This window comes from Amycolatopsis arida (genome assembly GCF_900115565.1).
GTDB lineage: Bacteria > Actinomycetota > Actinomycetes > Mycobacteriales > Pseudonocardiaceae > Yuhushiella > Yuhushiella arida.
Map to the genome: position 1 here is coordinate 674167 of NZ_FOWW01000003.1, position 56986 is coordinate 731152.

53 protein-coding genes, 1 tRNA gene and 1 pseudogene (2 of these 55 running past the window's edge) are annotated in these 56986 nt (G+C 72.6%); 26 read left to right on the forward strand and 29 right to left on the reverse strand.

Features of this window, described 5'->3' with window-relative positions:
* Together BM051_RS12705 and BM051_RS12710 are read left to right on the forward strand one after the other, a co-directional pair.
* A protein-coding gene (locus BM051_RS12705; protein ID WP_424923269.1) for an ATP-binding cassette domain-containing protein crosses the window boundary here: on the forward strand, positions 1–10 show its 3' portion. It extends 818 nt beyond the left edge of the window; the window shows 10 of its 828 coding nt (coding positions 819–828); its start codon lies off the left edge, out of view; it ends in the stop codon at positions 8–10.
* A complete protein-coding gene (locus BM051_RS12710; RefSeq protein WP_092530265.1) occupies positions 7–642 on the forward strand; it encodes a hypothetical protein in 636 nt (211 codons plus the stop codon). The genes BM051_RS12705 and BM051_RS12710 overlap by 4 nt, the downstream gene beginning before the upstream one ends.
* A 48-nt stretch (positions 643–690) precedes the next feature.
* On the opposite strand, the gene BM051_RS12715 is transcribed toward BM051_RS12710, so the two are convergent.
* Together BM051_RS12715 and BM051_RS12720 are read right to left on the reverse strand one after the other, a co-directional pair.
* A complete protein-coding gene (locus tag BM051_RS12715; protein WP_092530266.1) occupies positions 691–1035 on the reverse strand; it encodes a peptidase inhibitor family I36 protein in 345 nt (114 codons plus the stop codon).
* 143 nt (positions 1036–1178) lie between these two features.
* Entirely contained in the window at positions 1179–1946 is a 768-nt protein-coding gene (locus BM051_RS12720; protein ID WP_092530267.1) for a TetR/AcrR family transcriptional regulator, read from the reverse strand.
* Between the two features lie 152 nt (positions 1947–2098).
* Between BM051_RS12720 and BM051_RS12725 the strand changes: the two genes are divergently transcribed.
* Positions 2099–2488, forward strand: a complete 390-nt coding sequence (locus BM051_RS12725; RefSeq protein WP_092530414.1) for a VOC family protein — start codon at positions 2099–2101, stop codon at positions 2486–2488.
* 313 nt (positions 2489–2801) lie between these two features.
* Here BM051_RS12725 and pknB read toward each other — a convergent pair whose 3' ends face one another.
* The 7 genes from pknB to BM051_RS12760 form a co-directional block, all read right to left on the reverse strand.
* On the reverse strand, positions 2802–4775 hold the full coding sequence (gene pknB / locus BM051_RS12730) for a Stk1 family PASTA domain-containing Ser/Thr kinase (RefSeq protein WP_092530268.1): 1974 nt from the start codon (positions 4773–4775) through the stop codon (positions 2802–2804).
* A 38-nt stretch (positions 4776–4813) separates the two neighbouring features.
* The gene (locus tag BM051_RS12735; RefSeq protein ID WP_092530269.1) at positions 4814–6199 is read right to left on the reverse strand and encodes a serine/threonine-protein kinase; all 1386 of its coding nucleotides are present in this window, start codon (positions 6197–6199) and stop codon (positions 4814–4816) included.
* A 4-nt stretch (positions 6200–6203) separates the two neighbouring features.
* Positions 6204–7676 (reverse strand): peptidoglycan D,D-transpeptidase FtsI family protein, encoded by a 1473-nt coding sequence (locus tag BM051_RS12740; RefSeq protein ID WP_092530270.1) that lies wholly within the window; start codon positions 7674–7676, stop codon positions 6204–6206.
* Complete coding sequence (locus BM051_RS12745) at positions 7673–9220, reverse strand: FtsW/RodA/SpoVE family cell cycle protein (RefSeq protein ID WP_092530271.1); 1548 nt, start codon at positions 9218–9220, stop codon at positions 7673–7675. Before BM051_RS12745 ends, BM051_RS12740 begins: the two co-directional genes overlap by 4 nt.
* Positions 9220–10614, reverse strand: a complete 1395-nt coding sequence (locus BM051_RS12750; protein ID WP_092530272.1) for a PP2C family protein-serine/threonine phosphatase — start codon at positions 10612–10614, stop codon at positions 9220–9222. Before BM051_RS12750 ends, BM051_RS12745 begins: the two co-directional genes overlap by 1 nt.
* Positions 10611–11078, reverse strand: coding sequence for an FHA domain-containing protein FhaB/FipA (locus BM051_RS12755; RefSeq protein ID WP_092530273.1), 468 nt, complete (start codon positions 11076–11078; stop codon positions 10611–10613). Before BM051_RS12755 ends, BM051_RS12750 begins: the two co-directional genes overlap by 4 nt.
* Before the next feature lie 314 nt (positions 11079–11392).
* The gene (locus tag BM051_RS12760; protein WP_092530415.1) at positions 11393–12619 is read right to left on the reverse strand and encodes an FHA domain-containing protein; all 1227 of its coding nucleotides are present in this window, start codon (positions 12617–12619) and stop codon (positions 11393–11395) included.
* 132 nt (positions 12620–12751) lie between these two features.
* On the opposite strand from BM051_RS12760, the gene BM051_RS12765 reads away from it, so the two are divergent.
* Positions 12752–12834: transfer RNA gene (locus tag BM051_RS12765), tRNA-Leu, on the forward strand.
* A 476-nt stretch (positions 12835–13310) separates the two neighbouring features.
* Here the strand turns inward: BM051_RS12765 and BM051_RS29840 are convergent.
* The 3 genes from BM051_RS29840 to BM051_RS12775 all read right to left on the reverse strand — a co-directional run bounded on the left by BM051_RS29840 (position 13311) and on the right by BM051_RS12775 (position 17263).
* Positions 13311–13811, reverse strand: a complete 501-nt coding sequence (locus tag BM051_RS29840) for a phosphotransferase family protein (RefSeq protein ID WP_243859418.1) — start codon at positions 13809–13811, stop codon at positions 13311–13313.
* Positions 13768–14079 carry a hypothetical protein gene (locus tag BM051_RS29845; protein ID WP_243859417.1) on the reverse strand — a complete coding sequence of 104 codons (312 nt, stop codon included), beginning with the start codon at positions 14077–14079 and terminating at the stop codon, positions 13768–13770. Before BM051_RS29845 ends, BM051_RS29840 begins: the two co-directional genes overlap by 44 nt.
* 379 nt (positions 14080–14458) lie before the next feature.
* Positions 14459–17263, reverse strand: a complete 2805-nt coding sequence (locus BM051_RS12775; RefSeq protein WP_092530274.1) for a penicillin acylase family protein — start codon at positions 17261–17263, stop codon at positions 14459–14461.
* A 207-nt stretch (positions 17264–17470) separates the two neighbouring features.
* On the opposite strand from BM051_RS12775, the gene BM051_RS12780 reads away from it, so the two are divergent.
* The 5 genes from BM051_RS12780 (at position 17471) to BM051_RS12800 (ending at position 22560) form a co-directional block, all read left to right on the forward strand.
* Positions 17471–18526 (forward strand): fatty acid desaturase family protein, encoded by a 1056-nt coding sequence (locus BM051_RS12780; protein ID WP_092530275.1) that lies wholly within the window; start codon positions 17471–17473, stop codon positions 18524–18526.
* 33 nt (positions 18527–18559) lie between these two features.
* Positions 18560–19441, forward strand: coding sequence for an LLM class flavin-dependent oxidoreductase (locus BM051_RS12785; protein ID WP_092530276.1), 882 nt, complete (start codon positions 18560–18562; stop codon positions 19439–19441).
* Positions 19442–19566: 125 nt separating this feature from the next.
* Positions 19567–19941 (forward strand): FKBP-type peptidyl-prolyl cis-trans isomerase, encoded by a 375-nt coding sequence (locus tag BM051_RS12790; RefSeq protein WP_092530416.1) that lies wholly within the window; start codon positions 19567–19569, stop codon positions 19939–19941.
* Positions 19942–19972: 31 nt separating this feature from the next.
* Positions 19973–21037 carry a trans-sulfuration enzyme family protein gene (locus BM051_RS12795; RefSeq protein WP_092530277.1) on the forward strand — a complete coding sequence of 355 codons (1065 nt, stop codon included), beginning with the start codon at positions 19973–19975 and terminating at the stop codon, positions 21035–21037.
* Positions 21038–21387: 350 nt separating this feature from the next.
* A complete protein-coding gene (locus BM051_RS12800) occupies positions 21388–22560 on the forward strand; it encodes a thioester domain-containing protein (RefSeq protein ID WP_092530278.1) in 1173 nt (390 codons plus the stop codon).
* Positions 22561–22792: 232 nt separating this feature from the next.
* Here the strand turns inward: BM051_RS12800 and BM051_RS12805 are convergent, their stop codons facing one another.
* Entirely contained in the window at positions 22793–23830 is a 1038-nt protein-coding gene (locus BM051_RS12805) for a patatin-like phospholipase family protein (protein ID WP_092530279.1), read from the reverse strand.
* 19 nt (positions 23831–23849) lie between these two features.
* The gene (locus BM051_RS12810) at positions 23850–24599 is read right to left on the reverse strand and encodes a FadR/GntR family transcriptional regulator (protein ID WP_092530280.1); all 750 of its coding nucleotides are present in this window, start codon (positions 24597–24599) and stop codon (positions 23850–23852) included.
* A gap of 140 nt (positions 24600–24739) precedes the next feature.
* On the opposite strand from BM051_RS12810, the gene BM051_RS12815 reads away from it, so the two are divergent.
* The 9 genes from BM051_RS12815 to BM051_RS12855 all read left to right on the forward strand — a co-directional run bounded on the left by BM051_RS12815 (position 24740) and on the right by BM051_RS12855 (position 34152).
* Complete coding sequence (locus BM051_RS12815; RefSeq protein ID WP_092530281.1) at positions 24740–26206, forward strand: ABC transporter substrate-binding protein; 1467 nt, start codon at positions 24740–24742, stop codon at positions 26204–26206.
* Positions 26207–26318: 112 nt separating this feature from the next.
* Entirely contained in the window at positions 26319–27263 is a 945-nt protein-coding gene (locus BM051_RS12820; protein WP_092530282.1) for an ABC transporter permease, read from the forward strand.
* A gap of 1 nt (position 27264) precedes the next feature.
* Positions 27265–28116, forward strand: a complete 852-nt coding sequence (locus BM051_RS12825) for an ABC transporter permease (RefSeq protein WP_092530283.1) — start codon at positions 27265–27267, stop codon at positions 28114–28116.
* Positions 28113–28898, forward strand: coding sequence for an ATP-binding cassette domain-containing protein (locus BM051_RS12830; RefSeq protein WP_092530284.1), 786 nt, complete (start codon positions 28113–28115; stop codon positions 28896–28898). The genes BM051_RS12825 and BM051_RS12830 overlap by 4 nt, the downstream gene beginning before the upstream one ends.
* A complete protein-coding gene (locus BM051_RS12835; protein ID WP_092530285.1) occupies positions 28895–29686 on the forward strand; it encodes an ABC transporter ATP-binding protein in 792 nt (263 codons plus the stop codon). The genes BM051_RS12830 and BM051_RS12835 overlap by 4 nt, the downstream gene beginning before the upstream one ends.
* Before the next feature lie 2 nt (positions 29687–29688).
* The gene (locus tag BM051_RS12840; RefSeq protein WP_092530286.1) at positions 29689–31131 is read left to right on the forward strand and encodes an aldehyde dehydrogenase family protein; all 1443 of its coding nucleotides are present in this window, start codon (positions 29689–29691) and stop codon (positions 31129–31131) included.
* Positions 31132–31207: 76 nt separating this feature from the next.
* Positions 31208–31984, forward strand: a complete 777-nt coding sequence (locus BM051_RS12845) for an SDR family NAD(P)-dependent oxidoreductase (protein WP_092530287.1) — start codon at positions 31208–31210, stop codon at positions 31982–31984.
* 16 nt (positions 31985–32000) lie between these two features.
* Positions 32001–33401 (forward strand): amidase, encoded by a 1401-nt coding sequence (locus BM051_RS12850; RefSeq protein ID WP_092530288.1) that lies wholly within the window; start codon positions 32001–32003, stop codon positions 33399–33401.
* 25 nt (positions 33402–33426) lie between these two features.
* The gene (locus tag BM051_RS12855) at positions 33427–34152 is read left to right on the forward strand and encodes an HNH endonuclease (RefSeq protein ID WP_243859415.1); all 726 of its coding nucleotides are present in this window, start codon (positions 33427–33429) and stop codon (positions 34150–34152) included.
* Positions 34153–34169: 17 nt separating this feature from the next.
* Here the strand turns inward: BM051_RS12855 and BM051_RS12860 are convergent, their stop codons facing one another.
* On the reverse strand, positions 34170–35192 hold the full coding sequence (locus BM051_RS12860; protein WP_243859413.1) for an LLM class flavin-dependent oxidoreductase: 1023 nt from the start codon (positions 35190–35192) through the stop codon (positions 34170–34172).
* Between the two features lie 161 nt (positions 35193–35353).
* Between BM051_RS12860 and BM051_RS12865 the strand changes: the two genes are divergently transcribed.
* Positions 35354–37132, forward strand: a complete 1779-nt coding sequence (locus BM051_RS12865) for a hypothetical protein (protein ID WP_134046048.1) — start codon at positions 35354–35356, stop codon at positions 37130–37132.
* Positions 37133–37165: 33 nt separating this feature from the next.
* On the opposite strand, the gene BM051_RS12870 is transcribed toward BM051_RS12865, so the two are convergent.
* Together BM051_RS12870 and BM051_RS12875 are read right to left on the reverse strand one after the other, a co-directional pair.
* Entirely contained in the window at positions 37166–38038 is an 873-nt protein-coding gene (locus BM051_RS12870) for an HpcH/HpaI aldolase/citrate lyase family protein (RefSeq protein ID WP_092530291.1), read from the reverse strand.
* Positions 38035–39117 (reverse strand): HpcH/HpaI aldolase/citrate lyase family protein, encoded by a 1083-nt coding sequence (locus BM051_RS12875; RefSeq protein ID WP_092530292.1) that lies wholly within the window; start codon positions 39115–39117, stop codon positions 38035–38037. The genes BM051_RS12870 and BM051_RS12875 overlap by 4 nt, the downstream gene beginning before the upstream one ends.
* Positions 39118–39533: 416 nt before the next feature.
* On the opposite strand from BM051_RS12875, the gene BM051_RS12880 reads away from it, so the two are divergent.
* Entirely contained in the window at positions 39534–40154 is a 621-nt protein-coding gene (locus tag BM051_RS12880) for a hypothetical protein (protein WP_092530293.1), read from the forward strand.
* 25 nt (positions 40155–40179) lie between these two features.
* Positions 40180–40833, forward strand: coding sequence for an NAD(P)H-binding protein (locus BM051_RS12885; protein ID WP_092530294.1), 654 nt, complete (start codon positions 40180–40182; stop codon positions 40831–40833).
* Positions 40834–40837: 4 nt separating this feature from the next.
* Here BM051_RS12885 and BM051_RS12890 read toward each other — a convergent pair whose 3' ends face one another.
* Complete coding sequence (locus tag BM051_RS12890; RefSeq protein ID WP_092530295.1) at positions 40838–42139, reverse strand: D-arabinono-1,4-lactone oxidase; 1302 nt, start codon at positions 42137–42139, stop codon at positions 40838–40840.
* An 89-nt stretch (positions 42140–42228) separates the two neighbouring features.
* Between BM051_RS12890 and BM051_RS12895 the strand changes: the two genes are divergently transcribed.
* Positions 42229–43416, forward strand: coding sequence for an alanine racemase (locus BM051_RS12895; protein WP_243859411.1), 1188 nt, complete (start codon positions 42229–42231; stop codon positions 43414–43416).
* Positions 43417–43944: 528 nt separating this feature from the next.
* On the opposite strand, the gene BM051_RS12900 is transcribed toward BM051_RS12895, so the two are convergent.
* The 3 genes and pseudogenes from BM051_RS12900 to BM051_RS12910 all read right to left on the reverse strand — a co-directional run bounded on the left by BM051_RS12900 (position 43945) and on the right by BM051_RS12910 (position 46648).
* Positions 43945–45198, reverse strand: a complete 1254-nt coding sequence (locus tag BM051_RS12900; protein WP_092530296.1) for a hypothetical protein — start codon at positions 45196–45198, stop codon at positions 43945–43947.
* A pseudogene (locus BM051_RS12905) lies at positions 45195–45678 on the reverse strand (RNA polymerase sigma factor). The gene BM051_RS12900 and the pseudogene BM051_RS12905 overlap by 4 nt, the downstream one beginning before the upstream one ends.
* 313 nt (positions 45679–45991) lie before the next feature.
* Positions 45992–46648, reverse strand: coding sequence for a TetR/AcrR family transcriptional regulator (locus BM051_RS12910; protein WP_177216922.1), 657 nt, complete (start codon positions 46646–46648; stop codon positions 45992–45994).
* A gap of 119 nt (positions 46649–46767) precedes the next feature.
* Here BM051_RS12910 and BM051_RS12915 point away from each other — a divergent pair, with 119 nt between their 5' ends.
* Together BM051_RS12915 and BM051_RS12920 are read left to right on the forward strand one after the other, a co-directional pair.
* On the forward strand, positions 46768–48087 hold the full coding sequence (locus tag BM051_RS12915) for a GH1 family beta-glucosidase (RefSeq protein WP_092530298.1): 1320 nt from the start codon (positions 46768–46770) through the stop codon (positions 48085–48087).
* Positions 48080–49327 carry an MFS transporter gene (locus BM051_RS12920; protein ID WP_092530299.1) on the forward strand — a complete coding sequence of 416 codons (1248 nt, stop codon included), beginning with the start codon at positions 48080–48082 and terminating at the stop codon, positions 49325–49327. The genes BM051_RS12915 and BM051_RS12920 overlap by 8 nt, the downstream gene beginning before the upstream one ends.
* Positions 49328–49794: 467 nt before the next feature.
* Here the strand turns inward: BM051_RS12920 and BM051_RS12925 are convergent, their stop codons facing one another.
* Together BM051_RS12925 and BM051_RS12930 are read right to left on the reverse strand one after the other, a co-directional pair.
* Positions 49795–50217: a hypothetical protein gene (locus BM051_RS12925; protein ID WP_092530300.1), complete on the reverse strand. Its 423-nt coding sequence runs from the start codon at positions 50215–50217 to the stop codon at positions 49795–49797.
* Positions 50218–50229: 12 nt separating this feature from the next.
* Positions 50230–50571, reverse strand: a complete 342-nt coding sequence (locus BM051_RS12930; RefSeq protein WP_092530301.1) for a hypothetical protein — start codon at positions 50569–50571, stop codon at positions 50230–50232.
* 303 nt (positions 50572–50874) lie between these two features.
* Here BM051_RS12930 and BM051_RS12935 point away from each other — a divergent pair, with 303 nt between their 5' ends.
* Both BM051_RS12935 and BM051_RS12940 read left to right on the forward strand, forming a co-directional pair.
* Positions 50875–52266, forward strand: coding sequence for a helix-turn-helix transcriptional regulator (locus tag BM051_RS12935; RefSeq protein ID WP_092530302.1), 1392 nt, complete (start codon positions 50875–50877; stop codon positions 52264–52266).
* 39 nt (positions 52267–52305) lie between these two features.
* A complete protein-coding gene (locus BM051_RS12940; protein ID WP_092530303.1) occupies positions 52306–53193 on the forward strand; it encodes a phosphotransferase family protein in 888 nt (295 codons plus the stop codon).
* A 150-nt stretch (positions 53194–53343) separates the two neighbouring features.
* On the opposite strand, the gene BM051_RS12945 is transcribed toward BM051_RS12940, so the two are convergent.
* The 6 genes from BM051_RS12945 to BM051_RS12970 all read right to left on the reverse strand — a co-directional run.
* On the reverse strand, positions 53344–54366 hold the full coding sequence (locus BM051_RS12945; RefSeq protein WP_092530304.1) for a copper resistance D family protein: 1023 nt from the start codon (positions 54364–54366) through the stop codon (positions 53344–53346).
* Positions 54367–54385: 19 nt separating this feature from the next.
* Positions 54386–54958 carry a copper resistance CopC family protein gene (locus BM051_RS12950; RefSeq protein WP_243859409.1) on the reverse strand — a complete coding sequence of 191 codons (573 nt, stop codon included), beginning with the start codon at positions 54956–54958 and terminating at the stop codon, positions 54386–54388.
* Positions 54955–55710 (reverse strand): YcnI family copper-binding membrane protein, encoded by a 756-nt coding sequence (locus tag BM051_RS12955; protein WP_092530305.1) that lies wholly within the window; start codon positions 55708–55710, stop codon positions 54955–54957. Before BM051_RS12955 ends, BM051_RS12950 begins: the two co-directional genes overlap by 4 nt.
* A gap of 64 nt (positions 55711–55774) precedes the next feature.
* A complete protein-coding gene (locus tag BM051_RS12960) occupies positions 55775–56257 on the reverse strand; it encodes a hypothetical protein (protein WP_177216928.1) in 483 nt (160 codons plus the stop codon).
* A 130-nt stretch (positions 56258–56387) separates the two neighbouring features.
* Entirely contained in the window at positions 56388–56717 is a 330-nt protein-coding gene (locus tag BM051_RS12965; RefSeq protein WP_134046045.1) for a hypothetical protein, read from the reverse strand.
* A gap of 69 nt (positions 56718–56786) precedes the next feature.
* Positions 56787–56986, reverse strand: partial view of a DUF6474 family protein gene (locus BM051_RS12970; RefSeq protein ID WP_092530308.1) — the 3' end only. 280 nt of this gene lie beyond the right edge of the window; 200 of the gene's 480 nt are visible here — the last part of the coding sequence; the start codon falls outside the window, past its right edge — the gene reads right to left on this strand; it ends in the stop codon at positions 56787–56789.

Below are 56986 nucleotides of genomic sequence, written 5' to 3' on the forward strand. Positions count from 1 at the left end.
GCTGGCGTGATCCGCTACCAGCTGGCGCTGCTCGGGCACTCGCAGCGATACGTGCCGCCGGTGCTGCTGTACCTGGTGGTGGTGGCGATGCTCTACGACGACGGCGTGGCACCGGCGCTGCCGGAGTTCGCGGTCACCGCGGCGATCCTGGCGGTGGTGGCGTGCTGGTTGACGGTGGCGCTGGTCGACGCCGAGGACCCGGTGCAGCGGCTGGTCACGGCGAGCGCCGCGCGTCGCGGGGCGGCGCCGGTCGTCGGGGTGGCGGCCGCCGTGTTGGTGTGCTGCGTGGCGCTCGCCGCGGTGTCCGCGGCGTGGATGCTGGTGCGTCGGGAGGGCGTGACGTGGCCGGTCGCCGGGTTCGGGGCGCTGGCGCACGTCGCGTGTGCCGCGGTGGGTGTCGCGGTCGGGCTGCCGAGCTCGCGGCTGCTGGTGCCGCGGCGCGGTTACTCGGTGCTGGTGGCGCTCGCGGCGTTGCTGGTGGTGCTGCTGGTGCGGCAGGTGCCGCTGGTGAACCCGATGCTCCGGGAGCTGGGCGGGAACGCCGACCCCGCGGGGTCGGTGCTGGTCGGGCTCGCCGCGTCGGCGGTCGCGCTGGTGCTCAGCGTGCTGGCCGTGACCGTGGTGTCCCACCGGCGCGGGTAGGCCCGCCGGGCGGGGCGCGCCCGGCGGGCCCGAGTCGTCCGTCGAGCCTCAGGCCCGCTTGAAGCTGTGCACGACGAACTTGGTCCTCGGCAGCTTCTGCCCCGGGCTGAGGATGAACGACGGGCCGTTGCAGTTGGACCCGCTGTACATCCGGATGCGGTAGCCGGTGCGGCTGATCGCCGAGTTGTAGTGCCCGTCGAAGTAGCAGTGGGTGTTCTTGTCGAAGTACCCCGCGGTCGTCTTGGTGCCGGTGTAGTTGGTACCGAACCACAGGCACAGGTCGCTCGTGCAGCTGGGGGCCGCGCTCGCGGCGCCCTGCGGCACCACGATCGCGGCGGCGGCGACCCCTGCCGCGACCAGGCCCTTGGCGGCGATCCGGATTCCGCGCCTCATGACGTTCTCCCTCCTGTTGTGCCCTCCGCTCGTGCTGTCGTGCGAAGGCCGGCCCGTGGAGGCCACCTGGAACGCTAGAGGGTCGGGGCAGTCCGGTGTGGCGGTTTGGCGAAGTCGGCCGGTTCGGTGGGAGTTGTTCTCGGTCACAGCTGTCGGCTCTCGATCAACGCGGCGAGGCCGTCGAGCACGAGCGGCAGCCCGAACCGGTACATGTGACTCGCGCTCTGCGCGCCGCCGTGCGTGCCGCCGGCCGCCGACCCGACCCGGCTGGCCAGCGGGTAGCGCGTCCCGTCGAGCACCCTGGCCAGCACGGGCGCGTTGGCGACCCACCACTGCTCGTCGGTCATCGCGCTGTCCTGCCGGGCGCTCGCGGCCTCGGCGGCGGCGCGGGCGCAGGACTGCACGAAGGTGAGCAGGTGGGTCAGTGCGGCGTCCATCTCGACGTCGTCGAGGCCGAGCCCGTCGAGCGCGGACAGCTCGTGCTCGTACTTGGCGATGGCGCCGGGGCCGAGGGGTGGTCGGCCGGTGGAGATCGCCGCGGCCCACGGGTGTGCCTCGAACAGCGTCCGGTTCTCCTCGGCGACGGTCTCCAGCCGCTCCCGCCACGGCCGGCCGGTGGTGTCGGTGCGCGGCATCCGCCGGTACACCGTGTCGAGCATGAGGTCCAGCAGCTCGGCCTTGCCCGGAACGTAGGTGTAGAGCGTCATCGGGGCGACGCCCAGCTCCTGGGCGACCCGGCGCATGGTCACCGTCTCCAGCCCGTCGGCGTCGGCGATCCGGATGGCGGCGTCCACCACGGCATCGACGGTCAGCCCCTGGCGGGGACCGTGCCGGGGCTGGTCGGCGGGGTCGCGCCAGAGCAGTTCGAGGGTGCGGGCCGGGTCGCCGGCCCCACTGCGTTCGGTGGGCACGGGGGCATTCTCCCCGCGTCGTCGCCCGGCCTTTCGAGTGCCGCCCGTCACCGTCCACCTCGCCGAATCCCGCTTGCCATCCGTGTCCGTACTTTGTACATTGTACTCCGTACAGAGAAGCCGCTCCGGCGGCCCGAGCTCCGGGAGTGCACTTGCAGATCACCGCGTCCGCCGTGTGCCTGAACGTCGAGGACGTCCCCGCGTCCAGCGAGTTCCTGAAGCGGCACTTCGGGTTCCGCGAGGAGATGGCCGCGGCCGGCTTCGCGTCACTGACCAGGGACGACGTCGGGATGAACGTCGTCTTCCTTCGCCGCGGTCTGGCCAGCCTGCCCGCCGACCAGCGCGACGACCACGCGGGCGGCCTGATCCTGGCCTTCACCGTGACGGACCTGGAGGGCGAGCTGGCCCGCCTGCGCAACGAGGGGGTCGAGATCACCATGCCGCTCACCGACGAGGAATGGGGCGAGCGTGCCTTCCAGGTGCGCGACCCGAACGGCGTCATCGTGCAGCTGGTCGACTGGAACGCCCCGACGACCAGCTGACCAGGGACGGCGCCGGCCCGGGCGATGGTGAGTCGCCCGGGCCGGCGCCGTTTTCCGAGGACACCGTTCAGGTTCACCGCCCGAGCCGATCCAACCCGCGCACGGCATCGCCGAAGAGGAGCTTCAGGAGGGCCTCATCGCGCTGGGTGTCGGCGCCCGCGGCGATGATCGCCCGCACCGCCGGACAGCCGCGCGGGCCGACCTCGGACGGCCGGCTCGCGGAGACTCGGAGATGATCGTGTAGACCTCGCGGCGCACAAGCCGAAGGGCCGGCGCTGATCGCCAGCGCCGGCCCTCCGCGGGAAGCCAATGCTCAGCCGTTGCCGCGGCCTCCGATGATGCCGCCGCCCGGGCTCGTGGTCTCCTTGTCGGACTCGCCGATGTAGAGCACCACCTTCTGCTTCTTGGTGATCTTGCTGCCCTTTGACGGGTTGGTGTTCGTGACCCGCCCCGCGTCGTCGGGGTCGGAGACCTCTTCCTTGCGGGTCTCCACCTGCCCGGACCACCCGCGGTCGCGCAGCGCGGCCAGCGCCTGGTCCTCGGTCATCCCGACCAGGTCCGGCATCGTGATCTCCTGCTGCGACCCGTTGGACACCTCGAGCACCACCGTGCTGCCCTTCGGGGCCAGCCCGCCGTTCGGCTGCTGGCGCACCACCTGGCCCTCCGGCTTGTCGGAGTCGACGTCCTTGCGCTGCACCTCGAACCCGGCGTCCCGCAGCGTGCTGCGGGCCTGGTCGTAGGGCTTGCCCTCGACGTTGGGCACCGACGCCATGTCCAACGTCTTGCCGACCTTGATGCTGACCGTCCGGCCCTGCTCGATCGGCGAGCCCGATGGCGGGTCCTGCTCGACCACCTTGCCGAACAGGTCCGGATCCTGCACCTCGACCTCGGCGACGTTCGAGTTGAGCAGCAGTCCCTTGTCGTTGAGCAGCTGCTCGGCCTCGGCCCTTGTCTTCCCGGCCAGGTCGGGAACGACGACCTGCTGCGGCCCCTTGCCGACCCGCAGCACGACCTGCTGGGAGGTGCGCACCAGCTCGCCCTGCTCGGGATCGGTGCTCACCACCTTGTCGATCTGGTCCCCGTTGCACGCCGGCTGGGGCTGCTGCGGAGTCGGGTAGCAGAACACCGGCTCCTCGTCGAAGTTCTCCAACTGGTTCTCCCGGAGCACTTCCTTCGCCTCCTGGACGCGCAGCCCGACCACCCCGGGCATCGGCACCTCGTCGCCGGAGCCCTTGAACACGTCGGTGAGCAGCATGACCAGCGCGATCGCCAGCACCACCGCGCCAACGGCCGCGGCGATCAGCACGTTGCGCCGCTTGCGTCGCCGCCGCTCGTCCTCCTCGGCGGCGTACGCGTCGGGGTCGTAGTCGTCGAACGCCGCCTGCTGCCCGGTGTTCAGCACCTGGGTGCGCTCGTCGTCGCTCATCACCATCGGCGCCGACGGCCGCTGCCCGGACAGGGTACGCACCAGGTCCGAGCGCATCTCGGCGGCCGACTGGTAGCGGTTGGCCGGCCCCTTGGCCAGCGCCTTGAGCACCACCGCGTCCAGCTCCGGCGACACCGCCGGGTTGATCGCCGACGGCGGCTGCGGGTCCTCCCGCACGTGCTGGTAGGCCACCGCCACGGGCGAGTCACCGGTGAACGGCGGCTCCCCGGTGACCAGCTCGTAGAGCACGCACCCGGCGGCGTAGACGTCGCTGCGCGCGTCCACCGACTCGCCGCGCGCCTGCTCCGGCGACAGGTACTGCGCGGTGCCGATCACGGCCGCGGTCTGGGTCATCGCCGACTGGCCGTCGTGCATGGCCCTGGCGATGCCGAAGTCCATCACCTTGACCGCGCCGTTCTTGGTGATCATGACGTTGGCCGGCTTGACGTCCCGGTGCACGATGCCGTGCCGGTGCGAGAAGTCCAGCGCCGCGCAGACGTCGGCCATGACCTCCATGGCCCGCTTCTGCGACATCGGACCCTCGGTCTTGACGATGTCCCGCAGCGTGCGGCCCTCGACGTACTCCATCACGATGTAGGGCAACGGGCCGTACTCGGTCTGCGTCTCGCCCGTGTCGTAGACCGCGACGATCGCCGGGTGGTTCAGCGCCGCCGCGTTCTGCGCCTCCCGCCGGAACCGTTCCTGGAACTGTGGGTCGCGGGCCAGGTCGGCACGGAGGATCTTGACGGCGACCTCACGGCCTAGCCGGACGTCGTGCCCGTGGTGGACCTCGGACATGCCGCCGTAGCCGAGCGTGTCGCCCAGCTCGTAGCGGTTGGAGAGCAGTCTGGGTGCGCTCATCGCTCCGTGCCGTCCCATTTCATCCACGTATTCTCGCCTCACTCGCCCACGGCCGGCGCGTCCGCGCCTGGTACCGGTTCGGGCCTTCCTACTGTGCCGCCACCGCCGGGCACGCCGGTGCCCATCATGCCCTGTCCACCGTCGTTTCCTGGTTGACGCTCCCGGCCGTCCCACCAGTTGTCCTCGGTGCCGGTGGAGTCCGTCTCATCCCGTTCGGGCGCGCCCGGCGGGTAATTCTGCTCCGGTGCCGGAGTGAAGCCCACCTCGCCACCCCTGGTCGGCCCATCGCCGGAGTCGTCGGCCCGCAGCAGCGCCGGCAGCACCAGCGCCAGCCCCACGACCAGCAGCACGATGACCAGCGTGAGCACCACCCACAGCGCGACGTGCCCGCGGCGGCGGGGCGGCGGCGGGGCGACACCCGGGTGCGGCAACGGGCCGGAGCCGGGCGGGGTGACCGGCTGGAGCGTCGGGTGCGAGCCGGGACCCACCGGAGCCATCGGGGCGGGGGACACCGGCGGGTACCGGGGCGCGTGGGACGCGGCGAGCCCCACGGGGGCGGGCAGCGGCCGGCCGGCCCGCACCGCGGCCACCGCCGCGGCGAACTCGCCGCCGTTGCGGTAGCGCTGGCGCGGGTCCTTCACCAGGGTCGCCTCGATCACCGCGCGGGCGTGCGGCGGCACGTCCGGCGGCAGCGGCGGCGGGAGGTCGCGAATGTGCATCATCGCCACCGTCACGGCGTTCTCGGAGAGGAACGGCCGGTGCCCGGCGAGGCACTCGTACCCGCACACTGCCAGCGAGTACACGTCGCTGGTCGGCTCGGCGTCGTGCCCGAGAGCCTGCTCGGGTGCGATGTAGTGGGCGGTGCCCATCACCATGCCCGAGCGGGTCACCGGCACCGCGTCGGCGGCCTTGGCGACACCGAAGTCGGTGATCTTCACCTGCCCGGTCGGGGTGACCAGGATGTTGCCCGGCTTGACGTCGCGGTGCACCAGCCCGCGCTCGTGCGCCGCCTGCAGCGCGTGCCCGGCCTGCTCCAGGACGTCCAGCGTGCGGTCGGCGGACAGCCGGCCCTCGCGGGCCAGGATGCCGGCCAGCGGCTCGCCGGCCACCAGCTCCATCACCAGGTAGGCGATGTGCTGCGGCTCACCCGACCCGTCGGCCGACCGCGTGCCCGGCTCGACCGTCTCGCCGTAGTCGTGCACCCCGGCGATCCCCGGATGGTTCAGCGACGCCGTGGTGCGGGCCTCGGTGCGGAAGCGGTGCAGGAACTCCGCGTCGCCGGACAGCTCCGCCTTGAGCACCTTCACCGCGACCGTCCGGTCCAACCGGGTGTCGTCGGCCGCCCAGACCTCGCCCATCCCTCCGACGGCGATCCGGTTGGCCAGGCGGTAGCGGTCGGCGAGCAGCTGCCCCGAGGAGAGCATCCGGCTAACCTCCCCCGAGCGCGGCGGCGATCGTGGCGCGGCCCACCTCGGCGGCCACGGTGCCACCGGTCGCCGCGAGGCCACGGTTGCCGCCGGACTCGACGATCACCGCGATGGCGACCTTGGGGTCGTCGGCCGGCGCGAACGCGGTGTACCACGCGTGCGGCGGCGTCGCCTTCGGGTCGGTGCCGTGCTCGGCGGTCCCGGTCTTGGAGGCGATCTTCAGGTCGGCGCGCTTGCCGCCGCCCTTGGTGTTGGCCTCGGAGGCGATCATCATGTCGGTGAGGATCGTCGCGTTGGCCCGCGACATCGCCGGATCACCGGTGAGCTCCTCCGGCCGGAACTCCTCCATCTCCGACATGTCCTGGGCGAGCAGCGACTTCACCAACCGCGGCTTCATCGCCACCCCGCCGTTGGCGATCGTCGCCGAGAGCAGCGCGTCCTGCAGCGGGGTGAGCCGCACGTCGCGCTGGCCGATGCCGGTTTGGTACAGCTCGGCGGGGCTGGACATCGGGCCGAGCACCGACGTGGCCACCCGCATCGGGATGTACAGGTCGGTCTGGCCGATGCCGAAGTTCGCCGCGGTCTCGGTCAACTTCTCCTTGCCCAGGCTCGCGGCCAGTTCGGCATAGGCGGTGTTACACGAGTACGCCAGCGCGTCCTTGAGCGTGCTGCCCGGGCAGGTTTGGTGCCCGAAGTTCTCCAGGTCGGCGCCCCTGGTGCCGGGCAGTTGCACCTCCGCGGCGTTGGTGACCGGGGTGTCCGGGCCGGCGCCGTTCTCCAGCGCGGCGGCGGTGACCACCAGCTTGAACGTCGATCCCGGAGGGTAGGTCTCCTGAATCGCCCGGTTCAGCATCGGCTTGTTCGGGTTCTTGTTGAGCTCCGTCCAGGCCGTTTCCTGCTCCTTGCCGTCGTGCGAGGCGAGCCGGTTCGGGTCGTACGACGGGGTGGAGACCATGGCCAGGATGTCGCCGGTCTTCGGGTCCAGCGCCACCACGGCACCCTTGTAGCCGCGGCGCGTCATCGCGTTGTACGCGGCCTCCTGCACCGACGGCCGGATGGACACCCGGACATTGCCGCCGCGCGGATCCCTGCCGGTGATCATGTCGGAGAGCCGGCGGACGAACAGCCGGGGATCGGATCCGTTGAGGACCTCGTCCATGGCGCGTTCCAGTCCGTGAGCGCCATAGCGAATCGAGTAGAACCCGGTGACCGGCGCGTACGTCGCGCCGCCGGGGTAGGTGCGGAGGAACTTGAACTTGTCGTCGGTCGACTCGACCGCGGCCAGCACCTGGCCGGACTCGGACGCGGCGATCGTCCCACGCTGCCGCGAGTACTCGTCCAGCAGCACCCGGCTGTTGTGCCCGTCGGAGCGGTAGTCGTCGGCCTTCACCACTTGGATGTAGGTGGCGTTGACCAGCAGCAACGTCACCATGACCAGCATGGCGACGCCGACCTTGCGCAACGGTGTGTTCATCGGGGACCCCCTTGCGCCGGACCCGCCTCCGGTGGGCCCGCTTGCATCGGACCCGCTTGCATCGGACCCGAATGCGGCGAGTTCGTGTTCGAGGGGCGCTGCACCATCACGGTGTGCGCCTCGGCCAGTGGCGCCTGCTGCTGCGGCCGCGGCTTCGCCGGTGGCTGCGGTCGCCGAGCCGCGTCGGAGATCCGCAGCAGCAGCGCGACCAGGATGTAGTTGGCCAGCAGCGACGACCCGCCGTAGGACAGGAACGGCGTGGTGATGCCGGTCATCGGGATCAGCTTGGTGACGCCGCCGACGATGACGAACACCTGCATGACGATGGTGAACGACAGGCCGCCGCCGAGCAGCTTGCCGAACGTGTCCCGCACCGCCAGCGCGCTGCGCATCCCGCGGGTGGCCAGGATCAGGTACACCATGAGCAGCGCGGACAGCCCGATCAGGCCCAGCTCCTCGCCGATGGCGGCGGTGATGAAGTCGGTGTGCGCCTCGGGCACCATCTCCGGCCGCCCCGCGCCGAGCCCGGTGCCACCGAGCCCGCCGGTACCGAGCCCGAACAGGCCCTGCGCGATCTGGTATCCGCCGCCGGGCTCGTCGTATGTCGCCAGCGGGTCGATCCAGTTCGCCACCCGCTGCTGCACGTGGGTGAACAGGTTGTAGGCGATCAGCGCGCCGCCGAGGAACAACCCGAGCCCGAGCACCACCCAGATGACCCGCTCGGTCGCCACGTACAGCATCATCAGCACGACGCCGAAGAACAGCAGCGAGGTGCCGAGGTCCTTCTCGAAGACGAGGATGCCGAGGCAGGCCGCCGCGGCGATCAGGATGGGTCCGAGGTCGCGGGCCCGCGGCAGCTCCACGCCCAGCACCCGCTTGCCGGCCACGGTGAACAGCTCGCGCTTGGACACCAGGAACGACGCGAAGAAGATCATCAGCAGGATCTTCGCGAACTCACCCGGCTGGATGGACGCGAAGCCGAGCTTGATCCACACCTTGGCACCGTTGACCTCGGACAGCGACCGGGGCAGCAGTGCGGGCAGGGCCAGCGCGACGATCCCGACCAGGCCGGAGATGTAGGCGTAGCGGGTGAGCGCCCGGTGGTCGGGCACGACGATCAGCACCGCGAGGAACAACGCGAGCGCGAGGACGGTCCAGATCACCTGGGTGGGGGCGTCCGGGGAGAAGTCGCGGCCGAGCGACGCCGCCCGCTCCGCCCGCGCGGAGTCGATCCGGTAGATCATCACCAGGCCGATGCCGTTGAGCAGCGCGACCGAGGGCAGGATCAGCGGGTCGGCGTAGGGCGCCCAGCGGCGCACCGCGAGGTGGGCCACCGTGAAGATCGTCAGGTAGGCGAGTCCGTACCAGAAGATCGCCCAGGTGAGCTCCTGCTCCTGGTTGGCGTCGACCAGCACCAGCGCGATGGTCACGATGAACGCGGCGAACGCCAACATCATCAGCTCGGTGCCGCGCCGCTTGGGAAACTGCCGCGGCGGGTTGGTGGAGTACTGACCGGCCGGGGCGCTCGGGACGGGCTGACCCATCAGCGACCACCCGTGGTCGGCTGTCCTGGTCGGGGGCGGCAGTCCACCCCGGGCTGGCCGCGCTGCGGGGGCTCGGCCGCCTGGTCACCCTCCGGGGGCGGCGGGTCGGTCGGGTCCGTTTGCTCGGTCGGTTCGGTCTGTTCGGTCGACTGCTGCGGCGGGTCGCAGTAGTCCAGCACGTTGTTTCGGCGCAGCATGTCGATATAGCGACGGGCTTCCTGCAGGTTGTCCCGCTTCACCCCGTTGGCCACCGCCGCCCGCGCGTCCTGCTGCAGGTCGGTCAGCCGCAGCGGGTCGCACAGCGCCGCCTCGGGTGGGCACGAGCCCTCGGCCTGGCGGTGCAGGTCGAAGCCCAGGAGGCTGCCGGGCACGCCCTGGTAGATGACCACCTCACCGTCGCCGCCCTCGCCGACGTAGTACTGGTGGAGCACGAAGTAGCGGGTCGCGATCGCCGCAGCGGCCAGCAGGATCAGCGCCAGACCCAGCGCGACCAGCAGCCGTATCCGCTTACGGCGTTTGACTTTTGGGTCGAACCCCGGTTCCGCCGGCTCCACCCGCTGCGGTGGCGGTGGCGGCGCGGTGAGTGCCCTCGCCCTGGCGGCGGGGGAGTCGCCCTGGTGTTGCTCGTCGGTGCCGTCGCCCGCGGCGCCACCGACGATCGGCGCGTCCTCGCCGAAGTCGACGTCCACCACGTCGGCCACGATCACCGTGACGTTGTCGGTGCCGCCGCCCTTGAGTGCCAGCTCGATCATCCGGTCCGCGCAGTCCTGCGGGTCGGGGATCTGGATCGCCTCGGCCAGCGTCTCGTTGCTCACCATCCCGGACAGCCCGTCCGAGCACAGCAGGTACCGGTCGCCGGCGCGGGCCTCCCGCACGGTCAGGTGCGGCTCGACCTCGTGCCCGGTCAGCGCCTTGAGCAGCAGCGAGCGCTGCGGGTGGGTGGCCGCTTCCTCCTCGGTGATCCGGCCCTGCTCGAGCAGCTCGTTGACGAAGCTGTCGTCCCGGGTGATCTGGCTCAGCTGGCCGTTGCGGTAGAGGTAGGCCCGGGAGTCGCCGACGTGCACCAGGCCGAGCCGGGTGCCGGAGAACAGCACGGCGGTGAGCGTGGTGCCCATGCCGTCGAGGTCGGGGTCGTTGGCGACGAGCTCGGCGATGGCCGCGTTGCCCTGGGCGACCGCCTCGCGCAGCTGGGACAGCAGGTCGTCACCGGGCTCGTCGTCGTCGAGTGGGGCGAGCGAGGCGATGACCACCTTGCTGGCCACCTCTCCGGCGGCGTGACCACCCATGCCGTCGGCGAGGGCGAGCAGGCGGGGGCCGGCGTACACCGAGTCCTGGTTGCTGGAGCGCACCAGGCCCCGGTCGCTGCGGGCCGCGTAGCGGAGGACGAGAGTCATGGGCGAAGCTCGATCACCGTCTTGCCGATCCGGATGGGGACGCCGAGCGGGACTCGGAGGGGTGCAGTGACCTTAGCCCGATCGAGGTAGGTCCCGTTCGTCGAGCCCAGGTCTTCGACATACCAATCGTCGCCGCGCAACGACAATCGGGCGTGCCGGGTGGAAGCGTAGTCGTCGTCCAGCACCAAGGTGGAGTCGTCCGCGCGACCGATCAGGATCGGCCGGCCGTCCAGCGCGATGCGCGTGCCGGCCAGCGCGCCGTGGGTGACGACGAGCTGGCGCGGGGTCTTGCGCCCGCTGCGCGGCCTTGCCTCCTTCTTGTTGCGGCGGAACGACGGAATCGCGACGCGCAGGCCCGAGGCCGCGTACAGGTCAGAGCGGACCACGCGCAACGCGGCCAGCACGAACAGCCAGAGCAGGACGAGGAAACCTACTCTGGTGAGTTGAACAACCAGTTCCGGCACCTGTTGTGTCAGCTCCCGCCTCTTCGCGCCCAGCCCGCGGCGCGTGTTCGCCGCGGGTCCCCCGCGTGGTCGCCATTATGCGGGAGGCCCGCAGCCGAGCCGTGCGGGATCGCCGGAACGCGCCACCCGGTACCCGCAGTGTGGTCCCCACCTCGGTCGTGCGTCGCTCCGGCACGGTGGTCCGCGCCGTACTTCTTCCGTCCGCGCTCCCCACCCCGCCGGTGGTCGGCGGCCGTTCCCGGTGCCCCTGTGTCCGTCCGTGGGCTGGTGCTTACCGCCGGCAAGGACATGGGTTGAGCCGCCGGCGAGGCCCGTCAGCCCTGCGTGCGGAACACCAGGGACGAGTGCCCGACCCGGATCACGTCGCCGTCGGCGAGTTGCCACGTCTGCACCGGCGTGCCGTTCACCGTGGTGCCGTTGGTGGACCCGATGTCGGCCAGCGTCGCGCTCTGCCCGTCCCAGGTGATCTCCAGGTGCCGGCGGGACACCCCGGTGTCCGGCAGCCGGAAGTCCGCGTCCTGGCCACGGCCCACCACGTTGCCACCCTGCTTCAGGGTGTACGTGCGGTTCGACCCGTCGTCGAGCTGCAGCGTCGCGGCGAGCTGCCGGTTGCCGCCCGGCACCCCGGGCGGGGCGTAACCCTGCTGGGCGTACGGGTCCGGCGGTGGCTGCTGCGCCGGGTAGCCGGCCGGCGGGCTCGGCGGCGGCGGGGGCGCATAGCCCTGGTCGTACCCCGGCGGCTGGCCGGCGGGCTGGCCATAGCCCTGGTCGTAGCCCGGCTGGCCATAGCCCTGGTCGTACCCGGGCTGCTGGCCGTAGCCCTGGTCGTACCCGGGCTGCTGGCCGTAGCCCTGGTCGTAACCCGGCTGCCCGTAGCCCTGGTCGTAGCCCGGCTGGCCATAGCCCTGGTCGTACCCGGGCTGCTGGCCGTAGCCCTGGTCGTAACCCGGTTGACCGTAGCCCTGGTCGTAACCAGGCTGGCCGCCCGGCTGGCCATAGCCTTGGTCGTACCCGGGCTGGCCCTGCTGTCCGTAGCCGTACTGGCCCTGCTGGCCGTACGGGTCACCCTGGTCGTATTGGCCGTAGCCGGGGGGCTGGCTCATTGGTCGGTCTCCTGCGTCGCTGGTTCGTGCTGACCGCGGTCGGCTGCCGGCGTCGTGTGCGGTGACGTCGGGATCGACGGTCGAGCGGGTCCTGAACTGTCCAGTATGCAGCGCCTCGTTGCGCTCGAGCGAAACTACGACGTCACCATAGGTGTCCCAACCGTGCTCGGCGAGATGCTCCGCCACGGCGTCGGCGAGGACCATGGTGACGCGCTGCTCGTCCCCCGCCATCCGGTCGTGGTCAGCGGGCCCCAGCGAGACGATGTAGTGGTTGGGGGCGAGCAGCCGGCCGCCAGCCAGCTCGCGAACGTTGTCCTCACTCTCACGCTCCAGCGCCTGCGCCACTTCCTGCGTGACGACGTTGCCACCGAACATCCGCGCGAAGGTGTTCCCCACGATGCCCTCCAGCCGCCGGTCGAAGCGCTGAACGCGGCCCACGGGGAACATCTCCTTCGTCCTGCACGTGTGCTTCCGCAATAGATCGTATCTGGATACGGACCGTTCAACACGGGGGCGGGCGAAACCCGCCCGGCCCACCTGCTACGCTGACCTGGCTGTCGCAGTTGCTCAGGGCGAGTGGCGGAATGGCAGACGCGCACGGTTCAGGTCCGTGTGTCCGGAAGGACGTGAGGGTTCAACTCCCTCCTCGCCCACCCTGTTCGGTGGCGCTGTCGCGCCCACCTTCCCGGTTTCCCGTTTCGCTGTGGGGGGCCGAGCCCCCCACACCCCCCACGGTGCGAGCTCCTCGCCTTGGCGGGCGCTGGTGACGTTTGGTCGTGAACCAGCAAGGTGCGGGTGCGTCGTCTCATGGGCGCTTCGCTCGCTGGCGCTCGCTTGCTGGTGCCACCCGTGGGGACGGTGGGGCCCCGGGTGCGGCCTGGCTGCCGGCAGCCATGGCGACAAGGGGGCAGGGGGCAACAGCCATCCCTCCCCCCACCCCGATCCGAAGCCGCTTTGCGGTCGGGGGTGCCGTGTCAAGCCACTCTTTCCCGGCTTGACACGGTGCCGCCGACCGTCAACACAATCACGGCTTCGGGGTGGGGAGACCAAGCATCCCGAGGCTTCGGGATGGGGACGCCGAGAATTCCACCCCGTCAGACACTGTCGGCCCAGCTCAGGGCAGCGGGGGTCAGGCTGGGGAGGTGGCCAGGGTGGTGAGGAAGTGGCGGAGGCCGGGGTCCCAGCCTTCGGTGTCGCCGAAGTCGTCGTAGAAGGTGGTCAGGGCCAGGGCCACCTGGAGGGCGCGGAGCTGCCGGCACCGGGCGAGCAGCTCCGGGTCCGGATCCAGATGCCGCACCTCGGCGCCGGCGTCCATCATCGAGGCGAGGTCCCACTCCATCGGCCCGCGGCACACGTCCTCGAAGTCGATCCACACCAGGCCGGCCCGGGTGGCGACCAGGTTCCCCGGGTGGGCGTCGCCGTGCAACGGCCGCACGTCACCACCCGGCGCGGCCAGGAACGGGGCCAACCGCTCGGCCGACGCGTGCAGCAGGTCGACCTCCGCCGCGCTCAGGAACTCCCGCTCGCCGGACGCGGCGAGCAGCTCCATGCCACGCCGGATGTCGTGCCCGGCGACCAGCGGGAGCTCACCCGGGTAGGTCCGCAGGGCGGCGTGCAGGTCGGGCAGCATCGCCACACCGTCGGCAGCGGTCGGGGTCCGGCTCGAGATAGCGCCAGAAGCTGACCGCGAAGCCGTCCGCCTCGTGTGGTCCCGGCGGCAGCTCCGAACTCGGCGCCACCACCGGCGCGCCCTGCCCCGCCAGGAACGCCGTGACGTCGATCTCCAGCCGGAGCCAGTCCGCGATGGGCGAACGCAGCCTCGGCATACGGGTCGCCACCCGCGCCACCACCGGCGCCGGCCGGAGGTGAACCATCAGCGAGAACAGATCGGCGAGCACCACCGGCTCCTCGACTCGGAGACCATGGGCACGCGCCAGCCCCACGGCCGCGGACACCGCACGCCGAGAGTGCTCCGCCCGGGTGTGTGATCGTGTGGTGCTCACAGTGGCCCCCTTGTGACTGCGCTCACGCGAGCGTCGCACTCTACTCGGGGCCCCGCTGGGGCTGGTCGGGGAACCAGGCGGCCCTTGTCTCGGGTGGCGCTTGGCGTGCCCCTCGGTTAGCCCGTGCCGGGCTGGCACGAGCTGGGCAACGGCAGAACCGAGGGGACCACTGCTCGGGGGCTTCCCGTGTCGGGTTCGCCACTGGTTCTCGCGTGGGCCGTGATCCCTGGTGCCGCCGCCCGCGTGGGGCGGCGGCTTCCTGCCTCCGTCTCGGTCAGCGGCGGCTGGGGAACTCCACCACCTGCTGGAACGTGGGGCGGTTCTGGGTGCTGATCTTGTCGTGGGTGATGCCGCCCAGCGGGCGGTGCACCAGGGAGTCCGCGCACCACTGGTCGCCCGCCGCGCAGTCGGCGTCGCCGGGGTAGACCTCGGCGATCGGCTGCGCCACCGCCTGGCGCAGCGTGTCCAGCAACACCTGCCGGCACCGCTCGAGGTCACCGCCGCCGCAGAACCGGGCGCCCAGCGGTCCGCGCACCGGATCGCCGAGCAGCGCCCGCACGTCCTTGTGCACGTACCCCCACCAACCGGCCTGGTACGCCGACCCCTGGTGCGGCTGCCCGACCCGCTTGCCCGGCACCTCGTTCTGGAACCCCGACGGCGACTCGTTGATCTGCAGCACCCCGACCATCGCGTCGAAGGCCGCACTGCCCATCCCCGGCTCGAACTGCGCGCGCACCAGCAGCGGCCACCACGCGTCCATGATCTTGATCGCCTCGGCGTGGGCATATTCTTGGCTGCCCGGTCGCGTCTCCTGCCGCAGCCCGCCCGCCGCGGCCCACGCCCGCAGCGTGGCCACCGCCGGCTCCGAGGTCGGCGCCGTGTCGATCACCCGCAGCAGCTCGGGCAGCACCTGCTCGACCCGCAGGTCCGCCAGCCCCGCCTCGGCCATCGCGCTGGTCAGCTCCCCGCGGTTCACCTTGCCGCCATCGGCGACGAGCTCCCGCACCCGCCGGTCGAGCAGATCACCCCGGTGCACCGACGACTTCTCGTACCCGGCCGCCGCGTACTCCAGCGCCTGCGCGTTGTTCCAGCTGATGTAGTAGTCCTGGTTCACCGACCTCGGGTGCTCGGCGAACGGGGTGTACTCCGCCACGTTCCCCTCCGGGTTCCAGCCCCGCCAGTCGAATCCGGCGTCGCCCCGGATCGGCATGCTCGGGTCCACCACCGGCGAGCGCCGCGGGTTCGCCCCGGAGTTGAAGTACGCGGTGTCGTCAGCGTCGGCGTAGAACCAGTTGAACGTGAAGTTCACCTTCGCCGCGGCCCGTTGGAAGTCCTGCGCCGAGCGGATCGCGTCCGGGTCGTTGAACTCCTGGAACCCGAGCAGCGAGTCCACCTCGTGCAGGAAGGTCGAGCGCAGCGCGGCGTAGGCCACCGGCTTCCCGTCGACCACCGCGCGATGGGTCACCGGACCGTAGACGGTCCGGAAGCCGCGCAGCGTGTAGGACCCGGCCGGTGTCGGGTCGGCCACGCTGGGTCGCCACGCGTTCCGCCGCTCCACGACGTCCATCGGCCGGCACTCGCCGCGGAACCGGTAGGCGTTCGACTCCTTCGTCGCCGGCGCCCCGCTCGGCTCGCACAGCTCGACGGCGTAGGTGTCGATGATGTCCTGCGCCGACGTCGTCGCGCTCCACGCGTAGTCCTGGCCGCGGCCGAGCAGCACGTAGAAGCTCAACCCGGCGAACGACGCACCGCGCGCGCTGATCCCCGGCCCCTGCAGCTCCTGCAACATCAGCAGTTGCGGTGCGAAGTACCCCGTCTGCGGGCCGAACACCGCCACCGGGTGGCCGCTCTCGGAATGCCGGCCGGACACGACCAGCGCGTTGGACATCCCGTGCCGCTGCTCGAGCAGGTTGGCCGGGAGCACGCCGTCGGTGAACATGCCGCGCGCCGGCTCCAGCTCCTCCGGCGCGGGCACCCGCTCCGGCGCGGCGGAGCCGGCCGCCGATCCGGTGCGGTCGAACACCAACTGCTGCGGCGTCACCGACCCCGGCTCGGGCATGGCCCGGCCCCGCGCGTTCGCCGGCGTCCTCCCGTACGGGAAGCGTTGCCCGTCGTGCAGGGTGCGCACGGCCTCCGGGTCGTCCTCGGCGCGCAGGCTCCGCCACACCTCCTCGCCGCGCGCGAGCCCGTAGCGCTCCTGGACGGCCAGCTTGGCGATGGCCGCCCGCACCTCGCCGCCACCGCCGCCGCCGAACTGCGCGCCGACCACGGACGCCAGCACCACCAGGTCGGTGAGGGTGAACGGGTCGATCCTGCCGGCGTTGGTGATCGCGTCGACGTGCCCGGTGAGCACGTACTCGCCCGGGAAGTAGCGGCCCCGGTGTGCCTGCCGGATGTAGGTGTTGATGCCTTCCACATAGGACCGCGCGTCGGCGAGGCCCTGCGCGCCGCGCGGGCCGGAGCGGGCGACCGTGTCGATCTGCTGGCGCAGCTCCTCCTCGGTGTACGGCGCGGCGCTGAAGAACCGCTGCTCCAGGCTCCGGTTGGCGTCGGCGCCACCGGCGAACGGCGTGAGCTGGCCGCGCCCGACGCGGCGCATGATGTCCATCAGCCACAGCCGGTCCTGCGCGGCGGCGTACCCGGCGCCGAACGTGGTGCCGGACCGGGTGGTGCCGAAGACGTGCGGCACCCCGGTGGTCCTGTCCCGGATGATCGTCACGTCGGCCCGCGGCGAGACCCGGCTCTCCACCTGCTCGGGCGGCACGCCGAAGGACGCGTCGTTGAAGAACCGGGAGATCGTGCCGGTGGTCAGTCCGCGGTGGTGGTCGGCGAGCGCCGCGTACTTGCCGAGCTGGTCGGCGGCGTGCCGGGGTCGGGTGCCGAGCGTGCGGTGGGCGAGGATCTCGGCGAGGGTGGCGTTGCCGTTCTGGCCCGGCGGCAGGATGTCGGCGCACTGGCCGCCGCAGTAGTCGGTCACCGCCGGAAGGGGTGCCGGCTCGGCGGCGGGCACCGGAAGGGTCAGCACCATGCCCGTGACGAGCACGGCGGTCGCGATCAGGGCGGGCGGGCGGACTCGCATACCGGCGCCTCCTTCGGCCGATTGTGGCGCCGAGCACATTACCGACGAGTACGGCAATTCGTGAAGACTATTCGCGTTCTGTCCCTCGGTTGGCCTACCCGGGTGGGGGGGGGGGTCGGCCCTACCGGCCGATTGTGGATCACCAGAACACGAGTCGGGGGTCGGCGGGATTACCGGGAACACCGCGGGGCAGCAGACTCGGCAGGTATGACGATCATCGACCGGGCGCCGCCCGCGCCCACCCCACCACGGACCGGCAGCGACTTCGCCGAGCTCACCCGGCGGGTCTCCGCCGCCGGGCTGTTCGACCGGCGGCCCGGCTACTACGTCGTCCGGCTCGGCCTCGTCGCCACGCTGTTCGCCGGCGGTTGGGTTGCCTTCGCCGCGCTGGGCGACAGCTGGTGGCAGCTCCTGCTCGCGGTGTTCTTCGCCGTCCTGTTCGGACAGATCGCGCTGGTCGCGCACGACCTGGCGCACCGGCAGGTGTTCCGCACCCGCCGGCCCAGCGGGATCACCGGCCGGCTCGCCGGGAACCTGGGTATCGGGATGAGCTACGGCTGGTGGATGGACAAGCACACCCGGCACCACGCCAACCCGAACCACGCCAACCCGAACCACGCCGACCTCGACCCCGACGTCGAGCCGGACGTTCTCGTGTGGTCCACCGACCAGGCCCGGGCCAGCCGGGGCCTGCCCCGGTTCCTCGGCCGCTGGCAGGCGTTCCTGTTCTTCCCGCTGCTCACGTTGGAAGGGCTGAACCTGCACTACTCGAGCGTGCGCGCGCTGTTCCGCCCGACGATGAGGCGCCGCGGGCTGGAGGCCACGCTGCTGCTGCTCCACGTGGTCGGCTACCTCGGTGCGCTGTTCCTGGTGCTCTCACCGGGCAAGGCGCTCGTGTTCCTCGCGGTGCACCAAGGGCTGTGGGGTGTCTACATGGGATCGATCTTCGCCCCGGGGCACAAGGGCATGTCGATGATCGAGCCCGGCCAGAAGCTGGACTTCCTGCGCCGTCAGGTGCTCACCTCCCGCAACGTGCGCGGGAGCCGGTTCGTCGACGTCGCCATGGGTGGACTCAACTACCAGATCGAGCACCACCTGTTCCCGCACCTGCCGACACCGCACCTGCGCCGCGCCCGGCCGATCGTTCGCGGGTACTGCGCCGAGCTGAGCCTGCGCTACCACGAGACGGGGTTGCTGCGGTCCTGGGCGGAGGCACTGGGCCACCTCCACCGGGCCGGCGCACCCCTGCGCGCGGCGGGTTGACCTCGAGCTGGCTGGAGGTCGCACGCTGGGGGCATGAACGTGCGGATCGGAGTCGCCCTGCCCTCCCTGGACCAGCCGGATCCCCGTGCCGTCGTCGCCGGCGCCCGGCACGTCGAACGGCTCGGCCTCGAGTCCGCCTGGGCGTCCGACGTGATCATCGGCGACGGCACGCCGTCGCTGGAGAGCGTGGTCGTCCTCGCCGCGGCCGCCGGCGCCACCAGCCGGGTCCGGCTCGGGTTCGGCGTGCTCGTACTCCCGCTGCGTCCGGTCCCGCTACTGGCCGCGCAGCTGGCGACGCTGCAGCACGTGTCCGCGGATCGGGTCGTCCTCGGGGTCGGCGTGGGCGGCTTCCCGGAGTCCCCGTTCTGGCGGGCCAGCGGCGTGCCGCCCGGCGAGCGTGGCCGTCGCACGGACGCCGCGCTCGCGCTGTTGCCGGGCCTGGTGTCCGGGGCCCGCACCGACGTCGGCGGGGTCGGTGTCGAGCTGGCGCCCGGCGCGACCCGGCCACCGATCCTGGTGGGTGGCGGCGGATCGGAGGCCGTGTTGCGCCGGGTGGTCCGGTTCGGCGACGGGTGGCTGCCCTCGCTGACCACGCCCGCCGCGGTCGCCCGCGGCGCCCGCCGGCTCCGCGAGCTCGCCGACGGCAGGGCGGCGCCGACCATCACGGTCGGGGTGCACACCACCTTCGGTCCGCCGTCCACACAGGACGACGTGCTACGCGACCTGGTCGGTCACCACGGGATGACGCCGGATGAGGCGGCGAGCGTCGTGGTGTCCGGCGACCCGCCCGCGGTGGCCGAGCGTTTCGCCGCCTACGTCGAGGCCGGCGCCGAGCGGATCCTGGTGGCGCTCGACGGTCCGGACTGGATGCGGCAGTGCGAGCTGCTGGCCGAGGTCGACACGCTGCTGCGGTGACCGGGCGCGGCCGGGCGTGGTTGGTTACGGTGGGCTCGACCCGACACCCCACCGACATCACCGGCATCACCGACATCACCGAGCCGACCATCGGCCACCCGACGACCACCGCACGAGGAGCGCGCATGCCCGCCGACAAGCCCGAGGTCGACCTGCCGGACGGCCCGCCACCGACCGACCTGCGGGTCACCGACCTCACCGTCGGCGACGGCCCCGAGGCCCACCCGGGCGCCACGGTCAGCGTGCACTACGTCGGGGTCTCGCTCTCCACCGGTGAGGAGTTCGACGCCTCCTACAACCGCGGCCAGCCGCTGCCTTTCCCGCTCGGCGCCGGCCGGGTCATCCCCGGTTGGGACCAGGGTGTGACCGGCATGCGCGTCGGCGGCCGCCGCCAACTGGTGATCCCACCGCACCTCGCGTACGGCGACCGTGGCGTCGGCGACGTGATCAAGCCGGGCGAGACGCTGGTGTTCGTCGTCGACCTGGTCGACGTCTCCTGAGCGCCCGCGGCCGGCCGTCTACCGTGGACCCGTGCACGACGACTGGTCCCTCCGCACCCGCGCCGTGGCGGCCGGCCGGCCGCAGCGAGCGGGGGAGCCGCTGAACGTCCCGATCGTGCCGGCGAGCACGTTCGCCGCCGGCGGCGAACGCGCCTACTCGCGGGAGGACGGCACGCCGACGTGGGCGGCGCTGGAGGAGGCGATCGGCGCGCTCGAAGGCGGGCACGCCACCGCGTTCGCGTCGGGACTGGCCACGCTCTCCGCCGTGCTGGACGTCCTGCCGGTCGGTGCCGTGGTCGCGGTGCCGACGTTCAGCTACGCCGGCACCCGCGCCGTGCTCGACCACGCCGAGCGCGCCGGCCGGCTGCGGGTCGAACGGATCGCGCCCACCAACACCGCCGCGTGGGTGGCCGCCACCGAACGCGTCGACCTGGTGTGGTTAGAGTCGCCGACCAATCCGACGCTGGACCTCGTCGACATCCCCGCGATCACCGCCGCCGCGGCCGCCCGGCCGCGCCGCCCCCGGGTGGTGGTGGACAACACCTTCGCCACCCCGCTTGGCCGCCGCCCGCTGTCGCTCGGCGCCGACGTCGTGGTGCACAGCGCCACGAAGCTCATCGGCGGGCACAGTGACCTGCTGCTCGGACTCACCGTCACCGCCGACCCCGCCCTCGCCGGCGAGCTGCGCGCGGCCCGCACCCGCGGCGGCGCCACCCCGGGCGCGCTCGAGGCGTGGCTGGCGCTGCGTGGCCTGCGCACCCTGCCGGTGCGCCTGGCGGAGGCCGGTCGTAGCGCGGCCCTGCTGGCCGAGCGGCTCGCCGAGCACCCGGCGGTGCGCGTCGTGCGGTATCCCGGCGAGGGCACCATGGTCGCCTTCGAACTGGCCGACGCCGCGGCGGCCGACCGCGTGTGCGCGGGGCTGACGTTGATCCGGCACGCCACCAGCCTCGGCGGCGTGGAGAGCTGCGTCGAGCGCCGGGCCGCGCTGGCCGGGGACGCGCACGTCCCGGCCGGGCTGGTCCGGTTCAGCGTGGGCCTGGAGGATCCGGCCGACCTGTGGCGCGACCTGGCCGCCGCCCTCGACCGGGTCGGTTGACGCCGGGTTCGAGCGCCCGCGGAAAAGTAGTCCGAATTGGATGCTCCGAACGGAGTAAGGCCGCCATGGTTGTCGTGGAACGGGCTGTTCCGCGGCCGGGCGGGACGACGGCAAGCCACTGGATCGGGGTCGCGGTTTACTACCCGACGTAGAGACATGTCCCCCGATTAGGGCTTTTTCTCCATAAGGGGGAGTGGTTTTTGGGCCGTTTGTTGCCCTGTGTATGCTCCGGCTCGCTCGACTGGGTGTGCTTTCAGCTCGACGGTGCTAGCTCCGCCCGCACGTGCACGACCGGCGGCGGCACCGCACGGACCTTGCGGGAACGCAGTTCGGACGTCTTAAGGAGACACATGCGCGGTAAGAGACTCCTCCAACGGACCGGCGCCGCCGTTCTCGGCGCGTCGATGGTGGTGATGTGTGGCGCCCTGCCCGCCACCGCCGAGAGTGCGAAGGGACGGGTCGAGAAGAAGGCCCACGCGGAGGGCTACGGGGTCGCCTTCACGGACGGTGGTGCTCCGACGAAGCTCTTCAGCATCAAGCTGGACGGTGGTGAGAAGCTGGTCACCTACTGCATCCAGGTTCACGTCGACGCCTTGACCGATGTGGACATGATCGAGCGGCCGTGGGACGGCTTCCCCGACAAGGAGTCGCCGTTCCACAAGAACCGCGACAAGATCAACTGGGTGCTGCACCACAGCTACCCGGCCATCGAGCTGGCCGACCTCGAGAAGAAGCTGACCGACGAGGGCATCTCGTTCACCGGCGGGCTGGACCAGAAGGAAGCCATCACCGGCACGCAGGCCGCGGTCTGGCACTTCAGTGACGGCAAGGACCTCAAGAAGGTGGCCGCGCCGGACGAGTCGGCCGCGGACGTGAAGTCCCTCTACGACTACCTGACCGGTGTCGAGAACAAGGGCGTCGGCGAGCAGCCGACACCGGCGCTGGAGGTCAGCCCGGCGAAGGCCGAGGGCAAGGCCGGCAGCCGGGTCGGGCCGTTCACCGTGCGGACCACCGGCCAGATCAACGAGCTGGTCACCGAGCTGCCGGAAGGCGTCGAGATCACCGACGCCGACGGCAAGGAGATCGCGCCGGAGGACATCAAGGACGGCACCGAGCTCTACTTCGACGTGTCGGATGACGCCGCCGCCGGCGGGGGCGCCTTCGAGCTGAAGGGCAGCGCCCATCTCGACACCGGCCGGCTGTTCGTGATGAAGGGCTACTCCGACGAGCACAAGGCTCAGTCAATGATCGTCGCGAAGTCGGACAAGTCGAAGTTGACCGCGGGCGCGAAGGGCTCCTGGACCGCCAAGCCGGAGACGCCCGGCACCACGCCGCCGGAGACCGCCCCGGCCGGGCCGACCACGCCGCCGACCACGGAGGCGCCGGTGCGGCCGCAGGCCGACCAGGACGACCTGGCGCAGACCGGGTTCTCCGCGCTCACCCCGCTGCTGATCGGCGCCGGCCTGCTCGGCGCGGGCGCGGTGACCCTGCTGCTGGTGCGCCGCCGCCGCGGCACCGCCTGATCCGGACGGGTGGGACCGGCGCCGGCCGCCGGTCCCACCCGTGTCCGCGTTCCCTGACCCCGTGTCCGCGTTCCCTGACCCCGTGTCCGCGTTCCCTGACCACGTGTCCGCGTCGCACGGCGCGGACACCCGTACCCAGGGCGCGGACACACCGACCGCGGGCGCGCGGATGAAGCACGGGCCCGGGGCCGCCTCCAGGGGGAGTGGTCCCGGGCCCGACCCGTGTCCCGGGTCAGCCCACCCCGGCCGTGGGGTACGGGAAGTCCCGCGGTGACGCGGCGCCCGGCAGCACCCAGCGGCGCATCCCGGCGTCGCACACCGCGTAGCCCCAGTTGATCAGTCGTTCCTGGACGGTCGGCGGGACGTGGTGCAACCGGGTCGGCAGCTCGGCCAGCGCCAGGGTCCGCTCGGCCGGCGCGGGCAGGGCGTCCGGCAGGCCGAAGTCGGCGATGTCCCGGTAGGTGCCCCAGTACGCGCCGCGGAAGTCCCCGCGGTCGTAGGACGCCAGCAGCGCCCGCTTGCGCAGGCTGCGCACCTGGTTGTCCACCACGTCCACCGCGCGCAGCACGTGCCGCGGCCAGTCCCGGGGCACCCGGCGCAGCCGCCGGATCCGCCGCCCGCCGTCACTCACCAGCACGGTCGCGCAGCACTCGGTGGCCGGGTCGAGCGCGAGGTTGTCGAACACGCCGCCGTCGGAGAGCACCACCCCGCGTCCGCCGTGCCGCAGCACCACGGGGGACAGGAACGGCGGGAACGCCGAGGACGCCGCGACGGCCGTGGCCAGCGACACCACCGGCGGCAGCGGCCCGGAATCCGGATCGCCCATCGCCGCGCCGGAGAACCGCCACAGCGCCCCGGTGCGCAGGTTCGTCGCGGTGAACACGAACCGCGGCGACTCCGGCAGCTCGGCCAGCATCCGCCGGCCGAACAGGTGCCGGCGCAGCGACGCGGCCACCTCCTCGCCGACGCTGCGCCACGGCCGCGCCAGGCCGCGCAGCACCGCCCGCGCGTCGATGTTCACCCCGGCCAACGCCCGCACCGGCCGCACCACCCGCTCCTGGAACGCCACCGCCACCCCGTGCCGGAACTCCAGGTCGGGCCAGGCGTGGGCGAGCACGCCGGCGGCGATGGCGCCGCTGGACACGCTGGAGATCACCGCCAGCCGGGGCAGCTGACCCAGCTCGTTGAGCCGCCACAGCACGCCGGTGTGGAAGAGCATCGCCCGGTAGCCGCCGCCGGAAAGGCACAGCCCGACGCCGCTCCGCTCCATCTCTCCAGGGTAGTGGCGCTCAGTGCTGGTCCAGTAACGGTTCGAGCATGGCTCGTCGCTCGGCCGGCACGTACTCGGCGTAGTAGTCGTACAACGCGCGACGGGCCAGCCGGCAGGCCAGCGGCCCGTCCTGGTCGCGCACCGCGCGCAGGACCTCGGTGTGGTGCGCCAGCGACGCCCGCATCAGCGCGCGGCGGTCGTCGGCGTGCGCCAGCTTGTCCTCGATCAGCTCCAGCACCACGCCGCGCACCACCTGGCCGCACACCACGATCAGCGAATTCTGGGTGGCCCGCGCCACGGCCTCGTGGAACGCCACGTCCGCCTCGCTGAAGGCGGTGTAGTCGTCGTCGACGTGCGTGCGCATCGCCGCCAGCGCGATCTCCATCTCGGCGAGCTGCTCGGCCGTGCGTAGTCGCGCCGCGAGCAGGAACGCCGACCCCTCCAGCTGCATCCGGAACTGCAGCAGCTCGGCCAGCCCGAGGTGCTCGGCGCGGGCCAGCCGGCGCATCGACTTCTCGAGCGTCGCCGGGGACGGCGGGAGCACCTCCGGGCCGCGCGGGTCGCCGGCCCTCGACCGGATCACCGCGCCGGCCTGCAGCACCCGTAGTGCCTCGCGCACGGTCGACCGGCTGACCCCGAACTGGGCCATCAGGTCCCGCTCGCTGGGCAACCGCGCGCCGGGGGCCAGCCGCCCGCTCAGCACGGCCTGCTCGATCTGCTCCACGACGCGCTCGTAGGCGCGTACCGGCGCCACGGGTTCGAACCGCACCGGATCCGCCTCCCTCGCCGATACCCCTTGACCTACATCACGCCGGGTGCAAACCTAGGCCACTGGTCCGACCAGCATACTAACCTGGGGTGCCTATGCGCGGCCGACTGCGGCGAACAACCCTCGCGCTGGTCCTTGCCATGTCGGCCGGGCTCACCGGAACGGCGTGCACGGCGGGGTCGACCGCCGCCGTGGGTGGCGGCGAGGACACCCTCGCGGTCGGGTTCACCGCCGAGCCGCAGAACCTCGACTTCACCACCACCGACGGCGCCGCCATCCCGCAGGCGCTGCTCTACAACGTCTACGAGGGCCTGGTGAAGCTCGACGCGAACGCCGAGATCGTTCCACTGCTGGCCGAGTCCTGGACGGTCAACGCCGACCGCACGGTGTACGACTTCCAGCTGCGGGAGGGCGTCCGGTTCGGCAACGGCGCTCCGTTCACCGCCGAGGACGTGAAGTTCTCCGTCGAGCGGGTGAAGTCCGAGTGGACGGTGTCGCTGAAGTCCAAAATGGACGTCGTGGACCACGTCGAGGTGGTCGGCCCCACGCACGCCAGGGTGGTGCTGAGCAGGCCCAGCAACGCCTGGCTGTTCGACATGGCCGGCAGGGTGGGCGCCATGTTCAGCCCCACCGGCGTGGCCGACCTCGCCAACTCGCCGGTCGGGACCGGACCCTACGAGGTGGCGCAGCGGCGGCGCGGCGACTCGATCGTGCTGCGCGCCAACCCGGACTACTGGGGCAGGGCGCCGGAGTACCGGACGGTGGTCCTGAAGTACTACAAGGACCCCACCGCGATGAGCAATGCCCTGCTGAGCAACGGCATCGACGTGATCTCCTCGATCACCGCGCCGGACGCGATCCCCCAGTTCGAGCGGGACACCCGGTTCACCGTGCTGCAGGGCACCACGAACGGTGAGGTCGTGCTCGCCTACAACAACGCCCGCCCGCCGCTGGACGACGTGCGGGTGCGCCGCGCGCTCACCCTCGCCGTGAACCGGGAGGCGCTGCTGACCACCGCGTGGGCCGGGCGCGGCACGTTGATCGGCAGCATGGTCCCGCCCACCGACCCGTGGTACGAGGACCTCTCCGGGCACTACCCGTACGACCCTGGCCGGGCGCGGGCGTTGCTCGCCGAGGCCGGTCAGCCGACCCCGACGCTGCGGTTGCGCGTCCCGAACCTGCCGTACGCCGTGTCGGCGGCCCAGGTGGTGGCCTCCGAGCTGGGCAAGGTGGGGGTGACCGTGGCGATCGAGCCGCTGGACTTCCCGGCCGTGTGGCTGCAGCAGGTGTTCACCGACCACGACTACGACCTGTCGATCATCCAGCACGTCGAGGCGCGGGACATCACGACGTTCGGCCGGCCGAGCTACTACTGGGGCTACGACAACCCGCGGGTGCGCGACCTGCTCGCCGCGGCCGACACCGGGACCAGGCGGGAGCAGGTCGCGGCGATGCGGGAGGTGGCCAGGACGATCACCGAGGACGCCGCGGCCAACTGGCTGTTCCTGTTCCCGAACGTGGTGGCGGCGAAGAAGAAGGTCACCGGGCTGACCCCGAACCAGGTGAGCGAGTCGTTCGACCTGACCGGGCTGGGGCGCGCCCGATGAGGCCCGCCGACGTACTCCGCACCGAGGAGGCGGCGGCGGGCACCGCCGACGTACGTCCTTCCGCGACGGCGGTAGGCATCACCCCGCACGGACTCCCTGCCGGGGAGGCGGCATGGCGGTAGCGATCGTTCGGCGCGCGGCGATCTTCGTGGCCAGCGTGCTGGTCGCCTCGGTGCTGGTGTTCCTGTTCATGGCGGTGCTGCCCGGCGACCCCGCGCAGGTGGCGTTGGGCGTGAACGCGACCCCGGAGCTGGTCGAGCGGACCCGGCAGGAGTTCGGCATCGACCGGCCGCTGGTCACCCAGTACCTGGACTGGATGGGCAACGTGCTCGGTGGCGACTTCGGCCGCTCGTACGTGACCAGGGAGGCCATCGGGCCGCAGCTGGTCGACCGGCTCGGGGTGACGCTGTGGTTGGTCGGCGCCGGGATGCTGGTCGCGGTGCTGGTCGCCGTGCCGCTCGGCACGCTCGCCGCGGTGCGCCACCGCCGGGTCAGCGGCGCCGTGATCTCCGGCGCCAGCCAGCTCGGCGTCGCGGTGCCGGCGTTCCTGGCCGGGATCGTCCTGGTGCAGGTCTTCGCGGTGCGGCTGGGCTGGCTGCCGTCCGGCGGGTGGACCCCGCCGGTGGTGGACCCGGTGGAGTGGCTGCGCGGGCTGGCGCTGCCGGCGCTGTCGCTCGGGCTGGTGCAGGGCGCGGTGCTGACCCGCTACGTTCGTTCCGCGGTGCTCGACGTGCGGCGCGAGGACTACCTGCGTACCGCGCGGGCCAAGGGGTTGCGACCGCTGCCGGCGTTGCTGCGGCACGGGCTGCGCAACGCCGCGGTGCCGGTGGTCACCGTGCTCGGGCTGCAGCTGGCGACGCTGCTCGTCGGCGCGGTCGTGGTGGAGCGGGTGTTCGTGCTGCCGGGGCTGGGCAGCATGCTGCTCGACTCCGTCGCCGCCCGCGACCTGCTCGCCGTGCAGAGCATCGTGCTGGTGCTGGTGGTCGGCGTGCTGCTGGTGAACTTCCTGGTCGACGTGGCGTACGCGGTGCTCGACCCTCGGCTGCGGAGGTCCTGAGATGGCCACCCTCACCCCCGTTCGCGGGCGCACCCGGTCGACGTCCTCGGCGAGTCTGGTCGTCGGCGCGGTGCTGGTCGGCTTGGTGGTGCTGGCCGCGCTGGTGTCGTTCGTCTGGACGCCGCACGACCCGTTGCTGGTCGACGCCAGCGTGCGGCTGCTCGGCCCGACCGGCGAGCACGTGCTCGGTACCGACAAGTTCGGCCGCGACCTCGCCAGCCAACTCATGGTGGGTGCGCGGACCACGCTGTACGTCGGCATCGTCGCGGTCGGCATCGCGGCGCTGGTCGGCACCCCGCTCGGCATCCTCGCCGGCATGGTCGGCGGCTGGCCGGGCGAGCTGGTGATGCGGGCCAACGACCTCGTGCTCGCGTTCCCCGCGCTGCTGCTGGCGATCATGTTCGGCGCGGTGTACGGCGCGAGCACGCTCACCGCGATGGTCGCCATCGGGATCGCGACCGTGCCGGCGTTCGCCCGGATCGCCCGGTCCGGCACGATGCAGGTGATGAGCACCGAGTACGTGCTCGCCGCGCGGGCCGCCGGCCGGTCCCGCCCGCACATCGCGGTGCGGCACGTCCTGCCGAACATCGCCGGGCTGGTGATCGTGCAGTCGTCGGTGTCGTTCGCGATCGCCGTGCTGGCCGAGGCGGCGCTGTCGTTCCTCGGCTTCGGCACCAGCCCGCCCACACCGTCGTGGGGCCGGATGCTGCAGGAGTCGCAGGAGCTGCTGGCCGTGGACGCCCGGCTCGCGCTGGTGCCCGGCGCCGCGATCGCGATCGCCGTGCTGGGGTTCAACCTCCTCGGCGACGGGTTGCGCGACCGGTTCGACCCTCGACTGGAGGCCCGCCGATGACCACGCCCGTGCTGGAGGCGCGCGGCCTGGACGTGTCCGTCGGGGACACCCGGCTGGTGCGCGACGTCGACCTCACGGTTGGTCCCGGCGAGCGGGTCGGGTTGATCGGCGAGTCCGGGTCGGGCAAGTCGCTCACCGCGGCGGCGGTCATGGGACTGCTGCCGGAGGAGCTCACCGCCACCGGTTCGGTCACCCTCGCCGGCGAGGAACTGGTCGGTGCCGCCGAGGCCCGGCTGTCCCGGCTGCGCGGGAGGAAGATGGGCATGGTGTTCCAGGAGCCGATGACCGCGCTCAACCCGGCGATGCGGGTGGGCCGGCAGGTCGCCGAGGTGATGCTGCTGCACGGCACCCGGCCGAACCGCCGGGCGGCGTGGCGGGCCGCGGTCGACCTGCTCGACTCGGTCCGGCTGCCCGACCCGGAGCGCACCGCGCGGGCCTACCCGCACCAGCTCTCCGGCGGCCAGCGGCAGCGGGTGCTGCTCGCCATCGCGCTGGCCAACGACCCCGCGCTGCTGATCTGTGACGAGCCGACCACCGCGCTGGACGTCACCGTGCAGGCGCGGATCCTGGAACTCATCCTCGCGGCCACCCGCGAGCGGGGCACCGCGCTGCTGTTCATCACGCACGACCTCGCCGTGGTCGCCACCGTGTGCGAGCGGGTGCTGGTGATGTACGAGGGCCGCATCGTCGAGTCCGGCCCCACCCGGCGGGTGCTCGGCGCGCCGGAGCACGAGTACACCCGGCGGCTGCTGGCCGCGTCCGACCTGGAGGTGAGCGCGTGATCGAGGTGCGCGACCTGTGGCGGACCTACCGGCGGCCCCGCACGTCGCTGCGCGGGCCACGACCGGAGGTGGTGGCGCTGCGCGGGGTGTCGTTCGACGTCGCCAGGGGGCAGCGGCTGGGCATCGTCGGCGAGTCCGGGTCCGGCAAGTCCACCCTGGTCCGGCTGCTGGCCGCGCTCGACCGGCCGACCTCCGGCACGATCTCGTTCGAGGGGCGGCGGATCGACCACCTGCCCGAGCGCCGGCTCGGCTTCCTGCGCGAGCGACTGCAGATCGTCTTCCAGGACCCGATGGGCTCGCTCGACCCGCGAATGAGGGTGCGGGACATCGTCGCCGAGCCGCTGGGCCGCGCGCCGGACCGGCGGGAGCGGGTGCGCGAGCTGCTCGACGCGGTGGGCCTGCCCGCCGACGCCGGCGACCGCTACCCGCACCAGTTCTCCGGCGGGCAGCGGCAGCGGATCTCGATCGCCCGCGCGCTCGCGCCCCGGCCCGACGTGCTCATCGCCGACGAGGCGGTCAGCGCGCTCGACGTGCTGGTCCGCGCGCAGATCCTCGACCTGCTGGCCGAGCTGGTGGACAGGTTCGCGCTCACCCTGCTGTTCGTCTCGCACGACCTGGCCGTGGTGCGGCACGTCTGCGACACCGCGGCCGTGCTGCGCCGCGGCGAGATCGTCGAGCTCGGTCCGGTCGACCGGGTCTACGACGCGCCGGAGCACCCCTACACCCGCGAGCTGATCGCGGCCGCCCCGAGCCTGCGCCGGGCGCTGGCCGTACCGGAGGAAGCCTGAGCATGTTCGACCCGCCCTATCCGGCCGGCCTGCCCGTCGGGCCCGGCTGGCTGCCGGCCGAGCGCACCGAGCCGGTGCTGTTCCCATACGACGGCGGCGTCGTCGCGCCCGCCCCGGTGGGCACGGCCGAGCAGGCCACCGCGGCCGTGGACGCGGCGGTGGCGGTTCGCTCACGGGTCGCCGCGCTGCCGTCCCGGGTGCGCAGGGCCGTGCTGACCGGCGTGCGGGAGGCACTCGCCGAGCGGCGGGAGGAGCTCGAGCACCTGCTCGTGCTGGAGACCGGCAAGCCGCTCGCCGACTGTCGGGTCGAGGTGGCCCGCACGCTGGTGACCTGGGAGGCGGCCGCCGAGGAGGTCGCCCGGCCGCACGGCGAGACCGTGCCGCTGGACCTGCTGCCCGCCGGCGACGGGCTGCTCGGGTTCTGGACCCGGCGGCCGATCGGCGTCGTCGTGGGGATCGCGGGGTTCAACTATCCGCTGCTGCTGGCCTCGCACAAGATCGCACCGGCGGTCGCCGCGGGCTGCCCGGTGGTGTGCAAGCCGGCACCGGCGACACCGCTGGCGACGCTGTGGCTGGTGCACCTGCTGCGGCTGTGCGCCGCCGAGGCCCACGCCCCCGCGGCGATGGTGCAGCTGGTCACCGGCGACGCGGACGTGGGCGCCGCGCTGGTCACCGACCCGAGGGTGGGCGCGGTGTCGTTCACCGGGTCGGCCGCCGTGGGGCACCGCATCGCCCGCGACGCCGCGCCGCGCCGGACGTTGCTGGAGCTGGGGTCCAACGCCGCGCTGGTCGTCGCCCCCGACGCCGACCTGGACGCCGCGGTGGACGCCGTGCTGCGCGGCGGGTTCTACGCCTCGGGGCAGGCGTGCATCTCGGTGCAGCGGGTGCTGGTCGTCGAGGAGGTCGCCGCCGCGTTCACCGAGCGGCTGCTGGCCCGGCTGGGCGAGGTCACCGTCGGCGACCCGCGCGACCCCGGCACTCGGGTGTCGGCGCTGATCGACCGGCGGGCCACCGAGCGGGTGCTGGCGTGGGTCGAGGCCGCGGTCGCGGCCGGCGCGCGGATGCTCGGCGGTGGGGGCACCGAGGGCACGGTGGTGCGGCCGACGGTGCTCGCCGACGTGCCGGACGGCACGCCGTGCTGGGAAGAGGAGGTGTTCGGCCCGGTCGTGTGCCTGCGCACCGTGTCCGATGTGGACACCGCCTTCGAGCAGGTCAACGCGTCCAGGTACGGGCTGCACGCGAGCGTGTTCACTGGCTCGCTGCGGACCGCGCTGCACGCCGTGGACCGGCTGGAGGTCGGCGGCGTCGTGGTGAACGAGGTGCCGGGATTCCGGTCGGACACCATGCCCTACGGCGGGGTGAAGGACTCCGGCATCGGCAGGGAGGGCCCGCGGTTCGCCATCGAGGAGCTGACCGTGACGCGGATGGCGGTGATCCGGCCGTGAGCGGAGCTTGCGGAGCGAACCATCCAACACAGCAGCCTTGGCGAACGCCGCCGACGAGCGCCAGCGAGGAGGGGGTGTGAGCGGATACGCGGACCTGTTCCGGTTGGAAGGCCGGCGGGCCGTGGTGCTCGGGGCCGGCAGCGGCATCGGGCGGGAGTCGGCGCTGGCGCTGGCCGCGCACGGCGCCGCCGTGGTGTGCGCGGACCGGGACCTCGGCGCGGCGGAGCGGACCGCGGAGCTGACCGGGTCGGGGGCCGAGGCGTACGGGGTCGACCTGCTGGACACCGCGGCCGTCGAGCGGGCCGCGGCCGAGCTGGGCGAGGTGGACGTCCTCGTGCTGACCGCGGCGACCAACGTGCGCAAGCGGTTGCTGGACTACGACAGGGCCGAGTTCGACCGGGTGGTGTCGCTCAACCTCGGCGCGACGTTCGACGTCGTGCGGGCCTTCGGCGCGCCGATGGTGGCCCGCGGCGGTGGCTCGATCATCGCGTTCTCGTCGATCCGGGCGACCACGGTCGAGCCGGGGCAGGGCGTGTACGCGGCGACGAAGGCCGGGCTGGTGCAGCTGCTGCGCACGGCCGCCGCGGAGTTCGGCCCGGCGGGGGTGCGGGTCAACGCGATCGCGCCCGGCGTGGTGGAGACGCCGCTGACCGCGCAGATCAAGGCGGACCCGGAGTGGTACCGGGCGTACGCGAGCAAGAGCGCGCTCGGCCGGTGGGCGCGGGCCGAGGAGCTGGCCGGCGCGGTGGTGTACCTGGCGTCGGACGCGGCGAGTTTCGTCACCGGCGCGGTGCTCGCCGTGGACGGTGGCTGGACCGCGATCGACGGCCGGTACGACCCGCCGGCGTCGTAGTTGGTTGGGAGGGAGCATGGTCGACATCGTCACGCTCGGTGCGGTCGAGCTGCGGGACGCGTACCGGAAGGGTGAGCTGTCTCCGGTGGAGGTGACCGAGGCGGTGCTCGCCCGGGTCGACGCGCTCGAGCCCACGCTGCGCGCGCTGTACGTGTACGACCCGGAGGGAGCGCGGGCCGCCGCGCGGGCCGCGGAGCAGCGGTGGCGGGCAGGGCGGCCGCTCGGCCCGGTGGACGGGATCCCGCTGACGCTCAAGGAGAACATCGCGACGCGAGCCACACCGGTGCCGCTCGGCACGGCGGCGACCGAGCTGGTGCCCGCGCCGGCCGACGCACCGGCGGCGGCGCGGCTGCGCGAGTCGGGCGGGGTGGTGCTGGGCAAGACGACGATGCCGGACTACGGGATGCTCACCTCGGGGTTGTCGAGCCTGCACCCGTGCGCGCGGAACCCGTGGGACCCGACGCGCACGCCGGGCGGGTCGAGCGCCGGCGCGGCGGCGGCCGCCGCGGCCGGATACGGGCCGTTGCACGTGGGCACCGACATCGGCGGGTCGATCCGGTTGCCCGCGGGGTGGTGCGGGCTGGTGGGGCTGAAGCCGAGCTTCGGCAGGGTGCCGGTGCACCCGCCGTTCCCCGGGCGGGTGGCCGGGCCGATGACCCGTGACGTGGCCGACGCGGCATTGCTGATGGAGGTGCTGGCCAGACCGGACGAGCGGGACCACCTGAGCCTGCCGCCGGCGGAGCTGCCGTGGGGGTCGCCGGAGCTGGACGTGGCAGGGGCGCGGATCGGCCTGCAACTGGAGCCCGGGGAGGGGCTGGCGGTGGAGCCGGAGATTCGGGCGGCGGTGGTCGAGGCGGCGCGGCTGCTGGAGAAGGCGGGGGCGGTGGTGGAGCCGGTCGAGCCGTTCGTCAGCAGGGAGATGCTGGACGGGCTGGACCGGTTCTGGCGGACCAGGGCGCTGGTGGAGGTCGCCGCCCTCCCGGCGGAGCGCCGGGAGCGGATCCTGCCGTACATCGCCGAGTGGATCCGCGGCGCCGAGGGCCTGTCCGGGGTGGACGTGTACCGCGGGTTCGCGCAGCTGGACGCGCTGAGCGTGGCGGCGCTGGCGGCGTGCCGGCCGTTCGACTTCGTGCTCTCGCCGGTGTGCCCGGTCGGCCCGCCGCCGGCGGAGTGGGCGTCCCCCACCAACGACCCGGCCCGCCCGTTCGAGCACATCGTGTTCACCGTGCCGTACAACATGTCCGGCCAACCCGCCGTGTCGATCAACTGCGGCTACACGGCCGACGGACTGCCGATCGGCCTCCAGATCGCCGGCCGCCGTTTCGACGACGTCGGCGTCCTCCGCCTGGCCGCCGCCTTCGAACACCTCCGCCCACCCCCACACCCCTGGCCGACCTACCCCCCGACGCGGAGATGAGCAGCACGCCGAGGAGCATATGGCGATGACTGCGACGAGGGCGCCTGCCTGGGTTCGCGACGAGGTCATCCTTGCCTGTGATCTCGTCCGCCAGAATGGATGGCGTTGGTTGCTGCAAACCGACCCACGGGTCGCGGAGCTGTCCTCACTGCTCCAGCACATGCCGCTGCATCCCGCCGGGGTCCGCGGACCCAAGTTCCGGAACATCAATGGCGTCTCTCGGAAGACAGCAGACATCGCCACGAACCACCCTGACTACCGCGGTAAGCGAACGCATGGCGGGGCGCTCGACCGGGAGGTCCTCCAGAACTTCTTGGACCAGCCGAAGGAGATGGCAGCCGCGGCCGACGCCATCAGGTCCGGCATCCGCTCGGGCTCGTTCGATGCCACTGCGGTTGGTTGGGATGATGACGAGGAAGTCGCGGAAGCCGTCGAAGGCCGGCTACTCGCACGTCGGCACTTTGCCCGGGAACGTAACCCGAGACTACGTGAGAAGAAGATCCGCGCTCATCTATCCCAGCACGGTTCCCTTGCCTGCGAGGCATGCGGATTCGATTTCGAGGCGACCTACGGTCCCCATGGCGCGAGGTATATCGAATGCCACCACATCTTGCCCCTGCATGCGTCAGGGCAGACGACCACCCGCCTCGACGACCTCATGTTGATCTGTGCGAACTGCCACCGGATGGTTCACCGAGGCAAACCGTGGCTGACACCGGAGGAGCTGAAGAGGATGATTCGGACGCACTGAAGGCGCTTGTCGCCCGGTCAGCAGTTCGGGACCTTCGGCTCGGCGCTGGCCAGCCGGGCCAGGCGGGTGTAGGAGTCCAGCATCTCGGCCCTGTCGTGGGTGCTCATGGTGACCAGCAGCTCGTCGGCGCCCGTCCGGTCCACGAGGTCGGCCAGTCGCGCCGCCACCTCGGCCTCCGTGCCGTACACCTGGTCGCGCAGGGCCTCGTCGAGCAGGGTGCGCTCCTTGCCGGTCAGCCGCCGGGCCAGCACGTCCTCCGCGGGCTCCAGCGGCGGGAACACGCCCCGGGTCCGCGAGTACACCGTCGACCACGCCTCGGGCAGCAGCAGCCGGCGGGCCTCCGCCGCGCTCCCGCCCACCGCCACGGTCAGCGCGACCACGACGTACGGGCACGGCCACATCGTCGACGGCCGGAACGTCGACCGGTACCGCGCCACCCGCTCCGCCATCCGCGCGACCCCGCCCACCGGCGCGATCACCAGCGCCAGCCCGAGCTCCGCCGCCAGATCCGCCCCGGCCCCGGTGGCCAGCACGAACGCCGGCACCCGCCGTCCCTCCGCGGGGACGCCGTGCACCCCGGGATGCACCCGCTGATCCCCGCTGAAGTACCCGAGCAGCTCGCGCACCTGCTCGCCGAACCGCTCCGCGGCGTCCCGGTCCCGCCCCAGCGCCCCGCGCACCCCGCCGGTGAACCCGACCGAGCGTCCGAGCCCCATGTCGATTCGCCCCGGATGCAGCGACTCCAACACCCCGAACTGCTCGGCCACCACCAGCGGCTGGTGGTTGGGCAGCATCACCCCGCCGGTTCCCACCCGGATCCGTGAGGTCGCCCCGGCCACCGCCGCCGCGAGCACCGTCGGCGCCGACCCGGCGACCCCGGGCACGCTGTGGTGCTCGGCCACCCAGAACCGGTGGTAACCGAGCTCCTCGACCCGCCGGGCGAACCGGACGGTGTCCCGGATCGCCGCACCCGGATCCTGCCCCCGCCGCACGCTCGCGCGGTCGAGGACGGACAGCGGCACCGGCACCGTGGGAGTCACGTCAGGTGCAACGCCGCGCCGCGGCCGGAATTCCGGCTTGCCGTGCTTGCCGTGCTTGCCGTGCTTGCCACCGTGGCAAGCGTTCAGCGGATCGGGCGGCACTGGCCCGAACGCCAGCGAGCCTGGCGACACCCACCCGGCCACGGTGTCACCATGACCGGATGCGAATGGTGTACGCGGGCGCGAGCCGGGCCGAGTTCGTCCGCGCCCGGGACCGGCTGCTGGAGCACTTCGTCTCCTGGGCCAACACCCTTGGTCGGCCCGCCGACCTGCTCGTCGCGCAGGCGGCGCTGGACTTCCGGTTCAACCGCGACGGCCTGCTCGGCCGCTGGACCATCGACCGGCTCCGCGACACCGTGCTCGTCTGGTTTCCGCGCAAGCTGATCCTGCTCGCCGAGCCGCCCACGCACGTGCTGGCCACCGTCGCCGCGCTGCTGGACTACCTCGGCGACGCCGACCTGCTCGACGAGCGCAGCGACCCGCTGCCCCAGCTGCACCGCGCCCTCGACGAGGTCGCCCCGGAGTTCACCGCCGCGATGGCCGACCCGCGCAACTTCGGCGTCAGCAAGTTCTGGGCCACGACCATGGCGCAGCACGGCGTCGACCCGACCGACCCGGACGCCGCCGAGCGGTTCATGGCCCAGGTACGGATCGGCGCGACCGACGTCGACCCCGAGGTGCTCGCCACCGTCGAGCGGCGCCGCACCGCCGGCGACCCTTCCGTCGCGTGGAACCCGCCGCCACCGGTCATGGCCGTCCAGGAGTGGGAGGAGCTCGGCGACGACGCCGCACGGTGCCCCGTGGTCATCCGGCTGCGCCGGTTCGTCGAGTGGGTCGACTGGGACGACGGCTGCGCGCTCACCCCGCGCGGCGACCTGGCCCCGGCCGTGGCGGCCGAGCTGGCCCGCCTTCCGGAGCTGGCCGACCCGGCCCAGCTGCGGGACACCGTCCTGCTGGCGAAGGCGCTCTGGCTGGTCCGCGCCCGCAAGGGCCGGCTGTACCGGGTCCGCTCGGCCGCCCCGGTGCTCCACCAGCCGTTCTGGTTGTGGCGCCGGGCCGTGGACAAGATCGTCGTCGACCGGCAGCGGTTCCGCGGCCGGGAGGCCGTGCGGATCGAGACCGAGATGCACCACGCCGTGCTCGTCTCCGTGTACTCCGCGGGCGGCTCGCTCACCGTGGACCGGCTGGAGGAGATGCTGCGCCGGGTCGACGGGGTGCCGAAGGGCGGCATGTCGAGGGTCACCGCCGGCGTCCACCGGCTCGCCGAGTTCGGGCTGCTCGACGTGCGGGCCGGCGGCGCGGAGATGCTGCTCCTCCCGCTCGGCGCCTACGCCGTCCGCGAGCTGCTCGGGCAGGCCGGGCTGCCGGTGATCGGGCTGGACGACCTCGCGCGGGAGACCGCGGAGGTGCTGGTCGCCCGGCTCGCGCCGCTCCGCCCCGAGCTGTTCGAGCGGGGGATCGACGCGTGGCTGCGCGCCCGCGACCAGGCCATCGCGATCGAGGAGCTGACCGCGCTGGCGCGCCGAACCGACGACCTCGGGCACCGGGTGATGGCCTACCGCATCCTCGACCGCTGTGGCACGGCCGGCACCGACGCGGTCGCCGCGCTGCGCGACCACTCCACCGCCGGCCCTTCCGCCGCGGCGTGGCTGGTCAACGCCCACGTCCTGCCCGAGGAGGCGCTCACCGAGCGGGAACGGCGCTACACCAAGGTCGACGCGGTGCTGAGCGGCGTGCGGCGGGACGGGGAGGACGCGGTGGTGGCGTTCGCCGCCCTGCCGGCCAGCGCCCAGCTCGACTTCCTCGACCAGGTCCTCACCACCGGGCACCCGGGCACCGCCGAGCTGCTCCGGGTGTTCGCGGTGGCCCACCCGGACCCGGACATCGCCGAGGCCGCCGAGCGGGCACTGGTGCGCTTCCGCGCCAAGCCCACCCTCTGACCTCCGCCGGCGCTCGCGCGTCGACCGGCGAGCTCACTCGCCGGCGGACTCGATGGCGTCCGCCAGCGCGAGGATCCGGCGGGCGTTGTCGACGTGCAGGTTCTCGATCATCCGACCGTGGACCGTCGCCACCCCGCGGCCCTCGGCCTTCGCCTGCTCGAACGCCTCGATGATCTGGCGGGACCGGGCCACCTCCTCGGCCGAGGGCGCGAACACCCGGTTGCACGGCTCGAGCTGGCTGGGGTGGATCAGCGTCTTGCCGTCGAAGCCGAACTGCCGGCCCTGCACGCACTCCGCCTCGAAGCCGGCGAGGTCGGACACGTCGTTGTAGACGCCGTCGAGGATGGCCTTGCCGGTGGCCCGCGCGGCGAGCAGGCACAGCGACAGCCCGCCGAGCAGCGGTGCCCGGCCGGGCACGAACTCGGCGTGCAACTCCTTGGCCAGGTCGTTGGTGCCCATCACCAGCACGGTGAGCCGCTCGCTGGCGCCGGCGATCTCCTCAGCGCGCAGCATCGCCGCCGGGGTCTCCACCATCGCCCAGATCGCCGTGCGCTCCGGCGCCCCGTGCAGCTCGAGCGCGCGCTCAAGCTCGTGCACCTCCCTGGCCGAGCCCACCTTCGGCACCACCACCGCGTCCGGCCCCGCCTGCGCGGCCGCGTGCAGGTCGGCGTCGTGCCACTCGGTGTCCACCGCGTTGACCCGGATGGTCACCTCGCGTCGCCCGTAGGCCCCGGACGCGGCGGCGGCGCACACCCGCTCGCGGGCCTGCTCCTTCGCGTCCGGGGCCACCGCGTCCTCGAGGTCGAGGATCACCGCGTCGGCCGGCAGCGTCCTGGCCTTCTCCAGCGCGCGCTCGTTCGCCCCGGGCATGTACAGCACGGAGCGGCGTGGCCTGATCGTCGTCATTCGGCGCGTGCCTCCTCGGTCGCGGCGGCTGAAACGGCATAGGCCTCGGCCAGCTCGGGGTCGCGCTCGGCCAGCGCGTCGGCCAGCTCGGCCACCACCCTGCACTGCTTCACCGTGGCGTCGTCCTGCATCTTCCCGTCGAGCATCACGGCGCCGGTGCCGTCGCCCATCGCGGCGATCACCCTCCGCGCCCAGGCCACCTCCGTCGGCGCGGGGGAGAACACCTTCCTGGCGATGTCGATCTGCGCCGGGTGCAGGCTCCATGCCCCGACGCAGCCGAGCAGGTAGGCGTTGCGGAACTGGTCCTCGCAGGCCACCACGTCGCGGATGTCGCCGAACGGCCCGTAGTAGGGCAGGATCCCGTGCGCCACGCACGCGTCGACCATCCTGGCCACGGTGTAGTGCCACAGGTCCTGCTGGTAGGTGGTGCGGCCGGCGTGCGGGTCGTCGCCGACCGGGTCGGCCCGCACCAGGTAGCCGGGGTGACCGCCGCCGACCCGGGTCGTCTTCATCCGACGGCTCGCGGCGAGGTCGGCGGGGCCGAGCGAGATCCCCTGCATGCGCGGGCTGGCCCCGGCGATCTCCTCGACGTTGGCCACCCCGCCGGCCGTCTCCAGGATGGCGTGCACCAGCAGCGGGCGGCGCAGTCCGACGCGCGCCTCGAGCTGGGCGAGCAGCCGGTCGACGTAGTGGATGTCCCGCGCCCCCTCGACCTTCGGCACCATGATCACGTCGAGCTTGTCGCCGATCTCGGTCACGAGGGTGATGAGGTCGTCCAGGGCCCAGGGCGAGTCGAAGGAGTTGACCCGCGTCCACAGCTGGGTCCGTCCGAAGTCGGTGTCCCTGGCGATGCGCACCAGGCCGGCGCGGGCCTCCTCCTTGCGGTCGGCGGTCACCCCGTCCTCGAGGTTGCCGAGCAGGACGTCGACCTTCGGCGCGAGGTCCGGGACCTTCGCGGCCATCTTCGGGTTGCTCGGGTCGAAGAAGTGGATCATCCGCGAGGGCGGGTTCGGGATCTCCCGCACCGGGTCGGGCGCACCCACGGCGAGTGGCGCGAAGAAGTCCTTCGGCGAGCGCATCGAGCCTCCATGGCTACTGGCCGGTCACGTGCGGCTGACCCTAGTGCGGCGCCGTCCCGACCGCTGCGGCGTAACTCACGCCCTCCTTCCCGGCGCTCGTCGGCGGCGTTTGGTGGAGTTCGGCGGAGTTCGCCGAGGCTGCCGTGGTGAACGGCGAGGTCGCTCGTGTGGTGGCCGTTCGCACCGTAGTGCCGTTCGCCTCACCCTCACCCGTACGGCGGCACGGTCGGGCTGAAGTCCGATGACCGCCCACCGACCGGTCACCGACCGTTGAGTGCCGCCGATCGCAGGTGCTTCTTCTCCCCAGCGCTTCCCGCCCGCCCGGCTGGTACTCAGGTTCATGTGCCTCTTTTCACGAGGCACCCGACGTCCCCGGACAACCGGTCGAACGGCAACGGCAGAAGGAGGCGGACCTCGTGGCGGTTACACCTGGGCAGACCACGGTCACCGGCGGCGCGGGCGACACCCGGTCACTACCCGGCCACGTCCTTCCGCCGCTGGCGCTGCCGGCCGGTGTCGACGAGCTGGCCGTGGCGGCCGCCGCGCAGCTCGGTTGGGACGGCGACGTGCTCCCGATGACCATGCTCGGCCGGCCCGTGTTCGTGGTCGCCCGGCTGTGCACCGACGTGCACGCCGAGCGCATCGCCATGGGGATGCCGCCGGTGACCGACCGGGCGAGCGTGTCCACCTGGGTGTGGCCCGAGCTGGCCGGTACCGCGCCCGCGCGGGCGGCCGAGATCGTCGGCGTGCTCGCGGTCGCCCGGCACTGGCGCACCGGCATGGCCGCCGTGGTTCCGTTCGCCCGCTACGGCGAGGCCGCGATGGTGCTGCCGTCGGCCGCCGTGCTCACCGAGGACTATGTGGACAACTGCCTGCCCCGGGCCCGCACCTACGGCCTGGCGGTGGTCACCGCCGACGAGAACGCGATCGTCGACCTCGACCTCTCCGGGCGCAACGAGCGGGTCCTGCTGCCGGAGGACTCGGTGTCCCGCTGGGTGAACGAGATGGTCTACGAGCAGTTGCTCGCTGCCGCCTGAACGCCGCTGGCCTAGGGTTGGGCCCATGCGTGTGGTGATTGCCGGCGGTCACGGGAAGATCGCGCTCCGGCTGGAGAAGTTGTTGGCCGCCAACGGTGACGTCGCGGTCGGCATCATCCGCAACGTCGAGCACGCGGCCGAGCTGCGCGACGTCAGCGCCGAGCCCGCGGTGGTGGATCTCGAGGCGACCACGGTCGACGAGGTGGCCGAGGTGCTCGACGGCGCCGACGTCGCGGTGTTCGCCGCCGGCGCAGGCCCGGGCAGCGGGTTGGCCCGCAAGGAGACCGTGGACCACGCCGCCGCCGTGCTGTTCGCCGACGCGGCCGAGCGGGCCGGCGTCCGCCGGCACGTGCAGGTCAGCGCGATGGGCCTGGACCGCGCCGACGACCCGGCCACCGACGAGGTGTTCGCGGCGTACCTGCGGGCGAAGGCGGCGGCCGAGGCGGACCTGCGCTCCCGCGATCTGGAGTGGACGATCCTGCGCCCCGGGCGGCTCACCGACGAGCCGGGCACCGGCATGGTGCACCTGACCGAGCACGTCGAGCCCGGGGAGGTGCCCCGCGACGACGTGGCCGCCGTGCTGATGGCCGTGGTCGCCGACGAGTCCGTCACCGTGCGCCGCACCCTGGAACTGACCAGCGGGAACACCCCGATCGACGAGGCACTCGGCCGACTGTGAGGGGCTACTCGCCGAGCACGTGGTCCAGGTGGGGGTTACCGAAGACCCGGTTCGGGTCGACCTGGTCCCGCATCCGGAGGAAGTCGTCGAACCGGGGGTAGCGCTCGCGCAGCGCGGCCGCGTCGAGGTCGTGCATCTTGCCCCAGTGCGGCCGGCCGCCCACCGCGCCGGCGATGCTGGCGAACGCCGCGAAGTACTCCCGGTACGGCATGCCGACGAAGTTGTGCACGGCGATGTAAACGGAGTCCCGGCCGTACGCGGTGGACAGCCAGATGTCGTCGGCGGCGGCCACCCGAACCTCGACCGGGAACGCGACCGGGCTCTCCAGCCGCGGCACGAGCGCGCGCAGCTCCCGGAAGACCTCGGGTAGCGCCGCCCTGGGGACGGCGAACTCCGACTCGACGAAGCGCACCGCCCTGCGGGTAACGAACACCCGGTGCGAGCGGTCGCTGTACTCCCGTGTGGACAGCACGGCCGAGGCCAGCCGGCCGAGCGGGCGGGTCAGCCGTGGCACCGTGCGGCAGATCCCGCCGACCGCGCCGAGTGCCACGTTCTCCACCAATCCGTACTCGACGAAGCGGCGTACCGGCGACAGTGGGCTGGGCGAGCTGTCCGCCGGTAGCCGGTTGTTGCGCTTGACCAGGGCATTACGACCGTAGGGCAGCCAGTAGAACTCGAAGTGGTCGTTGCCGTCGGCGTACTCGTCGAACCGCTCCACCACCTGGTCCAGCGGCTCCGGCCGTTCCTCGGCGGCCAGCAGGTACGCCGGCTCGCAGCGCAGCGTCACCGTGCTGATGACCCCGAGGGCCCCGAGGCCGACCCTGGCGGCGGCGAACAGCTCGGGGCGCCGGTCGGCGGAGCACTGCACCACCGTGCCGTCGGCGAGGACCAACTCCAGCGCCGCGATCTGGGTGGCCAGCCCGCCGAAGCGGGCGCCGGTGCCGTGCGTGCCGGTGGACACCGCGCCGGCGATGGTCTGCGCGTCGATGTCACCGAGGTTGGTCATCGCCAGCCCGAGCCGGTCCAGTTCGGCATTGAGGGTGTGCAGGGTGGTGCCCGCGCGGACGGTCACCAGGCCGGCGTCGACGTCCGCGCTGGCGACGCCGGTCCACTGCGACAGGTCGATCGCGTCGGAGTCGGCGACGGCGATCGGGGAGAAGGAGTGCCCGCTGCCGCGGGCGCGAATCCGCCGCCCTTCGACGGCGGCGTCGGTGACCGCCCTGGCGATCTCGGCGACGCTGCGTGGGGTGTGCACCCGGCGAGGCTTCGCGGTCGCGGTACCCGCCCAGTTGGTCCACGCTGTCATCCGGTCACCTGCTGTCTCGTGTGTGGTGTGCGGACACGATAAGTGAATAGGATTCGCGTTTCAAGGATTCTTGCCGTACCGTACGTCTCGTGCCCGCACTGCTCCAGACGGCCTACGAGCTGGCCACCACGGACGTCGACCCGCCGCTGGCGGTCGTCGACCTGAACGCGTTCGACGCCAACGCCGACGACCTCGTGCGGCGTGCCGGCGGGCGGCCGATCCGGGTGGTGAGCAAGTCGGTGCGCTGCCGGGAGCTGCTGGAGCGGGTGCTGTCCAGGCCGGGCTTCGCCGGGGTGATGGCGTACTCGCTGCGTGAGGCGCTGTGGCTGGTCGAGCGAGGAACCAGCGATGATGTCCTGGTGGCGTATCCCTCGGTCGACGCGGGCGCGCTGCGGGCGCTGGCGGCGGACGAGCGGGCCCGGCGGGCGATCACGCTGATGGTCAACTCGACGGAGCACCTGGACGTGGCGGCCGCGGCGCTGGGGGCGGGTCATCCGGAGCTGCGGGTGTGCCTGGAGCTGGACGCGTCGTGGCGGCCGCTGCCCGGGGCGCACGTGGGGACGCGACGGTCGCCGGTGTTCACCCCGCGGCAGGCGGGCGAGCTGGCGCGGGCCGTGGTGGCGCGGCGCGGGTTCCGGCTGGTGGGGGTGATGGCGTACGAGGGGCAGATCGCCGGGGTGCCCGACGGCGGTGGGGGGCCGTTGGGCGGCGTGGTGCGCTGGATGCAGCGTCGGTCGGCGGCCGAGCTGGCCCGGCGCCGGGGCGCGGTGGTGCGGGCCGTGCGAGCGGTGGCCGAGCTGGAGTTCGTCAACGGCGGTGGGACCGGCAGCGTGGAGAGCACGCGGGCGGACCCGGCGGTGACGGAGATCGCGGCCGGATCGGGGCTGATCGGGTCGACGTTGTTCGACCGGTACACGCGGTTCCGGCCGCGGCCGGCGCTGGTGTTCGCGTTGCCGGTGGTGCACAAGCCGGCGCGGCGGATCGCGACGTTGTTCGCGGGCGGGTATGTCGCGTCGGGGCCGCCGAGCGCGTCGCGGCTGCCGGCGCCGTTCCGGCCGGAGGGGCTGCGGCTGCTCGGGGCGGAGGGCGCCGGGGAGGTACAGACGCCGGTGACCGGCCGGCCCGCGGCGGGGCTGCGGATCGGGGACCGGGTGTGGCTGCGCCCCGCGAAGGCCGGCGAGCTGGCCGAACGGTTCGACGAGTACCACCTGGTCGCGGCCGACGGGTCGGCCCGCGCGGTGCCCACCTACCGGGGTGAGGGCAAGAACTTCGGCTGAGCGGAACGACATCCGCCCGGGGATGCTCGGTCGGCGCCTCAGGCCGGCCGGTGCCGAGGCTTGCCCCGACGCCTCCGCCGAGCCCAGCCACCGCACCAGCCCCCCGCCGTGGTCGCCGTTCCGGTCGCCGTGTTCGCGGTCGGCGTCGCCGTGTTCGCGGTCGGCGTCGCTGTGTTGGCGGTCGGCGTCGCTGTGCGGAGTCGAGTGGCGTAATGGTCCGGACGGAAGGACCGTCGCCGCGGGCCGAGTGGGATCGACCGAGGTTCCCGGCCTCCGGGCCGGTGTACCGCACCGCGGAGTGGGCGGCGGGGCCGACCCGTGGGTCGACGGGAGCCGGCGCTCTCGCCGCCTGCCTGACCCGGGCACCTGCCACCCCCACCGTTGCGGTTGCTGGCCACAGTGAGGTTAGCGAAGAGCTCTCCCCTCGTGTCAGATCGAGCACGAAGCGTGCGCTCGGCCCTGCCCGCCGCCGTCGCATCACCCAGGGGAACAGCTCGGTGCGGGCCGAGCAGGCGCCGCGGCAAGCTCTCAGTGTTGGAGCGGGCCCTGGAACACGATTTCGCCTTCGGCGTCGTAGGCGGTGGCCGTGATCGCCTTCCGCTGGACGAGTTCCGGCACCGAGCCCATGGCGTCGGGAAGGAAGACGGCGAAGGTCCGGTTGCGCACCTCCGTCGTCACCGTCCGGCCCTGCACGCTGATCGCGAGCGTGGTGACGCCCTCGTCGATGTCTCCGGAAAGCGCCATTCCGGGTGAGCGGCTCTCGGAGGACAGGACCCTGATCGGGTTGTCGGGTGGGTCGCTCGGGCTCGGGAAGTAGCTGATGCCCCAGATCGGGTTGAGCTGGCAGCTCATGGTGCCTCGCGCGTTGACCGCGAGGACGGTCCGTGTCCGGGTTGTTCGGTGATCCTCGGTGGAGATCTCGTAGTCGAGGAGAGCGCCGGCCTGCCACGTCGGCGCGTCGATCACCGGCCCGCCGCCGTTGCCCGGCCGGTGGAGGCACTCCATCAGAGCCAGCTCCTCCTCGGTGGTGTACGTGGCCTGTGCCGCCACGTCCTCCACGAACACGGCCGGTGGCGGCGGGGCGATCGGGACGGGCGGAGAACTGGTGTCCTGCAAGCCACTCCGCGAGTCCGGTTGGGCCACCAGGTCGACGCGGGTCAGGTCGTTGGTCGCCAGGCTGCCGACGAAGACACCGTCCCGCGCCGCCGACATCAGGGCCGTCTCGTAGGCATCGGGACCGTCGTCGTAGGTGAGAACGCGGTCACGGGTCCGCACGTCCATGTCCTCGATGTCGCGCCCGGCGACGACAACCGTGCCGGCCGGCGTGGTCAGCAGGCCACGGACCCGGTCATCGCCCTCGGACTCGAGGGAGTCGATCGGCGCGGACACCGACACCGTGGTCAGCGAGGTCTCGCAGAACACCGTCCTCGTGCCGGCGCGGATGGCGGTCATCGTCGTGGCTTCCAACTGCTCCTGGAACAGCTGCTGCCAGGAGCCGCGGTCGGGAAACTCCGCGGTCCTGCCGCTCTGCTCGATGGCGGACCAGCAGCGGTCCAGGGTGGCGGTGTCCTCGGTCGCCGCGGGGACGTGATCGACCCCGGTGTTGACGGCAACCGCCCCACCGGCGAGGAGAACCACGGCCGCGGCGACGGTCAGCGGGGCGCGCGACCGGGCGCGCTGCGGGGTGGGCATGCCGGCACGCACGCTGGCGTAGATCCGGTCGGCGACCTGCGGGGGGAGCTCGCGGCGTGGGGGCAGGCCTGCGTCATCGAACTCGGTCACGATTCCTCCAGCATGGTCCGGAGCCGGGTACGGGCTCGGGAGATGTGGGCGCGCACGGTGGACTCGGCGACCGAGAGGGCCGCCGCGGCATCGGCCGTGGAGAGGTCACCGAGCAGGCAGAGTTCGGTGACCTGCCGCTCGGCTCGGGGCAGCCGGCGAACCGCGGCGAGCACCCGGTGGAGGCGGTCCTCGCCGGACAACCGTTCGGTGACCGCGTCGGCGTGGGCGTCCTCCACGTCGGCGTGGGCGACATGCCGGAGCACCCGACCGAACCGCCGCTCGCTCCGATGATGTGTACGGGCCAGGTTGCCGACGACGGCGTAGAGCCACGGGCGCGCACTGTCGCGCACAAGAGTGAAATCGCCACGGCGGCGCCAGGCGGTGAGAAAGGTCGTGGAGGTGAGGTCCTCCGCGGTGGCCCAGGACCCGGTGAGTCGATAGGCATGGTTCCAGACGGCTTCGGCGTGCCGCCCGGAACAGCTCGGCAAACGCCGGCTCGTCTCCACCGGCGGCGCGCCGCCAAAGGTCGGTGTCCGTGGGCGGGCCGTGCCCGACGGCCCACCGTCGTCGCGGAGGCCGTTCAGGGCTTGGCCCTCCCTCGACTGCTCGCTAACAGTGGTCACACAATGAGGTGACCGCCCTCACCACCGCGCTGCGTTCCCCGCGCGAACTTTTCCATCCGCACAGCGACACGAGCACCGATCGGCGGAGTTGTCCACACCGGGCCTCGCCCGTGGACAACCTGCTTCCATGCTGGTCGCGGGCGAATTTCGGGGTAACCGCGCCGGGAGAGTTACTCACCCAGGCGGCCGGCCAGGTAGCCCTTGAGCAGGTACTTCGTCTCGGCCACCACCTCGGGGTCGCCGTCCGCGGCGCGGCGGAACGCCAGGTTGAGCAGCGCGTCCGCGGTCTCCACGGCGACCGCGATCGGCAGCGCGATCTGCTCCTCGGGCAGCCCCAACCGGGTGGTCAGCAGGTGGATCAGCGAGTCGGCCACCACACGGTTGTTGTCCCGCTGCTCGTCGAGCAGCCGCATGTCCACCACGTCGCCGAAGTGCACCTTCGAGAACCCGGGCACCTCCCGGTGCATCCGCAGGTAGATGTCCAGCAGCGAGTCCACGACGTCCCACCAGTGCTGGTGGTCCACCGTCGCCAGCCGCTCACCCACCGCGGCCATGAACTTCTCCAGGTTCCGCTGCGTCATGGCCTGCACCACGGCCCGCTTGTCCGGGAAGAACTGGTACAGCGACCCGACCGCGACACCGGCCCGCTTGGCGATCAGCGTCGTCGTCAGCGCGTCGTAACCCATCTCCTCGATCAACTCGGCGCTCGCGTCGAGCATCCGCTCCACCCGTCTCGCGCTGCGCTGCTGAACGGGCTGCCGCCGAAGCGGGGTGGCTTCGGGCTTTGCCGCGCGCGATGGTGGTTTCGCGGCCTGGGTGTCGGACACGTGAGACTCCTCCTGTGCTGATCAGCGACTTTAGCGCGCCAACACACTTCCCCTCGGTCTAGGTAACCGTTAACATCTGAGAACTTTTCATATTTTGCCCCGAACGGTGAGGCTCTCCTGTGGACATACCCGCTTTCCCGCCCTACTTCCTCTGGGGCGTGTCGACCTCGGCCTTCCAGATCGAGGGCGCCACCCGCGAAGGCGGTCGGGGCACCTCGATCTGGGACACCTTCACCGCGACACCGGGCAGGATCGCTCGGGGTGAGCACGCGGACGTGGCCACCGACCACTACCACCGCTACCGCGAGGACGTGACGCTGCTGGCCGAGCTCGGCGTCGGCGCCTACCGCATGTCGTTCGCCTGGCCGCGGATCCAACCCGCCGGCACGGGCCGCCCGAACCCGGCCGGTCTCGACTTCTACGACCGCCTCCTCGACGCCGTGTGCGCCGCCGGCATCGCCCCGGTCGCCACGCTCTACCACTGGGACACGCCCCAACCGATCGAGGACGCCGGCGGCTGGCTCGCGCGGGACACCGCCGAGCGGTTCGCCGACTATGCCGCGATCCTCGGCGAGCGCTTCGCCGACCGGGTGCGCCTGTGGATCCCGCTCAACGAGCCGATGGTCATGTCGATCTACGGCTACGGCATCGGCGAGTACGCGCCGGGCAGGACGTTGCTGCTCGACGCCATTCCGACCGCGCACCACCAGAACCTGGCCCACGGCCGGGCCGTCCAGGCGCTGCGCGCGGCGGGCGCGGCCAGGGTCGGCACCGCCAACAACCACAGTCCGATCTGGCCGCTCGGCGACACCGACCTCGACGCGGCGCGCTGGCTGGACGCCCTGCTCAACCGGCTGTTCGCCGATCCGGTGCTGCTCGGCGGCTACCCCGACGAGCTGGCCGCGCACCTGCCCGACCGGTTCGCCGACGACCTGCCGACGATCGCCCAGCCGCTCGACTTCTACGGCGTCAACTACTACGAACCGCAGGCGGTCGCGGCGCCCGGCCCGGACAACCCGTTGCCGTTCGAGCTCCGGCCGGTCTCCGGCTATCCGCGCACCACCAACGACTCGCCGATCGTCCCCGATGGTCTCCGCGAGCTGCTGGTCGGCATGCGGGACCGTTACGGCGAGGCACTGCCGCCGGTGTACGTCACCGAGAACGGGTGCGGCTTCGCCGACGAGGTCGACGCCGACGGCAGGGTGCGCGATCGGGAGCGCGTCGAGTTCCTCGCCGCACACCTCACGGCCCTGCGGGCCGCGATGGACGCCGGGGTCGACGTGCGCGGCTACTTCGTCTGGTCCCTGCTGGACAACTTCGAATGGTCCAAGGGATACGCGCCGCGGTTCGGCCTGGTCCACGTCGACTACGCCACCCTGCGGCGCACGCCGAAGGACTCCTACTTCTGGTACCGCGACCTGGTCCGGCCCCGTGCGTGACGCCAAGGCGGCCGACCCGTTCGCCGCGCCGGTGACTCCGGTGCGGGGTGGCTGGATCTCGCTGCTGTTCCTCGCCAACGTCGGCCTGTGGTTCGCGCTCATCACCCCGATCCAGGTGCTGCTGCCCAAACAGGCCGCGCTGCTGGCCGCCGCGGACAAGGAGCTCGTCTTCGGCATCGTCACCGGGGTGGGCGCGCTGGTCGCCGCCGCGGCCACCCCGCTGGCGGGCCTCGCCTCCGACCGCACCACGTCCCGGTTCGGCCGGCGGCATCCGTGGACCCTCGGCGGGGCGGTGACCGGTTCAGCTGGGTTCGTCGTGCTGGCGAACGCGCCGAACATCGCCGTCATGACGCTCGGCTGGTGCCTCGTCCAGGGCGGGCTCAACGCCACGCTCGCCGCGTTGACGGCCGCGTTGCCCGACCATGTGCCGCTGCGTCAGCGGGCGAGCGTCGCCGGGGTCGTCGGTGTCACGCAGGTCGCCGGGATACTCGTCGGCACCGTGGTGGTGACGACGTTGCTGGCCGGTGTCGGCGCGGGCTACCTCGCCTGCGCGGTGGCCGTGGTCGCCGGCGCGGTCGCCTTCACCACCGGCACCGCGGACGTGGTGTTGCCATGGCCCCTACGTCCGGACGAGCGGCTCGGCGACGCGCTGCGCGGGCTGTGGGTGTCGCCGCGCCGGCATCCGGACTTCGCGTGGGCATGGCTGGGGCACTTCTGTACCCAGGTGGGCAACGCACTCGGCGTGATGTACCTGCTGTTCTTCCTCACCGACGTCGTGCGGCTGCCCGATCCGGACGGTGGCCTGCTCGTCGCGATGCTGCTGTACGCGGCGGCGGTGGTGGTGGGCGCCACGGTGACCGGGCGGCTGTCCGACCGCGCCGGGCGACGCAAGCCCTACGTGTACGTGGCGGTGGTGTTGATGGGCGCGGCGGCGGCGTTGCTGGTGGTCTGGCCGACCTGGCCGATGACGATGGCGGCGGCGGTCGTCCTCGGCCTCGGGTTCGGGGTGTACGCCGCGGTGGGGTTGGCGCTGCTGACCCAGGTGTTGCCGGCGGCCTCCGCCAGGGCGAAGGACCTCGGCATCGTCAACATCGCCAACTCGCTGCCCCAGGTGATCACCCCGTTGATCGCGACGCTGGTGCTGGCCCACCTGGGTGGGTACGCGGCGCTGTACGCGACATCGGCCGTGGTCACCCTCGCGGTCGGAGCGCTGATCAGCCGCGTGCGGTCCGTCCCGTGATGCCGGCGACCGGCGCCGTACCTGGCTGATCGGACCAGGCTGACGGGAGACCGGGCGGTTCCGGACGGCGCGAACCCGAGTGTCCACAGGTCGGGTGCGATGTGGACAACCAGCTGTGGCTGGCATGGAGTCCGCGGGCCGGTGCCGGTCGGGGGAGGGGGAGTGCAACGGCACCGGCCCGCGGAGTATCGGGGCCGCTCACGGGGGCGGGGAGCATCACATCAGCCTTTCCCCAGCCAGCGGCCTGCTCGCCAACATAGCGGCCGATTGAGCCGTCCGCTAGGGATAGGGCGCTAATTTTTCGATTATTCCATTAATACTAGCGACGGGGAAACCGGCGGCTGGCTCACCCGCTCGGGGGGTACGGATGAACCAACCGCCGGCCTGGCGGAAGCCCGGCCTCGACTACGGGGGGTTGTCGAGACAGGCCGGACTCCAACCGTCCGGGGGGCGGGGACCGGGGAGGTCTAGGGGGTAGCCGGAAGGTGTCGCAGCGCGTGCCGGCCCTGCGCCGCCCGGCCCTGCGGCATCGGGTCCCGCGCAGCCGACCGGGTCGCCTGCGCGGGCACGCTCGCCCGGTGCCGGCGACCCCTCCGGCGCAGCTCCTGCTGCGGGGCGAGCCCACCGGCGACGAGGTGCTCGTGCGCGACCTGCCACACCGAGCACGGCGCCTTGCAGCGGTGCCACCGTGTCGAGCACGTGGGGCAGTCCCCACGCTCGTCCGGCTCGTGCGCGCGCAGCATGGCCCGCCAGCCCTCGGTCAACCGGGGCAGCTCGGACCGGGCCACGGACACCAGCGAGGGAGCGTCGGCGCGGTTGGCGAGGTCGGACAGCATGTCGAGGCGTTCCCACACCGCGTTGCGGAGAACCTGCCCGAGGATCTGATCCACCTGGACTCACCGTTACCTTTCCGCCAGCTTGGCGGCTTCGTTGAGCGCTGCCCTGAGATCGCCGAGCTGGTCGGCGGTCAGGCGCGCCGTCTCACCGGGCGGTCCGACCAGGACCACCTCGTCGTCGTCGACGAACACGGTCACGCAGCGTTCCCGGCTGATGAGGTCGCCGCACTGCACCCGCCACACCGGCTGGCCCTTCTCGTACCGGCGGGTGCCCGCGCGGGGCTCCGAACGGGCGGCCGGAGTCCGCGGCGGCACGGCACGCCCGTTGGCGCGGTGCCCTTCGAACGTCCGCACGGAACTCGTGACGGTCGCAGCACGACCAGCGGTGCCCGAGTCCACGAATCCCACGACTCCCTCCGCTTCTGTCGAAGCAACCTCGCAGCGACTACATCGGCGGTTCCGGGAGCCGGTCGCACTCCGTGATCGCGCTGGGTGTCGACTCGCTCACGCGGAACCGAGAACTACATTGCGCCGAAATGAAGGTGGAAAGAAGGTCCGGTGGGTGGCACAGCGGCGACCGGCGTGACTTCCACGGTGAGCGGTCGGCGGAGTTCGGCCCTGCCGATCAGACTCTACAAACGGCGTTTCACAGGGTTGAATAGGTGTGCCTACGCTGCTGATGACGCCCAACGGACCGCGAGGGGTGCGCACATGGACGACAGCCCAGCCAGCCCGGTCACCATCGACCGGCAGAGCCATCCCGTGAAGCCCAACGCGTGGGAGGCCCGGGAGATGCGCGACGCGCTGGCGGCCCGCGACATCAGCACGGTCTACCGCCTGCTGCGGATGCACGGCATCTCGCAGCGCCAGATCGCCGCGATGACCGGCCAGTCGCAGTCCGAGGTGTCGGAGATCCTCAAGGGTCGCCAGGTCATGGCGTACGACGTGCTGGCGCGTATCGCCGACGGCCTGGGTATTCCCAGGGGATACATGGGTCTCGCCTACGACGAGACCACGGCGGTACAGGTCGCCGGCGTCGCCGGCGGTCAGCAGGCTGAGGAGGACGAGTCGGTGAAACGGCGGAAGTTCCTCGCGCACGCCGCCCAGGTCACGATGGGGGCCGCGGTCTTCGGGCCGGCCTCGGAGGCCTGGACGGCGAGCCCGGCGAGGACGCCCGCACCGGGACGCATCGGGATGACCGACGTCCGGCAGGTGGAAGCGGCGACCCGGGCGCTGCGTGCGCTCGACTACCAGTACGGCGGCGGTTTCTGCCGGGACGCTGTCGTCGCCCAGCTGTCCTGGGGCCAGCAGATGCTCCAGGCGAGTGGCACCGACGTGGTGAAGTCCCGGCTCTACGTGGCACTGGCCGACCTGCACAGCCTCGCCGGGTGGACCTCGTTCGACACCGGTCTGTACGACGCCGCGCGCAGCCACTTCGCCCACGCCCTCGACCTGGCCAAACAGGGGGAGAACCACCCGCTGGTGGCCAACGTGCTGTACCGGATGGGCCGGGTGTACCTGCACCAGGATGCGCCCAACGACGCGCTCAAGCTGTTCCAGCTCGGCCAGATCGCGGCCCAGGAGTCCGGCTCGGAGCTGGCGGTGGCCGTGCTCTGCGCCAACGAGGCCTGGGCGTACGCGATGATGCACAACGAGGACCAGGCCATCAAGCTGCTGAACCGGGCCAGGGACGAGTTCGCTCGGGCCGACCTCGCCAACGCCGAGTCGTGGGTGCAGTTCTTCACCGAGACCGACGTCTACGCGATGGTCGGCACGGTGCACACCGTGCTCGCGCAGAAGGTGGACGTCGCCCACACCAGGTATGCGATCCCGGCGCTGACCAGGGCCGTCGAGTCCTACGGCGACGACATGGCGCGCAGCAAGACGTTCAACCTCAGCGCACTGGCCACCAACCACCTGCTCGACGGCGACATCGACCACGGCGCCAAGGTGGGCGGCAAGGCGCTGGACGTGGCGGAAGGGCTGAAGTCGGCCCGGATCAAGGACCGGATGGAGCCGTTGCGGCAGGAGGCGGAGCGGCGGCGGAACAACCCCGACGCGCGTGGCCTGCTGGAACGGATGGGCTCCATCTTCGCGGCGTAGTCGGGAGGAGTTTCGGGGGCGGCGATTTCGGACACGGCCCTGGACGGCCGGTTCACCAGGGACAAACTGGACCGGGCGTTGGGGGACACGTGCGCGCTCCTCGGCCTCGACGCGCGCGGCGCCACCCTGCTGCGGTTCACCAACAACGCCGTGTACTCGCTGGCCACCGCGCCGGTGATCGTCCGGATCGTCGGCAACCGCGCGTTGCGGCACCGCGCCCGCAAGGTGGTCGCGGTGGCCGAGTACTTCGCGCGGTGCGGCGTCCCGGCCATCCGGCTGCTGCCCGGCCTGTGCCAGCCGCTGCACGTCGGCGAGCACGTCGTCACCGTGTGGGAGCGGGTGCCGGACGCCGCGCGCGGCGCCACCCCCGTCGACCTGGCGCACCTGCTCCGCCAGGTCCACCGGCTGCCGCCACCGGAGGGCATCGGTGCCTGGGCGCCGCTGGACGACGTGCGGGCCAGGGTCGCCGACGCCGAGGAGCTCGACCCTGCCGACCGCCGGTTCCTGCTGGACCGGTGCGCCGAGGTGGACGCCGCGCTGCGCACCCTCGACTTCCCGCTGCCCACGGCGCTCGTCCACGGCGACGCGCACCCCGGCAACGTGATCGTGGGACCGGAGGGCCCGGTGCTGTGCGACTTCGACTCCTCCTGTGTGGGCCCACCGGAGTGGGATCTCACACCGCTGGCCGTGGGGCGGGAGCGGTTCGGCGACCCTCCCGAGCGGTACCGGATGCTCGCCGAGGCTTACGGCTTCGACGTGACGACGTGGCCCGGCTTCCCGGTGCTGCGGGCCGCGCGCGAGCTCAAGCTGACCACCAGCGTGCTGCCGATCCTGCGCAGCCATCCGGAGGTGCGCCCGGAGCTGGTGCGCCGGTTGGACGACTTCCGTGCCGGCCGCACGGGGACGCGGTGGCAGCGCTACCGCTGATGGACACGCTGGCATTCGGCGACGGGATCTGACCGTTCGTCGTTTGGCGGTAGCGCCCGGACGGAGAGTCACATTTCGGCCGAGCCGATCGCCTCGTCAGCGGTAGCCCTTCACTCGAACGGTGCAACGGACGTTACGTTTCGCGGTGGGTCAGAAGACCGGTGCGCGGGTCAGCACCACGGCAAACCCGAATGCCAGGCCCATCACGGCCAGCTCGGCGGTCGCCCACGCGGCCAGCGCCGTGGGCTGGTGGCGCACGATCCGCGGCAGCAGGCGCCAGCGCAGCTGGGCGCCGAGCAGCGCGATGACGCCGACGCAGGCGGTCTTGAGCAGCACGAGCTGCCCGTAGGGAGTGGTGAGCAGCCCGGTCCAGAAGTCGATCGTCGGGTTGAGCGCGATTTCGACGACGCCGTTGAACAGCCCGGTGCCGGCGGCCAGCAGCAGGCACAGCGTGGCGAGCTTGGAGAACCGGGGCAACGCGTGCGCGAGCAGCGTGCGGTTGCCGACCAGCAGCACGGCCATGGCGCCCAGTCCGCCGGTCCACGCGACGGCGCTCATCACGTGCAGCTCCATCGAGATCATCGTGTAGTCGTGGTACGCCCAGTTCGACGCGTGCCCGGTCACCGGCAGCGGCAGCAGCGCGAAGAGCCCCAGCCCCACCCGGACCTCGGCCGGCACCTTCTCGCCGTGCCGCACGGCGAGCACGCCGAGTACCGCGTGCGTGAGCGCCAGCACCGCGACGATCAGCAGCGCCTTGCCGGCGCCGACGGTCGCCACATAGTCCCGCACGTCGCCCAGCCCGACGGTGCGGGCCTGCGGCCGGAACTCCGCGGTCTGCAGGATCAGCGCGACCAGCGCGGACACCGACCAGACCAGCGCGGACACCACCGCGGCCCGCCGGGCCCTGCGCAGCACCGGCTCGCTGAGCTTCGGCCGGTCGTAGCCGACCAGCACCGACAGCAGCGCGAGCCCGACGGTGGCCACCGCGGCGACGTCGAGCAGCACGCGCACGAGCGGGATGGCGACCGAGACCACCTCGCCGGGGTTCGCCACGCCGGGGATCGGCGCCGTCGCGGTGAGCGCGACGCCGACCAGCACCCCGACCACCGCCGCGACCAGCACGGACAGCAGGGGGCCGTAGCGGAAGGGCGAGGTGGTCTCGGTCCGGGTCATCGCCGCTTCCCGTTCCCGGTCACGAGTCCTTCCCCGAGTCCGCCGGGCCGCCGCCGAGGCGCAGGGCGAGGGTGAGCCCCACCCCGAGCAGCACCACGGCGCCGGCGATCCACACCCACACCGGGACCCCGCCGCCGGACCCGTCGTCGCCGGCGGGCGCCGGCGCGGCGGTGCCGGTCTGGGGGGCCTGGGCGGTGGTGCCGGCCGCCGCGGGGGTGCCGGTGCCCGGCTGGGTCAGGGTGAAGGTGAGCCGCTCGGCCACCGGGTGCCCGTCGGCGGACAGGATCCGGAACCCGATCGTGTACTCGCCGGCCGGGCCGAGCGGGCGCACCGGCGCGGTCACGACGTTGCCCTTCACCTCGATCGGTCCCTCGGCCCACTGGCCGCCGTCCGGGCCGGTCAGCGCGACCTCGTTGGTCCCGGCGTCCTGCACGTACTGGTCGAAGGTGAGGGTGATCCTCTCCGGCCCGGTCTCCACCGTCGCCCCGTCGGCGGGGTCAGAGGAGATCAACACGTTGTGCGCCAGCGCCGGGCCCGCCGAGCCGACCAGGGCGAACGCGACCAGCACGGCCGTGGCCAGCAGGCGCCTCACCGCTCCTCCTTCACGGCCGAGGTGGCCTTGCGCGCCCTCAGCAGGGCGCCCACGCCGACGCCGAGGCCCAGCGCGCCGACCGCGAGGCCGGCACCGCCGAGCCAGCGGGCGGTGTCGTCGTCCGCGTCGGCCGCGGCCTGGTCGGTGGTGTCGTGCTCGTCCGGCTTGCCCGTGCCGTGCCCGGCCTCCGAGGCCGGGGCGAGCTCGACGACCGGGGCCGGGTGCTCGGGCTCCTCGGCGCCCTCGGCCGGCGGCGGCGCGTCCCAGTTCACCACGTCGCCGTTGTCATAGGTCTGCGCGGCCGGCAGCACCAGGGTGTCGACGTTGGTGGGCAGCGGGCCCGCGGTGAACGGGAACTCCTGGTACTCGTCGTTGCCCGCGATCCTGGTGTCGCCCTGCGCGGTCCAGGTGATCTTGGTGGCCACCTCGGTGACCTCGGCGCCACGGCCGTTGCGCACCGGCTCGGACAGGGTGGTCTTGGCCACGTCCGCCGTCCAGCCGGGCACCGGCTTGGTGCGCACCGAGCTCAGCGCGTACTCGGTGGGGAGGGTGACCTCGAGCTTGACGGTGCCGGCGTCGGCCTTCTCGTTGGGGACCCTGAGCACGATGGCCCCGTAGCCGCCCTGCGCCGGCTGCTTGCCGTAGACGTTGGCGGTGACGTGCGCGGCGGCGACGCCGGTGGTGAGCAGGCCGGCCGTCGCGACGGCGGCCGACAGCACACCGGCCCGCCGAAGGAATCGGTTTGTCGACATGAAGAGTTCGCTCCTGAACGTGAAGGGGGAGCCGGCGGGCTCGCCGCCGGCGGGGAAACGCGGTTCAGGAGCGCCGCGGGGGCCCACGCCGGCCGCACACCCGCCGCAGCACCACCGACACCACCGGGGTCTCGCCGGTGGGCACCGGAACCGGGCGGGGCACCGGGCCGGCCGGGACGGGCGCCGGGTGCCACGCCACCGGCAGCAACCGGCGCGCGCTCGCCGCCACGACGAGCAGCAGTGCCTCGGCGCGGGCCAGCAAGAGCGCGGTGAGCAGGGTGGCACCCGCGTGCGAGGCGAGCATGCCGGGACCACCACTCGTGCCGGTGTGGTGGTTGGCCAGCTCGGTGAGCACGAGGTGCATCAGCAGCTGCGCGCAGCCGAGCACGGCGAGGATGCCCGGCGCGCCGCGGGCCTGGTCGGCCAGCGCGGTCGCCGTCCACCCGATCAGCGCGGTGAGCAGCAGGGTGAGCGAGAGGTTCGGCAGGCCACCATCGGCGGCCGCGTGTGCCGTGACCGCGAGCACGGCCGCGGCGCCGGCGAGCAGCGTGCCACGCACGCGGCGTGAGGGGCGGTGCCACTCGACGGGTCTGCTCACCAGGCAAGGGTATGGGACCCGCGCGTCCCACCACGACCGCCGGGTTGCGGGAGCCACCGCCGGTGGGCGGGCGGGGTCGTCAGCGGGTGAACCGCACGGACCTGGCCGGACCGAACGCGGTGCTGTCCGGCGGCATGACGACCACGCTCCCCGCGCAGCCCGGCTCGGGGTAGAGCCAGGCCCTGGCGTCGGTCCGGTTCTCGATCCGGGCCGCGTAGGACGGGATGGGTGGCAGGCCGTGGCAGTGGTTCAGCCGCGGGTTCACCAGTTCGAAGCGCTGGTCGAAGCGGAAGACACCGTTCGCGGTGCCGCCGGCGTCGGCCATGCCCGTGGTGAGCAGGGCGGTGGTCGTGACGGCCACGGCCGCCGCGGCGCGGGTGCGCGCGCGGGGCCGCACAGTGGACGACATGGGGTTCCTCCCCGGTTGGTGACCTCCTGGTCACTCGGGGGAAACGGTAGAAGTGGCTTAGCCCACCGCTCAACCGCCGTTCGGGTTCACCCCGAGGTGGCGCAGCAGCTCGGACTCGAGCCGGTCCAGCTCGGCGGCCACCGCTCGGTGCGCGGCCTTGCGCCGGATGGCCGGCATCCGCTCGGCGGCCCGCACCGACGCGGCCAGCGGCGCCAGCCGCTCCCTGGCCGCGCCGGCGAACTCGGTGTCACCGGCCGTCGCCCGCGGGG

Excerpts from the sequence above, each read along its gene's own strand:
- BM051_RS12715 (WP_092530266.1), bottom strand. The coding sequence starts at position 1,035 with ATGAGGCGCGGAATCCGGATCGCCGCCAAGGGCCTGGTCGCGGCAGGG.
- pknB (WP_092530268.1), bottom strand. The coding sequence starts at position 4,775 with ATGAGCGCACCCAGACTGCTCTCCAACCGCTACGAGCTGGGCGACACG.
- BM051_RS12735 (WP_092530269.1), bottom strand. The coding sequence starts at position 6,199 with ATGCTCTCCTCGGGGCAGCTGCTCGCCGACCGCTACCGCCTGGCCAAC.
- BM051_RS12740 (WP_092530270.1), bottom strand. The coding sequence starts at position 7,676 with ATGAACACACCGTTGCGCAAGGTCGGCGTCGCCATGCTGGTCATGGTG.
- BM051_RS12745 (WP_092530271.1), bottom strand. The coding sequence starts at position 9,220 with ATGGGTCAGCCCGTCCCGAGCGCCCCGGCCGGTCAGTACTCCACCAAC.
- BM051_RS12750 (WP_092530272.1), bottom strand. The coding sequence starts at position 10,614 with ATGACTCTCGTCCTCCGCTACGCGGCCCGCAGCGACCGGGGCCTGGTG.
- BM051_RS29840 (WP_243859418.1), bottom strand. The coding sequence starts at position 13,811 with ATGCTGCCCGACCTGCACGCCGCCCTGCGGACCTACCCGGGTGAGCTC.
- BM051_RS12775 (WP_092530274.1), bottom strand. The coding sequence starts at position 17,263 with ATGCGAGTCCGCCCGCCCGCCCTGATCGCGACCGCCGTGCTCGTCACG.
- BM051_RS12780 (WP_092530275.1), top strand. The coding sequence starts at position 17,471 with ATGACGATCATCGACCGGGCGCCGCCCGCGCCCACCCCACCACGGACC.
- BM051_RS12785 (WP_092530276.1), top strand. The coding sequence starts at position 18,560 with ATGAACGTGCGGATCGGAGTCGCCCTGCCCTCCCTGGACCAGCCGGAT.
- BM051_RS12790 (WP_092530416.1), top strand. The coding sequence starts at position 19,567 with ATGCCCGCCGACAAGCCCGAGGTCGACCTGCCGGACGGCCCGCCACCG.
- BM051_RS12800 (WP_092530278.1), top strand. The coding sequence starts at position 21,388 with ATGCGCGGTAAGAGACTCCTCCAACGGACCGGCGCCGCCGTTCTCGGC.
- BM051_RS12805 (WP_092530279.1), bottom strand. The coding sequence starts at position 23,830 with ATGGAGCGGAGCGGCGTCGGGCTGTGCCTTTCCGGCGGCGGCTACCGG.
- BM051_RS12815 (WP_092530281.1), top strand. The coding sequence starts at position 24,740 with ATGTCGGCCGGGCTCACCGGAACGGCGTGCACGGCGGGGTCGACCGCC.
- BM051_RS12820 (WP_092530282.1), top strand. The coding sequence starts at position 26,319 with ATGGCGGTAGCGATCGTTCGGCGCGCGGCGATCTTCGTGGCCAGCGTG.
- BM051_RS12825 (WP_092530283.1), top strand. The coding sequence starts at position 27,265 with ATGGCCACCCTCACCCCCGTTCGCGGGCGCACCCGGTCGACGTCCTCG.
- BM051_RS12830 (WP_092530284.1), top strand. The coding sequence starts at position 28,113 with ATGACCACGCCCGTGCTGGAGGCGCGCGGCCTGGACGTGTCCGTCGGG.
- BM051_RS12840 (WP_092530286.1), top strand. The coding sequence starts at position 29,689 with ATGTTCGACCCGCCCTATCCGGCCGGCCTGCCCGTCGGGCCCGGCTGG.
- BM051_RS12850 (WP_092530288.1), top strand. The coding sequence starts at position 32,001 with ATGGTCGACATCGTCACGCTCGGTGCGGTCGAGCTGCGGGACGCGTAC.
- BM051_RS12855 (WP_243859415.1), top strand. The coding sequence starts at position 33,427 with ATGACTGCGACGAGGGCGCCTGCCTGGGTTCGCGACGAGGTCATCCTT.
- BM051_RS12865 (WP_134046048.1), top strand. The coding sequence starts at position 35,354 with ATGCGAATGGTGTACGCGGGCGCGAGCCGGGCCGAGTTCGTCCGCGCC.
- BM051_RS12870 (WP_092530291.1), bottom strand. The coding sequence starts at position 38,038 with ATGACGACGATCAGGCCACGCCGCTCCGTGCTGTACATGCCCGGGGCG.
- BM051_RS12875 (WP_092530292.1), bottom strand. The coding sequence starts at position 39,117 with ATGCGCTCGCCGAAGGACTTCTTCGCGCCACTCGCCGTGGGTGCGCCC.
- BM051_RS12885 (WP_092530294.1), top strand. The coding sequence starts at position 40,180 with ATGCGTGTGGTGATTGCCGGCGGTCACGGGAAGATCGCGCTCCGGCTG.
- BM051_RS12890 (WP_092530295.1), bottom strand. The coding sequence starts at position 42,139 with ATGACAGCGTGGACCAACTGGGCGGGTACCGCGACCGCGAAGCCTCGC.
- BM051_RS12935 (WP_092530302.1), top strand. The coding sequence starts at position 50,875 with ATGGACGACAGCCCAGCCAGCCCGGTCACCATCGACCGGCAGAGCCAT.
- BM051_RS12945 (WP_092530304.1), bottom strand. The coding sequence starts at position 54,366 with ATGACCCGGACCGAGACCACCTCGCCCTTCCGCTACGGCCCCCTGCTG.
- BM051_RS12955 (WP_092530305.1), bottom strand. The coding sequence starts at position 55,710 with ATGTCGACAAACCGATTCCTTCGGCGGGCCGGTGTGCTGTCGGCCGCC.
- BM051_RS12965 (WP_134046045.1), bottom strand. The coding sequence starts at position 56,717 with ATGTCGTCCACTGTGCGGCCCCGCGCGCGCACCCGCGCCGCGGCGGCC.